Genomic DNA, 41,558 nt, shown 5'->3' on the forward strand with positions numbered 1-41,558 from the left:
CCCCGGTGTGCTCGCCGTGAACTCGACCATCCCCGCGGGCGCCGGCGGCACCGGCGGCATCGGCGGCGTTGGCGGCAACGGCGGGACGGTTGGCACCGGCGGCCTCGGCGGTGCCGGCGGCACCGGCGGCAAGGGTGGCATCGGCAACTACACGCCCGTAACCACTACCGAGAATGGGGGCGTGGGCGGCTCCGGCGGCTCGGGCGGCGCCGGCGGGCACGGCGTCACGGGTGGCGATGGCGGCACCGGCGGCGACGGCGGCGGCGGTGGCAATGGCGTTGGCGTGGGCGCCTTCGGCGGCACCGGCGGCCCCGGCGGCTCCGGCGGCTCCGGTGGCACCGGCCAGGGCGGGGCCGGCCAGGGGGGCAGCGCCGGCGTCACCGGCATGCGGACCTTGAACTCCAGCGGCGGCTTCGGCGGTGCCGGCGGCGCCGGCGGTGCCGGCGGGCCCAGCTAGGACGGATTGGTACCGCGCAGTTCACCCGTTCGGGGCCTTCCGGACACGCGGGAAGGCCTTTTTGGACCAATCCGGGCCGTTTTGGCGTAGTAAGTGCGCGAAAGCGCCGCTCAAATCCCCAATTCAGGGCCTTTTGCCCTTACCCTGACACGCGTGACCAGTCAATCGAATGACGCACATTGGCGCCGCCCTGGCGAATCCTCGGACCCGATCCCCGGGCGCCCGGCTTCGGCGCGCCTGGTCGACCCCGAAGATGACCTGACGCCGGTCGGGTACCCGGGCGACTTCGGAACCACCACCGTCATCCCGTACAGCGACCCCGCTGCCTCGGGTGGCCCCGCGGCCGCGGGATACAACCTGCTCGAGCACCAGGAGCCCCTGCCGTATGTGCAGCCGCAGTCGGTGCCGCAGGCGGCCCCGATCTCGGCCACCGAACCGGCCCGCATCGACTCGGACACCGACGACGACCCGCAACGCGCCGCCGGCCGCCGCGGAACCCAGCATTTGGGTTTGCTGATCTTGCGGGTCGGGCTGGGAGTGGTGCTCGGCGCCCACGGCCTGCAGAAGCTGTTCGGCTGGTGGGGCGGCGGCGGGCTGACCGGTCTGAAGAACTCACTGTCCGACATCGGCTATCACCACGCCGACATCCTGGCGTACGTCAGCGCCGGCGGCGAGATCGTGGCCGCTGTGCTGCTCATCCTGGGATTGTTCACGCCGGTAGCCGCGGCGGGCGCGCTGGCGTTCCTGATCAACGAGCTGCTGGCCACCGTCTCCGCGAAGCCGCACTCGCATTCCTTCTCGTACTTCCTGCCGCAGGGGCACGAATACCAGATCACCCTGATCGTGCTGGCCGCCGCGGTGATCCTGTGCGGACCGGGCCGCTACGGCCTCGACGCCGGCCGCGGATGGGCCCATCGCCCGTTCATCGGGTCTTTCGTGGCGCTGCTCTGTGGCATCGCCGGCGGCATCGGGGTGTGGGTGCTGCTCAACGGGGTCAACCCGATCGCCTAACCCTTATCGGTAGGGATTGGGCACCCGCCCTGCGCTGGCCTCGGTCAACTGCGGCAGCGTGGCGAACGTGACCGCGGGCAATCGCAGCTCCCCGCCACTGTTAAGGCGGGCCCGCGCCCAAGAACCTCGGTGGAAGCGCAGGCCGTCAATGTCGTCCCAGGCCACCGTGCGGCTGCCCAGCAGTGTGCGAACGGTCACCCCGTGGTCGTCGGCGACGGTGCGCAGCCGGACGATCAAGGCCGACAACAGCACCGGGATGGCCAGCAGCGGCGCCGACAGCGGCCACGCCAGCACCGGTATCAGCAAGCCCAGGGTCAAGAATCCGACGGCCAGGTGCGCGATGGGCGACACCTTGATGACGACGGGGGAATCGGTAACCACCCTCGCATCATCGCACCGCAGCGCGTCGCCCGGTGCGAGGCCGACGCACCCGGTCGACAGCGTCGGATTTGACTGTTGAGCTGTGCGAAGGCTACCGTCGGACGCTATGGAATCCGCCGGAAAGCCCGGAATGCTCGTAGTAATTAGTCGGCGCGTTGGTGCCTGACTGAGCCCTTCAGCATTTGAAGCGATCCAGCACCAACGCGCAACCCTCGTTCAGCCGATGAGCTGACGGGGGTTTTTTCTTGCGCGACAACGAGACTGCATAGTGAAGAGGACGAAACGACAGTGAGCGCTCCCACCAGGCCGCCCGCGCAGCAGCCGCAGCGTGCGACCGACATCGCCACCGACGCGGTGCAACCCGCCGCCAAACCCCAACCGAAACGCGTTGCGCCCGAACAACTTACCGGCGCCCAGGCGGTGATCCGGTCGTTGGAGGAACTCGACGTTGAGGTGATCTTCGGGATCCCCGGCGGCGCGGTGTTGCCGGTGTACGACCCGCTGTTCGACTCGAAAAAGCTTCGCCACGTGCTGGTTCGCCACGAACAGGGCGCCGGTCACGCCGCCAGCGGGTACGCGCACGCCACCGGCAAGGTCGGGGTCTGCATGGCAACTTCGGGTCCTGGCGCCACCAACTTGGTGACACCGCTGGCCGACGCGCAGATGGACTCGATTCCCGTCGTCGCCGTCACCGGGCAGGTCGGGCGCGGGCTGATCGGCACCGACGCCTTCCAGGAGGCCGACATCTCGGGCATCACGATGCCGATCACCAAGCACAACTTCCTGGTTCGCTCCGGCGACGACATTCCGCGGGTGCTGGCCGAGGCCTTCCACATCGCCTCGTCGGGACGTCCGGGCGCGGTACTCGTCGACATCCCCAAGGACGTGCTGCAGGGCCAGTGCACGTTCAGCTGGCCGCCCCGGATGGACCTGCCCGGCTACAAGCCCAACACCAAGCCGCACAACCGCCAGGTGCGTGAGGCCGCCAAGCTGATCGCGGCCGCGCGCAAGCCGGTGCTCTACGTCGGCGGCGGGGTCATCCGCGGCGAGGCGACCGAGCAGCTGCGGGAGCTGGCCGACCGGACCGGCATCCCGGTGGTCACCACGCTGATGGCGCGCGGCGCATTCCCGGACAGCCACCCGCAGAACCTGGGCATGCCCGGCATGCACGGCACGGTGGCCGCGGTGGCGGCGCTGCAGCGCAGCGACCTGCTGATCGCGCTGGGCACCCGCTTCGACGACCGGGTGACCGGGAAGCTGGAGTCCTTCGCACCCGAGGCCAAGGTCATCCACGCCGACATCGACCCGGCCGAGATCGGCAAGAACCGGCACGCCGACGTGCCGATCGTCGGCGACGTCAAGGCCGTCATCACCGACCTGATCGCGATGCTGCAACACCACGATGTTCCCGGCCAGATCGAGATGACCGACTGGTGGGCATACCTGCACAGCGTCCAGTCCACCTACCCGCTGAGCTACGATCCGCAGAGCGACGGCAGCCTGGGCCCGGAATACGTCATCGAGAAGCTGGGCGAGATCGCCGGCCCGGACGCCGTTTATGTCGCCGGGGTCGGCCAGCACCAGATGTGGGCGGCGCAGTTCATCTCCTACGAGAAGCCGCGGACCTGGCTCAACTCCGGCGGGCTGGGCACCATGGGGTTCGCCATTCCGGCGGCCATGGGCGCCAAGATCGCTCGCCCGGAGGCGGAGGTCTGGGCGATCGACGGGGACGGCTGCTTCCAGATGACCAACCAGGAGCTGGCCACCTGCGCGATCGAGGGCGCGCCGATCAAGGTGGCGCTGATCAACAACGGCAACCTGGGCATGGTGCGGCAGTGGCAGAGCCTGTTCTACGAGGAGCGCTACTCGCAGACCGACCTGGCGACACACTCACGCCGCATCCCGGACTTCGTGAAGCTGGCCGAAGCGCTGGGTTGCGTCGGATTGCGTTGCGAGCGTGAAGAAGACGTCGTCGACGTGATCAACCAGGCGCGCGCGATCAACGACCGCCCGGTGGTGATCGACTTCATCGTCGGCGCCGACGCGCAGGTGTGGCCGATGGTGGCCGCCGGAACCGGCAACGACGAGATCCAGGCCGCCCGCGGCATCCGCCCGTTGTTCGACGACGAAAGCGAAGGGCACGCCTGATGAATCCGACCACGCACACGCTATCGGTGTTGGTGGAGGACAAGCCCGGCGTGCTCGCCCGGGTGGCGGCGTTGTTCTCCCGGCGCGGTTTCAACATCGAGTCGCTGGCCGTCGGTGCCACCGAGCAGAAGGACATGTCGCGGATGACCATCGTCGTCTCCGCCGAGGACACCCCGCTCGAGCAGGTCACCAAGCAGCTCAACAAGCTGATCAACGTCATCAAGATCGTCGAGCTGGACGAGGACAACTCGATGTCCCGCGAGCTGGCGCTGATCAAGGTGCGCGCCGACGCCGGCAGCCGCAGCCAGGTGATCGAGGCGGTGAACCTGTTCCGCGCCAAAGTGATTGACGTATCGCCGGAAGCGCTGACCATCGAGGCGACCGGTAACCGCGGCAAGATCGAGGCGCTGCTGCGCGTGTTGGAGCCCTTCGGCATCCGCGAGATCGTTCAGTCTGGGCTGGTTTCGCTGTCCCGCGGTGGGCGCGGAATGAGCTCCGCCAAATAGTTTTTCAGCTAATCGATACAAAGGAGATAGGGAAGTGCCAGCCGAGGCATTGGAAATGTTCTACGACGACGACGCGGATCTGACCATCATTCAGGGCCGCAAGGTCGGCGTCATCGGATACGGCAGTCAGGGGCACGCGCACTCGCTGAGCCTGCGCGACTCCGGCGTGCAGGTGCGCGTGGGGCTGAAGGAGGGTTCGAAGTCGCGGCCCAAGGTGGAGGAGCAGGGACTGGACGTCGACACCCCCGCCGAGGTCGCCAAGTGGGCCGACGTCATCATGCTGCTGGCCCCCGACACCGCCCAGGCCGACATCTTCAAGAACGAGATCGAGCCCAACCTGAACGACGGGGACGCTTTGTTTTTCGGTCACGGGCTCAACATCCACTTCGACCTGATCAAGCCTCCGGCCGAGGTCACCGTCGCAATGGTGGCCCCGAAGGGGCCGGGCCACCTGGTGCGCCGCCAGTTCGTGGACGGCAAGGGCGTGCCGTGCTTGATCGCCGTCGACCAGGACCCGACCGGCAAGGGCGAAGCGCTGGCGCTGTCCTACGCCAAGGCCATCGGCGGTACCCGGGCGGGCGTCATCAAGACCACCTTCAAGGACGAGACCGAAACCGACCTGTTCGGTGAGCAGGCCGTGTTGTGCGGCGGCACAGAGGAACTGGTGAAGGCCGGTTTCGACGTGATGGTCGAGGCGGGCTACCCGCCGGAGATGGCCTACTTCGAGGTGCTGCACGAGCTCAAGCTGATCGTCGACCTGATGTACGAGGGCGGCATCGCGCGAATGAACTACTCGGTGTCCGACACCGCGGAGTTCGGCGGATACCTCTCGGGTCCGCGCATCATCGACGCGGACACCAAGGAGCGGATGCGCACCATCCTGCGCGAGATCCAGGACGGCACCTTCACCAGGAAGCTGGTCGCCAACGTCGAGGGCGGCAACAAGGAGCTGGAGCGGTTGCGCAAGGAGAACGCCGAACACCCGATCGAGGTCGTCGGCAAGAGGCTGCGCGACCTGATGAGCTGGGTGGACCGCCCGATCACCGAGACGGCCTAGCCCTTCCGCCGAGCGTGAAGCTGTTGCGAATTTTCCGCCCGATTCTCGCAACAGTTTCACTCTCGGCGCGGGGCGCCGCTTAAGTACCCAGGCGTTCGGCGGTCGCCACCACCCGGCGGGCCAGGTGCTCGAGGGCCTTCTCCGTCGCTCGGTCGGCTTCAGAGTCGAATTCGTGGATGTTGTCATGGGTGGACACCAGGCTCACCCCGTACGGGTTGCCGTCGACGAACTTGCACGGGTCGGTGTATCCGGGCGGGACGATGATGCCGCCGAAGTGCATCACCGTGATGTACAGAGACAGCAGTGTGGTCTCCTGGCCGCCGTGCAGCGTGTTGGACGACGTGAACGCCGCGTACACCTTGTCCGCAAGCTTGCCCTGGGCCCACAGCCCCCCGAGCGAGTCGAGGAAGGTGCGCAATTGCGCTGCCGGCGTGCCGAACCGGGTCGGCGACCCGAAGATCACGGCGTCGGCCCAGACGACGTCGTCGCCGGTAGCCGCCGGAAGGTCCTTGGTCGCTTCGTAGTTGGCGGTCCACGCCGGGTTGTGGGCGAACGTTTCCGGGTCGTGGGTCTCGGCAACGTGTCGCAGCCGGACCTCGGCGCCCGCGGACTTCGCCGCCGCGGCGACGCGCTGTGCCATCGTGGTGCCGTGACCGGTGGCCGAGTAGTAGATGATCGCGAGTTTGGTCACCTGGCTAGCTTAGGTCCCAGGGCGGGCATATCGGTGATGCCGAATTCGCGGCGCAGCAGCGTGCGCGCGGCGTAATAGCCGGCCATGCCGTGCACGCCGCCGCCGGGCGGGGTGGCCGCCGAGCACAGGTACACCTTGGGAAGCGGTGTGCGCCAGGGGTTCAGGCGCGACTTAGTTCCTGGAGGGCCCGCGATCGCGCGCCAGGCAGAATTGCCGCCCATCCCGATGTCGCCGCCGACGTAGTTGGCGTTGTGATCGGCCATCCGTGCGGCGGGCACGGCGCGCGCCGCCACCACGACGTCGCGGAAGCCCGGCGCGAACCGCTCGAGGACCCCGGTCACGACCTCGGTCGCGTTCAGCGTGGAACCCGACGGCACGTGCGCGTAGGTCCAGAATGGGCGGCGGCCGACGATGTCGATGCGACCCGGGTCCACGATGTGCGGCGAGGCGGCCAGCACCATCGGCGATTGGGCATGGCGCCCGGCGGCGATGTCGGCCTCGGCCCGCGCCATCTGTGCGCGGGTTCCGCCCAGGTGCAGCGTCGGCGCCCGCCGCAGGCGCGGGTCCGACCACGGGATCTCGTCGCTGAGCACGAAGTCGACCTTCGCCACTCCCGGGCCAAAGGTGTAGCGGCGCAACGCCTTTACGTAGCGCGACGGTAGCGCGTCGCCGTAGATCCGCAACAGCGCGGTCGGTGCCGTATCGAAGGCGACGACGCCCGGCGGCGGCTCGGTGACTTCGGTGCCGGCCGTGAGTTCACCGCCGTGCGCGCGCAGGTCGGCGATCAGCGCGTCGGTGATCACCCGGGTGCCGCCCACCGGGATCGGCCAGCCGGCCGAATGGGCCAGCGTGGCCAGCAGCAGGCCGGCGCCGGCCGCCGTCAACGACGGCATCCGCGAAATGACATGGGCCGCAACGCCGGTGAACAGCACCCGCGCGTCCTGGCCAACCAGCGAACCCCACGCCGGCGTTCCCTGGGCCAGCATCCGAAGCCCGAGCTGCAGCGCGGACGGCAGCGAGCCGGGCAACGAACGCTTGTCGCCGAGCAGCACTTCGACCACGTCGCGCGAATTCGTCACCAGCGGGCCCAGCAGCCGCCGCCACGACGCACCGTGTTCCAGTTCCGCGCAGGTGCGCTCGAGATCCCGGTAGGCGATCGCAGCCGGCCGGCCCGGCAGCGGGTTGGCATAGGAGACCTCCGGCACCGCCAGTTGCACGCCCCGCGCGGGCAGGTCGAACTCGGCGAAGAACGGTGACGCCAGCGCCAACGGGTGAACCGCCGAGCACACGTCGTGCGCGACTCCGAGAGAATCTGGGTCGGGCTCGGTGCGGGCGCCGCCGCCAAAGGTCGGTTGCGCCTCGACGACCTGGACTTTCAGGCCGGCGCGGGCGCAGACGACGGCCATGGCGAGCCCGTTGGGCCCGCTGCCGACTATCGTCACGTCCAAGGTGACGTCCACCGGTCAATTACAGCCGATAGGCTGGCCGGGTGAATCTGCCAGTTGTACTTATCGCCGACAAACTCGCCGAATCAACCGTGGCCGCCCTGGGGGATCAGGTCGAGGTGCGCTGGGTAGACGGGCCCGACCGGGAGAAGCTGCTGGCCGCCGTCCCCGAGGCCGACGCGCTGCTGGTGCGGTCGGCCACCACCGTCGACGCCGAGGTGCTCTCGGCCGCCCCCAAGCTCAAGATCGTCGCCCGCGCCGGGGTCGGGCTGGACAACGTGGACGTGGACGCCGCCACCGAGCGCGGGGTGCTGGTGGTCAACGCGCCGACGTCGAACATCCACAGCGCGGCCGAGCACGCGTTGGCGCTGCTGCTGTCCGCGGCCCGCCAGATCGCTGCCGCCGACGCCTCGCTGCGCGCGCACACCTGGAAGCGGTCGTCGTTCTCGGGGACCGAAATCTTCGGCAAGACGGTCGGTGTCGTCGGGCTGGGCCGCATCGGCCAGTTGTTCGCCCAGCGGATAGCGGCCTTCGGCACCAACGTCGTCGCGTACGACCCGTACGTCGCGCCGACCCGGGCCGCGCAGCTCGGCATCGAGCTGCTGCCGCTGGACGATCTGCTGGGCCGCGCCGACTTCATCTCGGTGCATCTGCCGAAGACCCCCGAGACGGCGGGCCTGATCGACAAGGAGGCGCTGGCCAAGACCAGGCCGGGCGTCATCATCGTCAACGCCGCGCGCGGCGGCCTGGTGGACGAGGCGGCGCTCGCCGATGCCGTCAGCAGCGGCCACGTCCGCGCCGCCGGCATCGACGTGTTCGCCACCGAACCGTGCACCGACAGCCCGCTTTTCGAGCTGCCGCAGGTGGTGGTCACGCCCCATTTGGGGGCGTCCACCGCCGAGGCGCAGGACCGGGCCGGCACCGACGTGGCCGAGAGCGTGCGGCTGGCGCTGGCCGGGGAATTCGTTCCGGACGCCGTCAACGTCGGCGGCGGAGTGGTCAGCGAAGAGGTGGCGCCGTGGCTGGACCTGGCGCGCAAGCTCGGAGTGCTGGCCGCCGCCCTGTCCGACGGTCTCCCGGCGTCGCTGCAGGTGCAGGTGCGCGGCGAGCTGGCCTCCGAAGACGTTGAGGTGCTGAAGCTTTCGGCGCTGCGAGGATTGTTCTCGGCGGTGATCGAGGATCAGGTCACCTTCGTCAACGCGCCGGCGCTGGCGTCCGAACGCGGCGTAACCGCCGAAATCAGCACAGCCTCCGAAAGCCCCAACCACCGCAGCGTCGTCGACGTGCGGGCGCTCGCCCACGACGGTTCGTGCGTCAACGTCGCGGGCGCGCTCTCGGGGCCGCAGTTGGTCGAGAAGATCGTGCAGATCAACGGTCGCAACTTCGACCTGCGCGCCCAGGGCACCAACCTGGTGATCAACTACGTCGATCAGCCCGGAGCGCTGGGCAAGATCGGCACCTTGCTCGGTGCGGCCGGGGTGAACATCCAAGCGGCGCAACTGTCCGAGGACGCCGAGGGCCCCAGCGCGACGATCCTGCTGCGGCTGGATCAGGACGTTCCCCCCGATGTCCGGTCGGCGATCGCGGCCGCGGTGGGGGCCAACAAGCTCGAAGTGGTTGACCTCTCGTGAAACGCGCCGGCGACGATGCAGAGCGGAGCGATGAGCAGGAGCGGCGCCGATGAAACTCGCGGTGATCGGCGGCGACGGGATCGGCCCCGAGGTGGTGGCCGAGGCGGTCAAAGTCCTGGACGCGGTGGTGCCGGGCGTGCAGAAGACCAGCTACGACCTGGGCGCCCGCCGGTTTCACGCCACCGGAGAGCTGCTGCCGGATTCGGTGCTGGCCGAATTGCGCGAGCACGACGCGATTCTGCTCGGGGCCGTCGGTGACCCGTCGGTCCCCAGCGGCGTGCTGGAGCGAGGTTTGTTGCTGCGCCTGCGCTTTGAGCTTGACCACCACGTCAACCTGCGGCCGGGCCGGCTCTACGAAGGCGTGAGCAGCCCGCTCGCCGGCGACCCGGACATCGATTTCGTGGTGGTGCGCGAGGGAACCGAGGGCCCCTACACCGGAAACGGCGGCGCGCTTCGCGCCGGGACGCCCAACGAGGTGGCCACCGAGGTCAGCGTCAACACCGCGTTCGGTGTGCGCCGAGTGGTGCAGTACGCGTTCGAGCGCGCCATGCTGCGCCGCAAACACCTGACGCTGGTGCACAAGAACAACGTGCTGACGTTCGCGGGGAAGCTGTGGACGCGAATCGTGGCCGAGGTCGGCGAGGAATACCCTGACGTCGAGGTGGCGTATCAACACGTCGATGCCGCAACCATCTTCATGGTCACCGATCCCGGTCGGTTCGACGTGATCGTCACCGACAACCTGTTCGGCGACATCATCACCGACCTTTCCGCGGCGGTGTGCGGCGGAATCGGGTTGGCGGCCAGCGGAAACATCGACGCCACCCGGACCAATCCCTCGATGTTCGAGCCGGTGCACGGCAGCGCACCCGACATCGCCGGCCAGGGCATCGCGGATCCGACCGCGGCGATCATGTCGGTGGCGCTGCTGCTTTCCCACCTCGGTGAGGACGATGCGGCTGCCCGGGTGGACCGGGCCGTCGAGGCCTATCTGGCAACTCGTGGGAACGAACGGCGCGCCACCAGCGAAGTCGGCGAACGGATTGCAGCCGCGCTCTAGTTTCCAAACCGGGCGGCAGCAACCGCGTCGGGACCAACGGTATTGCCACCAAAGGGAATAGCCCGCACAGCGCCCAGGCGGGCGGATACTTCGCGGCGGTGATCAAGACGCCGAACAGCGGGGATCCGGCCGCCGCCATCACCCGTTGGGTGGTGTTCTGGATGCCCAGGGCGCGTCCGCTCCAGAACGGCCCGGCGAATTCGGTGATCGCGGTCGCCTCCAAGCCGTTGTCGAGCACCGCGATCACCGAGATGGCGATCATGAGTGGCACCTCGTAGCGCGAATTCAGGTGATCGGCGATGGCCAGCAGGAAGAGGGCCGAAGCGGCGGCGACGGCGATGATGCGGACCGGTCGCATGCGCGAACCGACCCGGTCGGACCAGCGGCCGACCGCGATGCGGCCCAGCGCGCCGAGCAGCTGCGAGAGCGTGACCAAACCGCCGGCGGCCGCGATCGACCAACGGTGGTCGTTCATCAGCCAGACCAGCATGAAGGTCACCGTCACCGTCTGCGGCATCATCAGCAGGCCGCCCACCGCGTGGATGCGCCACAACACCGACGACCCGCGGTACGGGCTGGCCAGCTCCTGCGCGGTGGCGGTCCCGCGGGGTTTGCGCGGCGAGTCGACGATGCCGACCGCGCTTGTCAATGCCGCCGCGGCGCACACCAGCGCGGGAAACATCAGGCCCGCGTGCGGGCCGCGCTCGGCCAGCTCGGGCATGATCAGCGCGCCCAACGCGATTCCCAGCGGCTGCGCCGTCTGTCGGATGCCCATCGCCAGGCCGCGCTGCTGTGGCGGAAACCACGCGGACACCAGCCGGCCGCCGGCGGTGTTGCAACTCGCGGCGGCCATGCCCCCGAGGAAGAGGTAGACACCCACCCACACCATCGAGTGCACCGACGCCGAGGCATAGGCCGCGGCGGCGGTGAGCCCCGAGCCCAGCGTCAACACCAGCCGCTCGCCGACGCGGTCGAGCACGTAGCCCCAAAGAATCAGCGTGGCGACCATGCCCCAGCTGGGCATCGACGCCAACAAACTGGCTTCCGCCAACGGGGTTCCGCGGTTGGCTTCCAGCGACGGGATCAGGAAGGCAATGCCGTTGATGAACAGGAAAGAACTGGTCGTGACGAACAGCGAGATGATCATCATCGACCACCGCTTGCCGGTGCCTAGCGCGGCAGCGTGGCCCGTGGCCATCAGCCCATATTTGCACAGGGTTAGGCCGCCCGGCCGCCGGAGCCGCCGCCGGCGCGAACTAGGCTCAATCAAATGCGCCTTGGTCGAATCGCCAGCCCGGACGGTGTCGCGTTCGTCAGCATCGAGGGCGAACTCGACGATCCTGCGGCGATGATCGCCCGGGAGATCGCCGAACACCCTTTCGGCACGCCGACGTTCACCGGCCGATCGTGGCCGCTGGCCGACGTCCGGCTGCTGGCGCCGATGCTGGCGGGCAAGGTGGTCTGCATAGGCAAGAACTACGCCGACCACATCGCCGAAATGAGCACCTTCGCAACCGGACCGGCCGCGGCGGACCCGATCATCTTCCTCAAGCCCAACACCGCGATCATCGGCCCGAATGCACCGATTCGGTTGCCGGCCAACGCATCACCCGTGCACTACGAGGGTGAGTTGGCCGCGGTGATCGGCCGGCCCTGCAAGGACGTGACCGCCGCCCAGGCCGCCGACAACATCCTCGGCTACACCATCGGAAACGACGTGTCGGCACGTGACCAACAAAAGGCCGACGGTCAATGGACGCGCGCCAAGGGCCATGACACCTTCTGCCCGGTCGGTCCGTGGATCGTCACCGATGTCGACCCGGCGGATCTCGAACTGCGCACCGAAGTCAACGGCGAATTGAAGCAACGCAGCCGCACCTCGTTGATGATCCACGACGTCGGCGCCATCGTGGAGTGGATCTCGGCCGTGATGACCCTGCTGCCCGGCGACCTCATCCTCACCGGGACACCGGCGGGCGTGGGCCCGATCGAGGACGGCGACACCGTGTCCATCACCATCGAGGGCATCGGCACCCTCGCCAATCCCGTAGTCCGCAAGGCAAAGTCGTGACCGCCCCAGCCGCCGCCGCAGGCAAAGTACGCGTCCGATTCTGCCCGTCGCCCACCGGCACGCCCCACGTCGGGATGGTCCGCACCGCGCTGTTCAACTGGGCCTACGCCCGACACACCGGCGGCACCTTCGTCTTTCGCATCGAGGACACCGACGCCCAGCGCGACACCGAGGAAAGCTACCTGGCGCTGCTCGACGCGCTGCGCTGGCTCGGCCTGAACTGGGATGAGGGACCCGAGGTTGGCGGACCGTACGGCCCGTACCGGCAGTCGCAGCGCAGCGAGATCTACCGCGACGTGGTGGCCAAGCTGCTCGAGGCGGGGGAGGCCTACTACGCCTTCTCCACCGCCGAGGAGGTCGAGGCGCGCCACATCGCGGCGGGCCGCAACCCCAAGCTGGGTTACGACAACTTCGACCGGCAGCTGACCGATTCGCAGCGCGCGGCCTTTCTCGCCGAAGGCCGGCAGCCGGTGGTGCGGCTGCGGATGCCCGACGAAGACATCGGTTGGGACGACCTGGTGCGCGGAACCACCACGTTCGCGGCGGGCACCGTCCCCGATTTCGCGCTGACCCGCGCCAACGGAGATCCGTTGTACACCTTGGTCAACCCGGTCGACGACGCGCTGATGAAGATCACCCACGTGCTGCGCGGCGAGGACCTGCTGCCGTCGACCCCGCGCCAGCTCGCCCTGTATCAGGCGCTGATCCGGATCGGGGTCGCCGAACAGACTCCGCAATTCGCCCATCTGCCAACGGTATTGGGGGAGGGGACCAAGAAACTTTCCAAGCGCGATCCGCAGTCGAACCTGTTCGCCCATCGCGACCGGGGCTTCATCCCCGAGGGGCTGCTGAACTACCTTGCGCTGCTCGGCTGGGCGATCGCCGACGATCGCGACCTGTTTACCCTCGACGAGATGGTGGCCGCGTTCGACGTCGTCGACGTCAACGCCAACCCGGCCCGGTTCGACCAGAAGAAGGCCGACGCGCTGAACGCCGAGCACATCCGGATGCTGGACGCGGACGAATTCACCGCCCGGCTGCGCGACTACCTCGACGGGCACGGCCAGCACGTCGATCTCGATGACGCCGGATTCGCCGTCGCCGCCGAACTGGTGCAGACCCGCATCGTCGTCCTGGGCGACGCCTGGGACCTGCTGAAGTTCCTCAACGACGACGAATATGCGATCGACCCCAAGGCCGCCGCCAAGGAGCTGGGCCCGGACGGGCTCGCGGTGCTCGACGCGGCGCTGGCCGCGCTGGACGGCGTGACGGACTGGACCGCGCACAACATCGAGGCCGCCCTCAAGGCCGCGCTCATCGAGGGCCTGGCGCTCAAACCCCGCAAGGCGTTCGGTCCGATCAGGGTCGCCGCCACGGGAACAACCATCAGCCCGCCGCTGTTCGAATCACTCGAGCTGCTCGGCCGTGACCGCAGCCTGCTGCGGCTGAGGACCACGCGCGATGACGCAGCCTAAATCTTTGGTAGTCTGCACTGCGGTTTACAAAGGCCTAGAACGGTCGGCAGCGGCGGTCTCGGGGGTTGGCAATAGCCCGCAGAACTCGCTCTGACCAGCGGTTTTAGGCAGCCAATGGGGTATGGTGTAATTGGCAACACAGCTGATTCTGGTTCAGCCATTCTAGGTTCGAGTCCTGGTACCCCAGCAAAGCCGCACCAGCGCAAGCGATTAGGTGCGCCTACGGCTGTGAGCTATGCTGGCAGCTCGGATCGGTTCTGGCCCCGTCGTCTAGCGGCCTAGGACGCCGCCCTCTCACGGCGGTAGCGTGGGTTCGAATCCCATCGGGGCTACAAAATCCGTCCGCATGCGGCTACTGGCCGTTCCCCGCGACCGCCGGTGCGGTCGTCCCGCCCACCGGCATCGGCGGCAGGCCGAGCTTGCGGTGATCCCATGAGCGGGCGCGACGCGCCACGATGCGCACGCAGACCCGCTTGTTCATCATCTGCTCAACGAAGGGCTTCATCTCGTCGGTGTACGGGCCGGTGTAACGCTCGAACACGCTGACGCCCACCCGGTGCGAGACGTCGGGATCGTCGACGATCTCGGCGACGCCTTCGAAGGACACCCCACGCAGCGTGTCGTAGGTGTCGCCGCCCTCGATCAAAAAGCTCACCCGCGGGTCCCGTTTGACGTTGACCGCCTTCTGCGACTTCGCCTTGGTCTCGAGCCAGACTTCACCGTCGACCACCGCGTACCACATCGCGGTCAGGTGCGGCTGGCCGTCGGGGCCGACGGTGGCCAGCGTGCCGGTGCGGCTCTTGGTGACAAAATCGGCGATCTCGTCGTCGGACATGACGATGCTCGCGCGCTGATTGGTTCCCATGGCGTCAGTCTGTCAGGCCGTTTGCTTAGGCCGTGCATTGGTGGCGTGGAGTGTGTGCTGAGGGTGGCGGTTGTGCGCTGCTGGCGCCCTGAGAACACACGCGAAGGCCTGAACGCACACGCGATGCCGGGGGAGTATCCATTTCGTCGCCGGTGCCGTGATGGCGTCGAGTGTGCAGTGACGGCTTTGAGTGTGCGTCAAGGGCGGCGATTGTGCGGTCCTGGCGCCCTGAGAACACACGCGAAGGCCTGAACGCACACGCGATGCCGTGGCTACCCATGCGAAGCCCTAGGCGACCTAGACCCGACGGGTGAGGGCCTCCGCGGCAGCCAGAAGGTCTGCGGCCCAGCGGGCCCCCGGCCGCCGCCCGATCCGGTCGATGGGCCCCGACACCGAAATCGCCGCGATCACGTCACCGCGGCCGTCACGCACCGGCGCCGACACGCTCGCGACGCCCGGCTCGCGCTCGGCGACGCTCTGTGCCCAACCGCGCCGGCGCACCTCGACCAGCGCCCGGTCGGTGAATTTCGCGGTCGGCAGCACGGCTTTCTGTGTCGCGGCGTCGCTGTAGGCGAGCAAGACTTTGGCGCCCGAGCCCGCGGTCATCGGCAACCGCGCGCCGACCGGGACCGTATCGCGAAGACCCGCAGCCGGTTCCACGGCGGCCACGCAGACCCGGGAAGTGCCCTCGCGGCGATACAGCTGCACACTTTCGCCGGTCGTCTCGCGCAACGCGGGCAGCACCGCCGCGCTCGCCGCCAGCAGGGGATCGTCGACACGGGCCGCGAGTTCGGTGACCGCGGGACCCAGACCCCAACGCCCTTCGCCGTCGCGCGCCACCAGCCGATGGACCTCCAGGGCGGCCGCCAGCCGGTAGGCGGTGGCCCTGGGCAACGCGGTTCGCTCGCACAGTTCGGCCAACCCGCACGGGGATTCCGCGATCGTCTGCAGCACGCCCACCGCTTTGTCGAGGACGCCGATGCCGCTATGCTGTCTCACATAGAGATAGTAGCGTCTCGCATGCTGAGATGCAGCCCCGAAGCACCGAACAGAGGCGAAATGGCACACGACACCAAGGCGGACGGTCCAGGCACGCCGCGCACCATGGCCGAAAAGGTATGGGCCGACCACGTTGTGGTTCCCGGCTCGTCGGGTGACGGGACCGGTGCGCCCGACTTGATCTATATCGATCTGCATTTGGTGCACGAGGTCACCAGCCCGCAGGCATTCGACGGCCTGCGCCTGGCCGGCCGGCCCGTGCGGCGGCCCGACCTGACGCTTGCCACCGAGGACCACAACGTGCCCACCGTGGACATCGACAAGCCGATCGCCGACCCGGTGTCGCGCACCCAGGTAGAGACGTTGCGGCGAAACTGCGCTGAATTCGGCGTCCGGCTATACCCGATGGGCGACATCGACCAGGGCATCGTGCATGTCGTCGGGCCCCAATTGGGCCTGACCCAACCGGGAATGACGATCGTCTGTGGGGACAGTCACACTTCCACCCATGGCGCGTTCGGGGCGCTGGCGATGGGGATCGGCACCTCGGAGGTTGAACACGTGCTGGCCACCCAGACGTTGCCGCTGCGGCCCTTCAAGACGATGGCGGTCAATGTCGACGGTCAGCTGCCCGCCGGTGTCACCGCCAAGGACATCATCCTGGTGTTGATCGCCAAGATCAGCACCGGCGGCGGCCAGGGCCACGTCATCGAATACCGCGGCAGCGCCATCGAATCGCTGTCGATGGAGGGCCGGATGACGGTCTGCAACATGAGCATCGAAGCCGGCGCCCGGGCCGGCATGGTCGCGCCGGACGAGACCACTTACGAGTTCTTGCGCGGCCGCCCGCACGCGCCGACCGGGGCGCAGTGGGATGCCGCGCTTCGGTACTGGCGGCAGCTGCGCACCGACCCGGGCGCCGTCTTCGACACCGAGGTCTATCTCGACGCGGCCTCGTTGAGCCCGTTCGTCACGTGGGGAACGAACCCCGGCCAGGGGGTGCCCCTGTCCGCGGCCGTGCCGGATCCCGAACAGATGCCCGACGAAGGCGAACGGCAGGCCGCCGAGAAAGCCTTGGCGTACATGGACCTTCGGCCGGGCACGGCGATGCGTGATATCGGTGTCGACGCCGTGTTCGTCGGCTCTTGTACCAACGGTCGTATCGAAGACCTGCGCGCGGTGGCCGACGTGTTGCGTGGCCGCAAGGTGGCCGACGGGGTCCGGATGCTCGTCGTCCCGGGCTCCATGCGGGTGCGCGCGCAGGCCGAAGCCGAAGGGCTGGGTGAGGTTTTCACCGCCGCGGGCGCCGAGTGGCGGCAGGCGGGGTGCTCGATGTGCCTGGGAATGAACCCCGATCAGCTCGCGCCGGGGGAGCGGTGCGCCGCGACGTCCAACCGCAATTTCGAAGGGCGGCAGGGTAAAGGCGGACGCACGCATCTGGTGTCGCCGGCCGTCGCCGCCGCGACGGCGGTAACGGGCAGGCTGTCCGCGCCGGCCGACCTGAACTAAGAACACTGAATCGAGGACGAGGATGGAAGCCTTTCGCACCCACACCGGTATTGGCGTGCCGCTGCGGCGGTCCAATGTCGATACCGACCAGATCATTCCCGCGGTGTATTTGAAGCGCGTAACCCGAACCGGTTTCGAGGACGGCTTGTTCGCTTCGTGGCGGTCGGATCCGTCATTCGTGCTAAACCTCAGCCCCTTTGATCGCGGCTCGGTTCTGGTGGCCGGACCCGATTTCGGCACCGGCTCGTCGCGTGAGCACGCGGTGTGGGCGCTGATGGACTACGGGTTCCGGGTCGTCATCTCGTCTCGATTCGGTGACATTTTTCGGGGCAACGCCGGCAAGGCGGGACTGCTGGCGGCCGAAGTTTCCCAAGACGGCGTGGAACTTCTTTGGAAGCTGATCGAGCAGAGCCCTGGCTTGGAAATCACTGCCAATCTTCAAGATCGGAATATCACCGCCGGAACGGCGGTGCTGCCGTTCAAGATTGACGACCACACCGCTTTCAGACTGCTCGAAGGTCTTGACGATATAGCCGTTACGCTGCGGAAACTCGACGAAATCGAGGCATTCGAGGCGGCGCGCCCGGAGTGGAAACCGCGCACTCTACCCACCTCCTGAGGGGCCGACCGGGACGGTTTTTCTTCTCGGTCGGCTAAGTAAACCGGCCCGATTCCGCGGTCCGCCACCGGTCAAGGGAGGCAACCGGATTCCGAAAACATCGGTCGTTCGGTCCTGAAATTGCGCGTGGCTCTTGGAAATTTGCTGGGTGAGGGTTTACCGTGTCCACTAGTCGGTTCGCAAAACGAGGACCACTAGCTTCGGAGGGTTTTGGATGAACAAAGCAGAGCTCATTGACGTGCTCACGCAGAAATTGGGCTCGGACCGTCGGCAAGCGACCGCTGCCGTCGAGAATGTCGTCGACACCATTGTGCGTGCGGTGCACAAGGGTGACAGCGTCACAATTACCGGGTTCGGTGTGTTCGAGCAGCGCCGGCGCGCGGCGCGGGTCGCCCGCAATCCGCGTACCGGCGAGACGGTGAAGGTGAAGCCGACGTCGGTCCCGGCGTTCCGGCCCGGTGCTCAATTCAAAGCGGTTGTCTCTGGCGCACAGCGCCTCCCGGCGGAAGGACCGGCCGTGAAACGTGGTGTGGTAGCAAGCGGTGGCGCGGCCAAGAAGGCTGCCAAGAAGGCGCCGGCGAAGAAGGCGGCGAGCAAGACCACGGCCAAGAAGGCCGCGACCAAGGCCCCGGCCAAGAAGGCGGCGACCAAGGCCCCGGCCAAGAAGGCGGCGACCAAGGCCCCGGCCAAGAAGGCGGCCACCAAGGCCCCCGCCAAGAAGGCGGCGACCAAGGCGACTTCGGCGGCCAAGAAGGCTCCGGCCAAGAAGGCCGCCACCAAGGCTCCGGCCAAGAAGGCAGCCTCAAAGAGACCGGCCAGCAAGGCTCCTGCCAAGAAGACCACCTCGCGGCGCGGCCGCAAGTAGGAAGTTCCACACGCGAATACCCTTCGGGGTGGCAGCGACGCCACCCGGAGGGTATTCGCGTGTCAGGCCCGCACGTTGGCGGCCAGGGCGCCGCCGATGTGGTCGGCGGCGACCAGCCGGCCGCCTGACAGCGACAGCACCCACGTACTGCCCTTGTGGTTGCGGGACTTATCGGGCTTCACGCCGTCGCGATCGCACCACCACTCGATCAGGTCCGGAATCACCTTGCCCTGGGTACAGATCACCGGGGTGCCTTCCTCCGCCGCGATCTGCAGCATCCGGTGGCGCCCGCGTTTAGGGCTCTTGGAGTAGGACTCCTCGGTCAGCATGGGCTCGTTCTGCACGGTCACCCCGAGTTCTTCGGCGAGCGGTTCGACGGTCTGCTGGCAGCGGAGCCGGTCGGCCGCGTGCACGCCGGTGGCGCCGAAGGCCAGCAGCTGCGGAACCAGTGCCTCGGCCTGCGCGAGTCCGCGCTTGTCCAGCGGTCGCTTGGTGTCGTCGCCCTTGAAACGTGACTTCCGCCCGGCGGTGGCGTGCCGGACCACCAGGACGCTATGCGTGTCGGCGGGGTGTTTAGCGAAGCGGCGCAACATCTTTCGATCGTGGCTGTAGGTGAGTTTGTCTTTCGCGTCGGCGACCGGCAGCCACACCAACTCATCGACCTCGCTGCCCGGTGCGAACTCGCCGCCGGTGCTGCGCGCCGCCCAGTAGTAGACCTTTTTGACGCCTTGGTCGATCGGGTAGCTCACCATGTCGAGCCGCCTGCCGAGCACGGCGCCGTGACCCGTTTCCTCCAATATCTCCCGGACCGCGGCGACGGGCGCCGTCTCACCCGGGTCCACTTTGCCCTTGGGCAGCGACCAGTCGTCGTAGCGGGGGCGATGGATCACGGCGATCTCGAGGTCCGGTTCGGCGGAATCGGCGTGGCCCGGTCGCCACAACACCGCGCCTGCGGCGTACACGATCTTGCTCCCCGAGCGCCGAGCGGCGGACGAGTTCTGGGTCGGCAAGTCAACTCCTGCAGGTCAATTCGGCTAGGGTCGCTCCGGCCGTGGGCGTGAACCTGGAAAGCTACCACATAGGCTCAAGTGCCGCGGTGCAGCTCCATCAGTGACTCCTGATGATCGCGCACGCTATGACCATCTTGTGGCGATGCCGTCCACTGCCCGTCGGGCCCGAGCTCCCAGCACCGAGTGGACGGGTCCAGAGCGGACTCGAACAAGTCGTCCAGATATGCGGTGAGCCTTGGGTCCTTGACCTGAACCAGCACCTCGACTCGCCGGTCGAGGTTGCGGTGCATCATGTCCGCACTGCCGATCCAGAACTCGTTGATGCGATCGAAATGGACGATCCGCGAGTGCTCCAGGAATCGGCCGAGGATCGAGCGGACGGAAATGTTCTCCGAAAAGCCTTCCGCGCCGGGGCGCAGCGCGCAGATGCCGCGCACCACTATCTCGACGCGCACGCCGGCCTGGGACGCGCGATAAAGCGCGTCGATGACCTGCTCGTCGACAAGGGCGTTCATCTTGAGCCGGATGCGCCCCCCGCCGCTTTCGCGGTGAGCCTCGACCTCGCGCTCGACGCGCGCGATGATGCCGGCGCGAATGCTGTGCGGCGCCACCAAGAGGTTGCGGTAGGACACCTTGCGCGAGTAGCCGGTGAGCGAATTGAACAGGTCGGTCAGGTCTGCCCCGATGTCGGGGGCGGCCGTGAGGAGACCGACGTCCTCATACAGCCGCGCCGTCTTGCCGTTGTAGTTGCCGGTCCCCACATGGCAGTAGCGCCGGATCGTTGAACCTTCGCGGCGCACCACCAGGCAGGTCTTGCAGTGTGTCTTGAGCCCGACGAACCCGTAGACCACATGGACGCCCGCCTGCTCCAGCGTGCGGGCCCAGCGAATGTTGGCCTGTTCGTCGAAGCGCGCCTTGATCTCCACCATTGCCACCACTTGCTTTCCGGCCTCGGCGGCGGCGATGAGCGCCCGGACGATCGGCGAATCACCGGACGTGCGGTACAGGGTCTGTTTGATCGCCAGCACGTTGGGATCGGCCGCCGACTGCTCGATGAAACGCTGCACGCTGGTGGAGAATGAGTCGTACGGGTGGTGCACCAGCACATCGCCTTCGCGCAGCGTCGCGAAGATGCTCTTGGGTGTTTCGCGATCGACGAAGGCGGGGTGGGTGTCCGGAATGAACGGCCGGTCCTTGAGCGCCGGACGGTCCAGCCCGTAGATCTGCCACAACGACGAAAGGTCCAGAAGGCCGGGCACTTCGATGACGTCATCGGGATTCACTTCGAGTTCCCGCAGCAGCAATTCCAGCATGCCTTCGGTCATGTCGTCGGCGATCTCGAGCCGCACCGGTGGGCCGAACCGCCTGCGCGCCAACTCCCGCTCCAGCGCCTGGAGCAGGTCTTCGTCGCGGTCCTCTTCCACCTCGAAGTCGGCGTTGCGGGTAATGCGGAACGCGTGATGCTCGACGATTTCCATGCCCGAGAACAGCAGCGGAAGGAACGCCGCGATCAGTTCTTCCATTGGCAGGTACCGGATTATGGTCTGCCCCTCGGCCCCGTCGAGCCCCTCGCGGCCGTCGAGTTCGACGAAGCGATCGACGTTGTTGGGCACCTTGACCCGGGCGAAGTGCGTGCCGCCGTCCTCGGGGTGGCGGACCGTGACCGCCAGATTCAGGCTCAGCCCGCTGACGAACGGGAACGGGTGAGCGGGGTCGACGGCCAGTGGTGTCAGGACCGGGAAGACCTGCTCGTTGAAATACGTCGACAGTTGGTCGCGCTCAGCCTGATCCAGATCGGCCCACGTGACAATATGAATGCCTTCCTCGGCCAGCGCCGGTCGTACCGAATCCAGAAACACCCGGGCGTGCCGGGTAGCGATTCGCTGGGTCTGTTCGCCGATGCGCGCCAGCTGTTCGCGCGGGCTCAGGCCGTCGGCCGAGCGGACCGACAGCCCCATCTCGTCGCGGCGCTTGAGGCCCGCGACCCGAACCATGTAGAACTCGTCGAGATTGGAAGCGAAGATCGCCAAGAACTTGGCGCGCTCCAGCAGCGGCAGGGAGTTGTCGTCCGCGAGCGCCAGCACGCGCGCATTGAAGTCCAGCCAGCTCAGTTCGCGGTTGAGGTAGCGGTCCTCCGGCAGCGCGTCCTGGATGGCGGCGGGTGTCGCCGCAGGCGGCGCCGCCACGGCCGAGTCGTCGGTCCGCCATTCAGTTTCTTCCAGGCGCGTTTCGGCTTCGATTTCAGTCACCATGGAATCATTGCTCATCGCCCGCTGTGCTGCCAGCGTCCGAGGTCCATCGATTCGCCGTTGGTGTGCCGTTCATCGCCTGGACAGGTTTGCTGCTGTGCCGGCGGGCTAATGCTGCGAGAGGGCCCGGGCGGTCGCCGATCCCACCCCGAGGCGTCGCGCGGCGGCCAGGTCGGCGGGCGTGTCGACGTCGCACCGCAGGCCGGGCCACGCACCCGTCAGCTCGATCGCGCCCGAACGGCGGTGCCGCGCGCAGGAATCCGGCCCAAAGTGCGGATCGAGCGCAGCTCCGAACGCGCAGAGCGCGGCGGTTCCCGTTGCCAACCGGTCGGCAACGAAGCTGCGCCGGTGCTGGCGGGCGGCGGCGATCGCCTCGGCCAGTTCCTGAGTCTGCAAGGCGGGCAAATCTCCTTGCAGCACAACGATATTCGAGAATGTCAGGACTAGGGCCCGCTCCGCCGAGGCGATCGCGTTGTTCAGTGGATCGCTGTGGCCCTCGGGCGTCGGATCGGCCAGCACGTCCACTCCGAGTTCGATCGCCGTGGCCGCCGCGGCTTCGTCGGGCGTGACGACGGTGATCGAGCCCAGCGCCGCGACGCCCGCCGCGGCGGACAGGGTGTCGACCAACATGGCCAGCACCACAGCCTCCCGGGTGCGCGCCGAGAACACCGGGGCCAGCCTGGTCTTCGCGGCGGTCAACCGCTTGACGGCGATGATGAGCGCCACATCACCAACGTTGTCGCCCCCGCCGCCGGCGCGTGTGCCGCTCATGGCGCCATCCTGCCAGCGGCGCTGCCCGCATCGCTGTGAGGCTGGAGCGCGTGACGCCGGACCGCCGCTGGATCTAAGGTGTAGCGGCTGCAGATGCCGCGCGACGACAGAAGGGGGTGGTGAATGGCCAGCACAATGCCCAGGTCGGAAGGCGCCGTTGCGGTGATGGGCGCCGGCGCGTGGGGCACGGCGCTGGCCAAGGTGCTTGTCGACGCCGGCGGACCCGAGACGGAGGTCGTCCTGTGGGCCCGAAGATCCAACGTCGCAGACGAGATCAACGCCACTCGAGTCAACGCCGCCTACCTGCCCGGCACCTTGCTACCGCCGGGCGTCCGCGCCACCACCGACGCCGACGAAGCGCTGCGCGGTGCGTCGACGGTCCTGCTGGGAGTGCCGGCCCAGACGATGCGGGCCAACCTCGAGGCGTGGGCGCCATCGGTGGCTGCCGGCGCGACCCTGGTCAGCCTTGCCAAGGGGATCGAGCTCGGCACGCTGATGCGGATGAGCCAGGTGATCCTTTCTGTGACGGGCGTGGATCCCGCACAGGTCGCGGTCATTTCGGGGCCCAACCTGGCCAGTGAGATCGCCCAATGTCAGCCCGCCGCCACGGTCGTCGCGTGCAGCGACTCCGGCCGCGCGGTTGCCGTGCAGCGCATGCTGAACAGCGGATACTTCCGCCCTTATACCAACAGCGACGTGGTCGGCACCGAGATCGGCGGGGCCTGCAAAAACGTCATCGCCCTGGCGTGCGGGATGGCGGCCGGCGTCGGGCTCGGCGAAAACACCGCGGCGGCCATCATCACCCGGGGCCTGGCGGAGATCATGCGGCTGGGAATGGCGCTCGGTGCCAAGGGCGCGACGCTGGCCGGCTTGGCGGGCGTGGGCGACCTGGTGGCCACCTGTACGTCTCCGTATTCCCGCAACCGGTCCTTCGGCGAATGCCTGGGCCGCGGCGGGACCATGGAGTCGGCGATGCAGGCGAGGGACGGGCACGTCGCCGAGGGGGTGACGTCGTGCGAGGCGGTGCTGGCGCTGGCATCCAGTTACGACGTGGAGATGCCGCTGACGGACGCCGTGCACCAGGTGTGCCACAAGGGGCTGTCGGTGGACGAGGCGATGGCGTTGCTGCTGGGCCGCAGGACCAAGCCGGAGTGAACCCGGCGCGACGGAAACCCCAGCTGGCAGCCCGACGCCCGACCCGAGGGCCGCTCAACCGGTAGCCTCTTTAGGTTGTGAGTGCCAGCGACAGCCGTGTGCGCGTCGCCGTCGTGTTCGGCGGGCGCAGCAACGAGCACGCCATCTCGTGCGTGTCGGCGGGCAGCATCCTGCGCAATCTCGACCCGCAGCGGTTCGATGTGACCGCGGTCGGCATCACCCCGGAAGGTTCGTGGGTGCTGACCGACGGCGACCCCGAGGCGCTGGTGATCACCGACCGCCACCTGCCCGAGGTGACCGCGGACTCCGGGACCGAGCTCGCCCTGCCGGCGGACCCGCGGCGAAGCGGCCAGCTGGTGTCGCTTTCGCCCGGCGCCAGTGAGGTTCTGGCGTCCGTCGACGTGGTGTTCCCGGTGCTGCACGGCCCGTATGGCGAGGACGGCACGATCCAGGGGCTGCTCGAGCTCGCCGGGGTGCCCTACGTCGGTGCCGGCGTGCTCGCCAGCGCCGCAGGCATGGACAAGGAGTTCACCAAGAAACTGCTTGCCGCCGAGGGACTTCCGATCGGTCCGCATGCGGTGCTGCGCCCGTCCCGGTCGGCGCTGCGTCTCGACGAGTGCCAGCGGCTCGGATTGCCCGCGTTCGTCAAACCCGCCCGGGGCGGCTCTTCGATCGGCGTCAGCCGGATCTCTGGTTGGGACGAGCTGGCCGCGGCGGTCGCGCATGCGCGCCGGCACGATCCCAAGGTGATCGTCGAGGCGGCGGTCAACGGTCGCGAGCTGGAGTGCGGCGTGCTCGAAATGCCCGACGGCACAGTGCAAGCCAGCACCGTCGGCGAGATCCGGGTGGCCGGGGTGCGGGGCCGCGAGGACTCCTTCTACGACTTCGCGACGAAATACCTCGACGACGCAGCCGAATTGGACGTGCCGGCGAAGGTCGACGACGATGTCGCCGACGCGGTGCGCCAACTGGCGATCCGGGCATTCAAAGCCATCGACTGCCAGGGGCTGGCCCGGGTGGACTTCTTCCTCACCGAGGACGGGCCCCTGATCAACGAGATCAACACGATGCCGGGGTTCACCACGATCTCGATGTACCCGAGGATGTGGGCTGCCAGCGGCGTCGACTATCCCACCCTTCTCGCGACCATGGTCGAGACGGCGTTGGCCCGGGGCGTGGGTCTGCGCTAACGCGCCATCAACGAGCCGGAGCGGGATCGATGGGCACCGCCGCCATGGCGTGGTCGATCACCTCGGAGACCTCCTGGATCGGCGTCGGGCCCGACCCCGACGGCAGCGTCAGCGCCACATACACCGGCCGGTCCACCGTGTACCAGGTGGATCGGCCGGCGTCACCGCCGGATTGCGGTCCGGCGGAGACCTCAAACCACTGCACTCGATCGACGACCTGGATGGGGGACCCGACCACGAAGTCGGCGGGGCGGTCGAGCCCGCAGCGCAAGACCACCGGCTGGTCGTCGGGCCCGGCCCGCCACGCCGTCGCGCCCGGGGGAGCCGGCTGCGCCAATTGCGCTCGCTGGTAGTCCCCGAGCCGCTGCGGCAGTGCGTCGGCCAGCGCCCGGCACGCGGCGCTGGTCGCCTGCGGCGCCGGGAAGCCTGGTACCGCAACGGGTTGCGGCGGGGCCTGGCGTGTTGCCGCGATGGCCAGGACTACGCCGATCGCCACGACGGCCACCGCGACGGCGGCGATCATCACGGCGCGCGGTGGTCCCGTGTCGGCGGCGGAACGGGCATCGGGGTCGGTCTTCACCGCCCGCGGACCTCCTTCTCATACACTGGCGCCGTCCGCTCACGCGGGCAGGAACCCAACTTACCGCAGGTCGGACGACGTACGGCGGCCCGCATGGCCGGAGGAGGTGGCGTGCGCGACGAGCCATCGGGGGAGTCCCCCACGCTGCAACAGCTCGGCGAGTTCGCGGTCATCGATCGGGCGGTGCGGGGCCGCCGGCAGCCCGCCGCGGTGCTGCTGGGGCCCGGCGACGACGCGGCGGTGGTTTCGCTCCGCGACGGTCGTGCCGTGGTTTCCACCGATGTGCTGGTGCAGGATCGGCACTTTCGGCTGGACTGGTCGACACCGCACGACGTGGGCCGCAAGGCGATCGCCCAAAACGCCGCCGACATCGAGGCGATGGGCGCGCGGCCCACGGCCTTCGTGGTCGGCTTCGGGGCGCCCGGTGACACGCCTTCGGGGCAGGTCGACGCCCTGGTCGACGGGATGTGGGACGAGGCGGAGCGGGTCGGCGCCGGCCGCGCCGGCGGCGACCTGGTCAGCTGCCCGCAGTGGGTGCTGTCGGTGACGGTGCTGGGCGACCTCGACGGTCACGCGCCGGTGTTGCGGTCCGGAGCCAAGGCCGGTTCGGTGCTCGCGGTCGCGGGGGAGCTGGGCCGCTCTGCCGCTGGATACGCGTTGTGGCAGAACGATATTCACGATTTCCAGGAATTGCGGCGTCGCCACCTGGTGCCGGAGCCGCCGTACGGCCAGGGCGCGGCGGCCGCGGCCGCGGGGGCGCAGGCGATGATCGATGTCTCCGACGGGCTGATCGCCGACCTGCGGCACGTCGCGGAGGCGTCGGGGGTGGCGATCGATTTGTCCACCGCGGCCCTGCGCACGGACCACGACGCCCTGGCCGCGGCGGCCCTCGCCATGGGCGACGATCCGTGGCCGTGGGTGCTCGCCGGGGGCGAAGACCACGCCCTGGTGGCCTGTTTCGCCGGTCCGGTGCCGGCCGGGTGGCGCGAGATCGGGCGGGTGCTCGACGGGCCGGCCCGGGTGCTCGTCGACGGGCGGGAGTGGAGCGGTTATGCGGGCTGGTCCTCTTTCGGCCGGTGACGATGCGGGCCGCGTGCCGCCCGAGGAGGAGGCGGCCAATTGAGCGCGGTTAGGGTGGCTTGTGATGTCAACGTGACCGTCTATGCGATCGCCCAGCTGAAATTCACCGACGGGGCAGCCTACGACCGGTACCAGGCACGGTTCATGGGTGTCTTCCGCCGTCACGCGGGCACGCTGCTGGCCGCCGACGAGTCGCCCGAGGTCATCGAGGGCTCCTGGGACCGCGAGAAGCTGGTGCTGATGTCGTTTCCGGACGAGGCCGCGTTCCGAGGCTGGGCGCAATCGCCCGAATACCAAGAGATCTCGAAGGACCGTCGTGCGGGCGCCGACACGGTGGTGCTCCTGGTGAAGGGGCTGCGATGACGGCGCGCCCGTTGAACGAACTCGTCGAGCCGGGCTGGGCGACCGCGCTCAAGCCGGTCACCGACCAGGTCGCCCAGATGGGCCAGTTCCTGCGTGCCGAGATCGCGGCCGGCCGCAGGTACCTGCCCGCGGGCCCGAACGTGTTGCGCGCCTTCACCTATCCGTTCGACAACGTCAGGGTCTTGATCGTCGGGCAGGACCCCTACCCGACGCCCGGGCACGCGGTGGGCCTGAGCTTCTCGGTGGCACCCGAGGTGCGCCCGCTGCCGCGCAGCCTGGCCAACATCTTCGACGAGTACACCGCCGACCTGGGCCATCCGCATCCCGCCTGCGGCGATTTGACGCCCTGGGCGCAGCGCGGCGTGCTGCTGTTGAACAGGGTCCTTACGGTGCGCCCCAACAACCCCGCGTCGCATCGCGGCAAAGGCTGGGAGGCGGTGACGGAGTGCGCGATCCGCGCGCTGGCCGACCGGTCGCAGCCGCTGGTGGCCATCCTGTGGGGCCGCGACGCGTCAACTCTCAAACCCATTCTGGCCGAAGGCAATTACGTGGCGATCGAATCGCCGCACCCGTCGCCGCTGTCGGCCTCGCGCGGTTTTTTCGGCTCGCGCCCGTTCAGCCGCGCCAACGAGCTGCTGACGGGAATGGGCGCCGACCCGATCGATTGGAGCCTGCCGTGACCGAGATGACCGCGCTGCGAGCACACCGCCCCGGCGGCCCCGAGGTGCTCGTCGTCGAGCGCGCGCCGGTGCCGGTACCAGCGGCCGGCGAGGTCCTGGTGTCGGTGCGCGCCGCGGCCATCACATTCGACGAGCTGACGTGGCCCGAGACCTGGACCCGCGACGGCGTCGACCGCACCCCGATCATCCCGTCCCACGAGGTGTCCGGCGTCGTCGCCGAAACCAGCTCCGGGGTAACGGATTTCGCGCCCGGCGACGAGGTGTACGGGTTGATCGATTTCGACCGCGACGGCGCGGCGGCCGAATTCGTCGCCGTCCCTGCCACCGACGTCGCCGCCAAGCCGTCGGCCGTGTCGCACGCTGTCGCCGCCGCGTTGCCGCTGGCGGGGCTCACCGCCCTGCAGGCTCTCGTCGACCAAGCCGCGGTCCGGCCCGGAGAGGCGGTGCTGGTGCTCGGCGGGGCGGGCGGCGTCGGCGCCTTGACCGTTCAGCTGGCGGCCATCCTCGGCGCCCACGTCACCGCGACCGTGCGCAGCGACGCCCGCGAGCTCCTCGGCGGATTCGGCGCGCAACGGGTGATCGACGTGCGCACCGAGGCGTTCGACGAAAGCGGCCCCTACGACGTCGTCATCGACACCGTCGGCGGCGAGGCGTTAGACCAATCCTTCGCCGTGTTGCGCCGTGGCGGACGACTGGTCACCCTGTCGGCGCCCCCTCCGGAGGGCAAGGCCGATGAGTACGGCATTACCGCAACGTTTTTCATCGTCACCCCGAATAGGGGTCAGCTCGACGAGCTCGCCGCGCTCGTGGACGGCGGCCGGCTGCGCGTGGAAATCGCCGCGACGTTCCCGCTCGACGAGGGCAGGGAGGCGTTCGAGAGCGGCCGCCGCCCGGGCCGGCGCGCGGGCAAGACGGTGATCGTCGTCCGGGAGTGAACGCTGCGTTGTCCCGCCGGACGCTGCCGGCGGGACAAGCCGCGCTGTGTTATTGATCGGCGGGGAAGAGGATGGTCTTGCCGGGCAGCCGGCCGGAGTCAGACGCGTCGTGCACTGCGGCGGCCTCGGTCAGCGGGCGGCGGTCGGCGACGTCGATGCGCAGTTGGCCGGCGTCGACGCGGCTGACGAGGCCGGTCAACTGCGCGGCGTCGCTGCGGACGAAGACGCGCTGAGCACGGACTCCCCGCGCGGAATCCTCCGTCCCAGCCGTCATGGTGCCGACATGGAAACCGCCGTCGGCGACGACGCCAACCAGCGCCTGGGTCTCCTCCGGTGAGGTGCTCACCAAGTTGAGGACCACGTCGAACGGCTGTCCGGCAACGGCGATCGGTGGCGCCGCATAGTCGATGTAGCCGACGATCCGGTCGGCTCCGTAGCCGCGCAGACGGTCCACGCTGCGCGCCGATGCGGTTGCGGTGACGGTGGCGCCGGCTTCCTTGGCGAGCTGCACCGCGTAGCCGCCGACAGCTCCGCCCGCACCGTTGATCAGGATCGTGTGCCCGGCCTTCAATCCGGCGACTTCGAACAAAGCCTGCCACGCGGTCAAGCCGGCGGTCGGCAACGCAGCCGCATCGGCCAGTGCCACCGACCGCGGCGCGGCGGTCAACACCTCCGCCGGAGCCAGCACGTACTCGGCGGCAGCACCGTCGGCATCCATCGGGAGCAACGCCACGACCGCGTCGCCGACGTTCCAGCCCGTCACCCCCTCGCCGAGTTCGGCGATCGTCCCCGCCACGTCGATACCCGGTACGTGCGGAAAGGTGATCGCGTACACCTCGGACAGGTAGCCGCCGCGCATGCCCGCATCGACCGGGTTGAACGAAGTCCCGGCCACCTTCACCAGCACCTGTCCAGCTCGCGGGGCCGGCCGCTGGACCTCTGCGTACTCGAGCACGTCGCTGCTGCCGTAACGGTGGTAAAGCAGTGCCTTCATGGTTTCCTCCACTTCCTATTTGCTTCGACGCCGAAGCAGTTGCACACACGGAACAACTTGCTTCGAGGTTGAAGCAATTCCAGGGGAGGCTGTGATCGTCGTCTCATTGCTTCGATGTCGAAGCAGTACGATTGCGGCATGGTCGAAGCCCTCAAGCCGGAGCAACTGAGCACGTACTTCGCCCTCACCGAGGCATTCAGCCTGCTCCAACACGCCGTGCGACAGCAGCTCAAGGCCGAAGGCGATCTGAGTTACGTGCAGTTCGAGATCCTGGCCAAGCTCGCCGACGCCGACGGGCAACTCACCATGACCGACCTAGCCGACGGAGTGGTGTACAGCCGCAGTGGCCTGACCCATCAGGCCGGACTGCTGGAAAAAGCGGGGCTCATCACCCGGGGCGCCAGTCCCCATGACCAGCGAGCCACAATCGTCGACATCACCGAGGCGGGCCGAGCCCTTGTCGCCAAGGTTCTACCCGGTCACATCCAGGTGGTACGCGACCTCTTGTTCGACTCGCTCTCAGACCAAGACGTACACACCCTGGGCGAGGTAATGGCTCGCGCCCGCGACCACATGCGTGCCCTACCGCCCCGCTCAGCCGCGCCGCGTAAGCGCCATGCTTTGAAGGCCTTGACTTAGCCGCGGACGACCTTGCCGGCCTTGATGCAGGACGTGCACACGTTGAGCCGCTGCCTGTTGCCGCCCGGACGGGTGACAACGTGCACGGTCTGGACGTTGGGGTCCCACCGGCGGCTGGTGCGGCGGTGGGAGTGCGACACCGACTTGCCGAAGCCGGGGCCTTTCCCGCAGATATCGCACACAGCGGCCATTGTTCGAGCTCCTCAAATGTTGGGGGTCCGGCACGCGGGATACATCTGGACGGGCCGGGCCAGCCCAGAATACCGACTGTCGTGAGAAACCACCAAAACGATCAACAGCGACAGCGCCGCTCCGGACCGGCGCTGTCGCCGCCTCTGGCTAGGCTCGATGGGCCGGTCCACCGAGGCTAGCGGGTGCTTGCTCGCGGCACGCCGTCGCGCATGTCGTCGCGGGACTACGCTGGCGCCACCGGGAGGCTGGCGCGGGAGGAGGTGGGTCGCCCTGGGCACTCTGGATGCGTCGGAGGACCGTCTGCTGGACGCGGTGACTCTGCGGGATTGGGCGCACACCGCCGTCAGCGACCTGATCACCCACATCGATGAAATCAACCGGCTCAACGTGTTTCCCGTCGCCGATTCGGACACCGGCGCCAACATGCTGTTCACCATGCGCTCGGCCTTGGCGGAGGCGAACGGGGGGGCCGGCGCCGACGGCGGCCAGGGGTGCGTCGCCCGGGTGGCGGCGGCCCTGTCGACCGGGGCGCTGAACGGCGCGCGCGGCAATTCCGGCGTGATCCTCTCGCAGATCCTGCGCGGCATCGCCGACGTCACCGCGGCCGCGGCCGCCGAGTCCGGCGGCGAACTGGCCCACATCGACGCCGCCACCCTGGGGGCCGCGTTGCGCCGCGGCGTCGAGCTGGTGATCGCGTCGATGGGCGGCGACGAGGTCCCGGGGACCATCGTCTCGGTGTTGCGTGCCGCCGCAGAGGCGGTCGCGGAATGCGCCGACGAAGGCCTGGCCGCGGCGATCACCGCGGCCGGCGACGCGGCGGTGGTCGCCCTGGAAAAGACGCCCGAGCAGCTCGATGTGCTCGCCAACGCCGGTGCCGTCGACGCCGGCGGGCGCGGCCTGCTCGTCCTGCTCGACGCCTTGCGCTGCACCGTCGCCGGGCAGGCGCCCGCCCGGACCGTCTACGAGCTGTCGCCGCGCGCGCCGCAGCCCGAAGCCCCCGCCGCCCAACCCACGCCCCAGTTCGAGGTCATGTACCGGCTGGACGACTGCGATGCCGCGGCGGCGGACGCACTGCGGGACCGCCTCGAGGAGCTCGGCGAATCGGTGGCCATCGCCCAAGCAGCCACGCGGGATTCCGACGCGCTCGAGAGCTACTCCGTGCACGTGCACACCGACGACGCCGGGGCCGCGGTCGAAGCCGGGTTGGTGGCCGGGCGGCTCAGCCGGATCGTCATCTCGGCGCTGAGCTCCGGCGCCGCCGGGCTGCCCGCGGGCGGCTGGACGCGCGAGCGGGCCGTGCTGGCCGTCGTCGACGGAGACGGCGCCGCCGAGCTGTTCTCGGGGGAGGGCGCCTGCGTGCTGCAGCCCGATCCGGACGCGGTCATCAGCGCCCACCAGCTGATGCGGGCCGTCGTCGACACCGGTGCCGCGCAGGTGATGGTGCTGCCCAACGGTTATGTGGCCGCCGAGGAGCTGGTCGCCGGGTGCACCGCGGCCATCGGCTGGGGAATCGACGTGGTACCGATACCGACGGGGTCGATGGTGCAGGGACTGGCCGCGCTGGCCGTGCACGAAACCGGCCGGCAGGCGGTCGACGACGGCTACACCATGGCCCGTGCCGCCGGCGCGGCCCGGCACGGATCGGTGCGCATCGCGACCGAAAGCGCGCTGACCTGGGCCGGGCGCTGCCAGCCGGGTGACGGCCTGGGCATCGCGGGCGACGAGGTGCTGATCGTGGCCGCCGACGTGGCCGGCGCGGCGATCGGCCTCGTCGATCTGCTGCTGGCGTCCGGCGGCGACCTGGTGACGGTGCTGGTCGGGGCCGGCATCGCCGAAGCCGAGGCCACCGCGATGAGCGACACCCTGCAACGGCACGTGCATGACAATCACCCGGGGACCGAGCTGGTCAGCTACCGCACCGACCACCGCGGCGACGTTCTGCTGATCGGGGTCGAGTAGCCGTGGCGTCGCTGTCGGACCGACTGCAGTTTCTTGTCGGCGCCAAGGTAGCGGATCTGCTCGACGAAGTGTTCGGCATCCGGACGGTCGACGACCTGCTGCGCCACTACCCGCGCAGCTACACCGAGGGCGCGAGCCGGTGGGGCGCCGACGACGAACGACCGCCGGCCGGTGAGCACATCACCATCGTCGACACCATCGTCGACACCGAGTCGTTTCCCATGAAGAAGAACCGAAACAAGATATGTCACCGCATCACGGTTGGCTCCGGCCGCGGCAGGGTGACCGCCACGTTCTTCAATGCGAACTACATCAAGAAGGACCTCACCAAAGGCACCAAGGTGATGCTGTCGGGTGAGGTCGGCTTCTTCAGGAACGTCATGCAGCTGACGCACCCCGCCTTCCTCATCGTCGACGCGCCGGACGGGAGGAACCGCGGCACCAAGTCGCTCAAGAGCATCGCCGAAACGTCGCAAGCCACCACCGGCGAAGAGCTGGCCGACGCCTTCCAACATCACTTCTTCCCGATCTATCCGGCCAGCGCCAAACTCCAGAGCTGGAACATCTTCGCCAGCGTGCGGCAGGTGCTCGCCGTCCTGGACCCGGTGCCCGATCCGTTGCCCGAATCGCTACGCGCGGAGCACGGGCTCATGTCCGAAGACCAGGCGCTGCGCGCCATTCATCTTGCCGAGAACGAGCACGAGCGTCACCGCGCACGCGAACGATTGACCTTCGACGAGGCCGTGGGACTGCAGTGGGCGCTGGTCGCCCGCCGGCACGGTGAGCAGTCGGAATCCGGGCCGCCGGCGCCGCCGCGGGCCGATGGCCTGGCGGCGGAGTTGTTGCTGCGGTTGCCGTTTCAGCTCACCGCCGGACAGCGGGAAGTGCTCGATGCGCTGTCCGACGGGCTTGCGGCGACGCGCCCGATGAACCGCCTGCTGCAGGGCGAGGTGGGATCCGGCAAGACCATCGTCGCGGTGCTGGCGATGCTGCAGATGGTGGACGCGGGCTACCAGTGCGCGCTGCTGGCGCCCACGGAAGTGCTTGCCGCACAGCATCTTCTGTCGATCACCAACGTGCTCGGGCCGTTGGCGATGGGCAGCCAGCTCGGCGGCGCCGACGAGGCCACCCGGGTGGCGCTGTTGACCGGCTCGATGACCGCCGCGCAGAAGAAACAGATCCGCGCCGAGATCGCCAGCGGCCAGGTCGGCATCGTCATCGGGACGCACGCGCTGCTGCAGGACGCGGTGGAATTCCACAACCTGGGCATGGTGGTCGTCGACGAGCAACATCGCTTCGGGGTCGAGCAGCGAGATCAATTGCGCGCCAAGGCCCGTGCGGGCATCACACCGCACCTGCTGGTGATGACGGCGACGCCGATACCCCGCACCGTGGCCCTGACCGTGTACGGCGACCTGGAGACATTGACGCTGCGCGAACTCCCGCGCGGGCGCCAACCGATCACCACCAACGTCATCTTCGTGGCGGACAAGCCGACGTGGCTCGGGCGCGCCTGGCAGCGCATCGTCGAAGAGGTCGCCAACGGCCGCCAGGCCTACGTCGTGACGCCCCGGATCGACGAAACCGACGAACCCCAGAAGGAGCCCGGCAGGGAAGGCAGCCCGGCGCGGCCCTCGGCGACCGCTGAGGGGCTGTTCGCCCGGTTGTATTCCGGTGAGCTGGCGAACCTGCGGCTGGGCCTCATGCACGGCCGGTTGCCGGCCGAGGAGAAGGACGCCGCGATGGCCGCCTTCCGCGCGGGCGAAATCGATGTGCTGGTGTGTACCACCGTGATCGAGGTGGGCGTCGACGTCCCCAACGCGACGGTCATGCTCGTCATGGACGCCGACCGGTTCGGCATCAGCCAGCTGCACCAGCTGCGCGGCCGCATCGGCCGGGGCGAGCATCCCAGCCTGTGCCTGCTCGCCACCTGGGTCCCCGAGGGTTCACCGGCCGGGCGGCGGCTGCGGGCCGTCGCCGACACCGTGGACGGGTTCGCCCTTGCCGACCTCGACCTCAAGGAGCGCCGCGAGGGAGATGTGCTGGGCCGCAACCAATCCGGCAAGGCGGTGACCCTACGGCTGTTGTCGCTGGCCGAGCATGGCAAGTTCATCGAAGCCGCCCGCGACTTCTGCGTCCAGGCCTATGCCGAGGACCCCTCGAATCCGGAATTGGCTTTGCTGGCAGCGCGATTCACCACCACCGACCGGATTGAGTACCTGGACAAGTCATGAATCGCAGGCTCCTACTGTGGTTGACGGCCGCCGCGGTGCTCGCGGTGCTGGTGGCCTATCAGACGCTGGGATCATCGGCGGCCAGGCACGCCGAAGTCGCCGCACGCGCCGACGTGCCCACGGTGCAACCCGGTGCCGACGTGCTGGCGGGTGTCGCGCAGCTCCCGCAGCGGACCCACCGCTACGACTACCGTCGGGCCGCGTTCGGCGACCCCTGGGACGACGACAACGACGCGCCGCTGGGGCACAACGGTTGTGACACCCGCGACGACATCCTCGACCGCGACCTCGTCGACAAGACCTACGTGTCGATCAAGCGCTGCCCGAACGCGGTGGCCACCGGCACCCTGCACGACCCGTACACCAACACCACCGTGGTCTTCCAGCGCGGCGCGAAGGTCGGCGAAGCGGTGCAGATCGACCACATCGTCCCGCTCGCCTACGCCTGGGACATGGGGGCCTACAACTGGGGGCAGCCCGAGCGGCTGCGTTTCGCCAACGATCCGGCCAACCTGCTCGCGGTCGAGGGCCAGGCCAACCAGGACAAGGGCGATTCGCCGCCGGCCATGTGGATGCCGCCGAACACCGCGTTCGCGTGTCAGTACGCCATCCAGTTCATCGCCGTGCTGCGCGGCTACCAGCTACCGGTGGACCAGGCTTCGGCGGGCGTGCTGCGCCAGGCGGCGTCCACCTGCCCCACGGGCTAGGTGCCCCGAGCCGATTAGGGGCCGGCGTAAGTATTCGGATCCGGGCGCAGCCGGGTGCCGTCGTTGAGGCTGTTGATCACGTCCATGTGTTCGGCGGCCAGTTCGAAATCGAAGATGTCCAGGTTGCTGGCGATGCGCTCGGCCTTGCTCGACCGGAAGATCACCGAATTGCCCAGTTGCACGTTCCACCGCAGCAGCACCTGGGCGGGCGTCTTGCCGTATTCGGCGGCCACCGAGGTCACCGTCGGGTTGTCCACCAGCTTGCCCAGCGCCAGCGGTGTGTAGGACTGCGTCACGACGTTGTGCTGTGCGTTGGCCTTGCGCAGGTCGGCCTGGTTGAGCAGCGGGTGCAGCTCGATCTGGTTCACCGCCGGGGTCACGAACGTCAGGTCGATGACGGTTTCCAGATGGTCCTCGGTGAAGTTGGACACGCCGATCGAGCGGGCATGCTCCTCCCCGCGACACTGGATCAAGCCACCGAAAGCGTCCACGTAGTTACCGAGCGACGGCGCCGGCCAGTGGATGAGGTAGAGGTCGACATAGTCCAGGCCCAGCCTTTCCAAGCTGGCGGTGCAGGCCTCCAGCGCCTTGGAGAAACCCTGGTCGGAGGTGGCCAGCTTGGTGGTGACGAACAGCTCGGCGCGCGGAATCCCCGACGCCGCGATCGCACGGCCGACGGCGGCTTCGTTGCCGTAGGCCGCGGCGGTGTCGATCAGCCGGCAGCCGACCTCCAGCGCGGCCGATACCGCGCGTTCCGTTTCGTCCTCCGATAAATCAGCGACGCCGAGTCCGAGCACCGGAATGGTGTTTTCGTCATTGAGAGCTACCGAGGGTATGGCGGTGCCCGACTCGACAGTCAACGTCATTCACCTACCTGTGAAATTGAAGGTTCGTGGATCCGCACCCAGCCGGGTGCCGTCGTGCAGCGAGGATATCCGAGGATATCGACGCCATTCGAGCAAAGCCCAAGGCACTGAGTTCGAAATCGAACACGTCGAAATTGCTCGCAATCCGTATGGGGTTCACCGACTTGGAGATCACGATATTACCCAGCTGGATATGCCACCTAATCAACACCTGGGCCGGGGTGCGCCCGAGCGCCTCGGCGACGGCGGTGACGGCGGGGTGGGTCAGCAGCGCTCCACGGCCGAGCGGCGACCACGCGTTGTTGAGCGAGGGCATCGGCCAGTGGATGAGGTATAGGTCGAGGTAGTCGAGCCCGAGGCGGTCCATGCTGGCCTGAAACGTGGGGGAACGCCTTCAGCGTGCTGTCGTAACCCTGGTCGGCGTTGGCCAATTTGGTCACCACGTAAAGTTGGTCGCGCGGCACGTCGGAATTGGCAAGGGCGCGTCCGGTCTCTCGTTCGTTTGGTAGGCCGCAGCGGTGTCAATATGCCGGTTACCGGCGCGCGGCGCGGCATGGACCGCCTGCTCGGCGTCCGCCGGCGCGACCTTGAAGACACCGAGGCCGACGACGGGGATCGCGTTGCCATCGTTCAGCGTCAGTAGGGAGCAGTCATGACCAGAAGTCTGCCAGGCGCGCCGGCTCTCGACCTCGGAGCGAAAGGCACATCAATGCGATGGACCAGTCGCCTGCAGGGCGCCGCGACGACTGTGGGTGTCAAGGTAATCCCGTGGGTCCCGACCGCCGTGCGGCGGGCGCTGGTCCGCGGTCGTTCGGTGATCATCGACGGCAACACGCTCGACCCGACGCTGCAGCTGATGCTGTCGGGGCTGCGCGCCGTCGGCATCGACGGCCTGGTGGTCGACGACGACGTGGCGGCCTCCCGTGCCCAGATGCGGGAAACGACCATGAGTTTTCCCGGCCCGCAGATTCACGTCGAGGTGGACGCGATCACGCTGCCCGGACCCGCCGGCGAGATCCGGGCGCGGCACTACCGTCCGCCCACCGGCGCGCCGGCGCCGTTGCTCGTCTACTACCACGGCGGCGGCTGGACGCTCGGCGACCTGGACTACGCCGACGCGTTCTGCCGCTTGACCTGCCGGGACGCCGGCATCCATGTCTTGTCGATCGACTACCGGCTGGCTCCCGAACACCCTGCCCCGGCTGCCATCGAGGACGCCTATGTGGCTTTCAAGTGGGCGTACGAGCACGCCGGTGACCTCGGCGCGACCGTCGGGCAGGTCGCGGTCGGCGGCGACAGCGCGGGCGGCAACCTGTCCGCCGTCGTCTGCCAGCTGGCGCGCGACGAGGGCGGCCCCGCCCCCGTGGTGCAGTGGCTGATCTACCCACGGACCGACTTCACCGCACAGACCCGGTCGATGAGCCTGTTCTCCCGCGGCTTCCTGCTGACCAGGCGCGACATGGACTGGTTCGAGTCGCAATATTTGAGGCGCTCCAGCCTCGATCGGACGGACCCGCGGATATCGCCCTTGTTGGCCGAGTCGCTGTCCGGGTTGGCGCCCGCGCTGATCGCGGTCGGGGGCTTCGACCCGTTGCGCGACGAGGGCGAGAGCTACGCGGCGGCGCTGCGGGCCGCCGGCACCCCGGTGGACCTGCGTTACATGGGCTCGCTGACCCATGGCTTCGTGAACCTGTTTCAGCTGGGCGGCGACAGCGCCGTGGCGACGAGCGAGCTCATCTCCGCGCTGCGCGCCCACCTGAGCCGGATCTGATTTGCTGGGCGCTCGAGCTGAGTGCCCGACTCCTCCTCCGGTCGGTCTCGGCCGGCATCGTCGCCGCGCGTCGGCCGGTACTCTAGAGGCGCCCTGTCCGACCGCCGGACATGCCTGCACGAAGGATCAGCGAACCTGTGGCCGACAAACCCAAACGTCCCCCGCGATTCGATGTGAAGTCCGCCACCGGCAGATCGGGTCGGCTCATCCAGATCGGCGGCACCGCCTTCATCGTGATCTTCGCCGTCGCGCTCGTCTTCTACATCGTGACGTCGCACCACAAGAAGGGCGGCAGCACCGGAGAGGGCGACACGGTGCGGGTGACGTCGAGCAAGGTGGTCAACCAGCCCGGCACCAGCAACCCCAAGGCCGTGGTGACGTTCTACGAGGACTTCCTGTGCCCGGCGTGCGGTAGTTTCGAGCGCTCCTTCGGGCCGACGGTGTCCAAGCTCATCGACATCGGGGCCATTGCCGCCGACTACTCCATGGTGTCGATCCTGGATAACCAGAAGAACCAGAACTATTCGTCTCGGGCGGGTGCGGCGGCGCTGTGCGTCGCCGACGAATCCATCGATGCGTTCCGACGGTTCCACAGCGCGCTCTACAGCACCGACATCCAGCCCGACGAACGCGGCACCAGCTTCCCCGACAACGCGAGGCTGATCGAGCTGGCCCGCGAGGCCGGCGTCGTCGGCAAGGTCCCCGACTGCATCAACAGCGGCAAGTACCTTTCCAAGGTCACCGGCGAGGCCGCCGCCGCAAAGATCAGCGCGACCCCGACCATCAAGATCAACGGCGAGGACTACCAGCCGTCGACACCCGATGCGTTGGTCGCCAAGATCAAACAGATCGTCGGTGACGTGCCCGGCATCGACGGCGCCGTCGCACCCGCCGCCCCATGACGACCCCGGTGTCAGCCCAAACAGCCGACCTGACACCGGATTCGGGCCCCTGGGCGCGCGCACCCGCGGCCAGCGCGTGGTGGGTGCTGATCGCCGGTGTGATCGGTCTGGTTGCCTCGATGACTCTGACGGTGGAAAAGATCGACCTGCTGCTCAACCCCGCGTACGTGCCGTCGTGCAACATCAACCCGATCGTGTCGTGCGGTTCCGTGATGGTCACGCCGCAGGCGTCGTTGCTGGGCTTCCCCAACCCGCTGCTGGGCCTGGTGGGCTTTTCGGTGGTGGTGGTCACCGGTGTGCTGGCAGTGACGAAAGTCCCTCTGCCGCAATGGTATTGGGTTGGGCTCACGGTCGGGGTGCTGATCGGCGCGGCGTTTGTGCACTGGCTGATCTTCCAGAGCCTGTACCGCATCGGTGCGCTGTGCCCGTACTGCATGGTGGTGTGGGTGGTCACCATCTCGCTGCTGGTGGTGGTCGCGTCGATCGCGTTCCGTCCTGCTCTGCAAGGCCGGGAATCCGCTGCGGCACAGTTTCTTTACCAATGGCGGTGGTCGATCGCCGCGCTGTGGTTCACGGCGGTGTTCCTGCTGATCATGGTGCGATTCTGGGACTATTGGTCGACGCTGTTGTGATTGCCGGCCAGTGACCCGGATCATCGGCGGCGTGGCCGGGGGCCGGCGGATCGCCGTGCCGCCGCGGGGGACCAGGCCGACCACCGATCGGGTACGCGAATCGCTGTTCAACATCCTGACCGCGCGCCGTGACCTCACCGGCGTGGCGGTGCTCGACCTCTACGCCGGATCGGGCGCGCTGGGCCTCGAGGCGCTGTCGCGCGGCGCCGCCTCGGCGCTTTTCGTGGAGTCCGATCCGAGGACCGCGGCAATCATCGCGCGCAACTTCGAGGCACTGGGCTTCGGCGGTGCGACGCTGCGCCGGGGTGCGGTGGCGAGCGTCCTGGCCGGTGGGACCGCATCCGCGGTGGATCTCGTGCTGGCCGACCCGCCCTACGACATCGACGTGGCCGAGGTGAACGCCGCGCTGGCGGCGCTGAGCGCCCACGGCTGGGTGCGCGAGGGGACCGTCGCGGCGGTGGAGCGCGCTGCCGCGGGCGCGACGCTCAGTTGGCCGGCGGGCTGGGCCGTGTGGCCCGAACGTGTGTATGGCGACACCCGATTGGAGCTGGCCGAATTTGAGTGAGGAAGGCGTGTACCGTCATTCGTCATGGGCGCCGCTCCTCCCCATCGCTTCGTTGTGCATCGTCGCCGGCGCGAGTCATGAGCGGCGCGGTATGCCCCGGTTCGTTTGACCCAGTCACGTTGGGCCACATCGACGTCTTCGAACGCGCCTCGGCCCAGTTCGACCAGGTGGTGGTGGCGATCCTGACCAACCCCGCCAAGAAGGGCATGTTCGACCTCGACGAGCGGATCGCGATGATCGAGGAGTCCACGGCGCACCTGCGCAACCTGCGGGTGGAGTCCGGACAAGGGCTCGTGGTCGACTTCGTCAGGTCGCGCGGGATGACGGCGATCGTGAAGGGCCTGCGCACCGGAACCGACTTCGAATACGAGCTGCAGATGGCGCAGATGAACAAGCACATCGCCGGCGTCGACACCTTTTTCGTGGCGACCGCGCCGCGGTATTCCTTCGTGTCGTCATCGCTGGCCAAAGAGGTAGCAATGCTGGGCGGCGATGTGTCGGAGCTGCTGCCCGAACCGGTGAATCGCCGCCTGCGCGAGAAGCTTTCACGTCGCCCCTGATCTCGTGGCATGTTCTGTCTAACCGCCTTGACGCAGTATCCGTCATAGCCCGCAATCCTCAGCGGCGCCGTCGAACAAGGCTTGTCGCCGTGATCGATTGCCGTCGGCCGAGGGCCACGTCCCCGCGGAGCGGGGCCTGATCATGGCCCACGCACTACCTAACTCATTCACAGCTTCTGCTGAGATGGTTCTTACCCGCAACCGGGTAGCCAGAATCCATGAGAAATTTCATGCGCATTGCAACGTCATCGCTGGTATTGACCAGTGGTTTGGGACTTGCGGGTCTGGGGGCGGCGGCAGTCGCGGAGGCACAGCCCATCGCTCCGCCGCCTGCTTATCACTGGTGCCCTGGTCAATGGTGGGATCCCGGCTGGGGTGACAACTGGGAAGGGGGCCGTTGCCACGACGACTTTTACCGCGACGGTGAGCCGCACGACCAATGGCACTGGCGCGGCGGCGGCGACCGCGACCACTGGCAGGGCGGCCCCGGTGACCGCGACCACTGGCAGGGCGGCGGCGGCGACCGCGATCACTGGCAGGGCGGCGGCGGCGACCGTGACCACTGGCAGGGCGGCGGCGGCGACCGCGACCACTGGCAGGGCGGCGGCGACCGCGGCGGTCGTTGATCCTCATCGACGGGGGGGCCCCGGGGGCCCCCCGTCGATTCCAACGGTTCCAACGGGGGGGGGGGGGCGGGCCCCCCCCGGGCCCCACCAAAAAAAGGTAGAAGTGGG

General features: G+C 68.4%; 39 protein-coding genes, 2 tRNA genes and 3 pseudogenes. 30 read left to right on the forward strand and 14 right to left on the reverse strand.

What is annotated here, in order from left to right; genetic code table 11:
- Window positions 1-457 (forward strand): annotated as a pseudogene (locus A5764_RS19470) (hypothetical protein); the annotation flags it as partial.
- A gap of 153 nt (window positions 458-610) precedes the next feature.
- Window positions 611-1,468 (forward strand): DoxX family protein, encoded by an 858-nt coding sequence (locus A5764_RS19475; RefSeq protein WP_067115736.1) that lies wholly within the window; start codon window positions 611-613, stop codon window positions 1,466-1,468.
- 3 nt (window positions 1,469-1,471) lie between these two features.
- Here the strand turns inward: A5764_RS19475 and A5764_RS19480 are convergent, their stop codons facing one another.
- Window positions 1,472-1,849 (reverse strand): PH domain-containing protein, encoded by a 378-nt coding sequence (locus tag A5764_RS19480; RefSeq protein ID WP_067115739.1) that lies wholly within the window; start codon window positions 1,847-1,849, stop codon window positions 1,472-1,474.
- 288 nt (window positions 1,850-2,137) lie between these two features.
- Here A5764_RS19480 and A5764_RS19485 point away from each other — a divergent pair, with 288 nt between their 5' ends.
- From A5764_RS19485 to ilvC, 3 genes are read left to right on the forward strand one after another with little or no spacing between them, the layout of a single operon-like run.
- Window positions 2,138-3,997, forward strand: a complete 1,860-nt coding sequence (locus A5764_RS19485; RefSeq protein WP_067115742.1) for an acetolactate synthase large subunit — start codon at window positions 2,138-2,140, stop codon at window positions 3,995-3,997.
- Window positions 3,997-4,503, forward strand: coding sequence for an acetolactate synthase small subunit (gene ilvN, locus A5764_RS19490; protein WP_067115746.1), 507 nt, complete (start codon window positions 3,997-3,999; stop codon window positions 4,501-4,503). The genes A5764_RS19485 and ilvN overlap by 1 nt, the downstream gene beginning before the upstream one ends.
- A gap of 55 nt (window positions 4,504-4,558) precedes the next feature.
- Complete coding sequence (ilvC, locus tag A5764_RS19495; protein WP_067115843.1) at window positions 4,559-5,560, forward strand: ketol-acid reductoisomerase; 1,002 nt, start codon at window positions 4,559-4,561, stop codon at window positions 5,558-5,560.
- Between the two features lie 79 nt (window positions 5,561-5,639).
- On the opposite strand, the gene wrbA is transcribed toward ilvC, so the two are convergent.
- Entirely contained in the window at window positions 5,640-6,251 is a 612-nt protein-coding gene (wrbA, locus tag A5764_RS19500) for an NAD(P)H:quinone oxidoreductase (protein WP_067115749.1), read from the reverse strand.
- Window positions 6,248-7,699, reverse strand: coding sequence for an NAD(P)/FAD-dependent oxidoreductase (locus A5764_RS19505; protein ID WP_067115846.1), 1,452 nt, complete (start codon window positions 7,697-7,699; stop codon window positions 6,248-6,250). Before A5764_RS19505 ends, wrbA begins: the two co-directional genes overlap by 4 nt.
- A 41-nt stretch (window positions 7,700-7,740) precedes the next feature.
- Here A5764_RS19505 and serA point away from each other — a divergent pair, with 41 nt between their 5' ends.
- Window positions 7,741-9,327 (forward strand): phosphoglycerate dehydrogenase, encoded by a 1,587-nt coding sequence (gene serA / locus A5764_RS19510; protein WP_067115751.1) that lies wholly within the window; start codon window positions 7,741-7,743, stop codon window positions 9,325-9,327.
- 49 nt (window positions 9,328-9,376) lie between these two features.
- Window positions 9,377-10,387 (forward strand): 3-isopropylmalate dehydrogenase, encoded by a 1,011-nt coding sequence (locus tag A5764_RS19515; RefSeq protein ID WP_067115753.1) that lies wholly within the window; start codon window positions 9,377-9,379, stop codon window positions 10,385-10,387.
- 136 nt (window positions 10,388-10,523) lie between these two features.
- On the opposite strand, the pseudogene A5764_RS27715 reads toward A5764_RS19515, so the two are convergent.
- A pseudogene (locus A5764_RS27715) lies at window positions 10,524-11,585 on the reverse strand (MFS transporter); the annotation flags it as partial.
- Window positions 11,586-11,657: 72 nt separating this feature from the next.
- On the opposite strand from A5764_RS27715, the gene A5764_RS19530 reads away from it, so the two are divergent.
- The 4 genes from A5764_RS19530 (at window position 11,658) to A5764_RS19545 (ending at window position 14,265) form a co-directional block, all read left to right on the forward strand.
- Window positions 11,658-12,458 (forward strand): fumarylacetoacetate hydrolase family protein, encoded by an 801-nt coding sequence (locus tag A5764_RS19530; protein WP_067115764.1) that lies wholly within the window; start codon window positions 11,658-11,660, stop codon window positions 12,456-12,458.
- Window positions 12,455-13,933, forward strand: a complete 1,479-nt coding sequence (gene gltX, locus A5764_RS19535; protein WP_082951807.1) for a glutamate--tRNA ligase — start codon at window positions 12,455-12,457, stop codon at window positions 13,931-13,933. Before A5764_RS19530 ends, gltX begins: the two co-directional genes overlap by 4 nt.
- A gap of 115 nt (window positions 13,934-14,048) precedes the next feature.
- Window positions 14,049-14,120: transfer RNA gene (locus A5764_RS19540), tRNA-Gln, on the forward strand.
- A 72-nt stretch (window positions 14,121-14,192) separates the two neighbouring features.
- Window positions 14,193-14,265 (forward strand) — tRNA-Glu (locus A5764_RS19545).
- Window positions 14,266-14,285: 20 nt separating this feature from the next.
- Here A5764_RS19545 and A5764_RS19550 read toward each other — a convergent pair.
- Together A5764_RS19550 and A5764_RS19555 are read right to left on the reverse strand one after the other, a co-directional pair.
- Entirely contained in the window at window positions 14,286-14,798 is a 513-nt protein-coding gene (locus tag A5764_RS19550; protein WP_067115771.1) for a pyridoxamine 5'-phosphate oxidase family protein, read from the reverse strand.
- Between the two features lie 297 nt (window positions 14,799-15,095).
- The gene (locus A5764_RS19555) at window positions 15,096-15,797 is read right to left on the reverse strand and encodes an IclR family transcriptional regulator (protein ID WP_067115774.1); all 702 of its coding nucleotides are present in this window, start codon (window positions 15,795-15,797) and stop codon (window positions 15,096-15,098) included.
- A gap of 60 nt (window positions 15,798-15,857) precedes the next feature.
- Between A5764_RS19555 and leuC the strand changes: the two genes are divergently transcribed.
- The 3 genes from leuC to A5764_RS19570 all read left to right on the forward strand — a co-directional run bounded on the left by leuC (window position 15,858) and on the right by A5764_RS19570 (window position 18,790).
- Window positions 15,858-17,306, forward strand: coding sequence for a 3-isopropylmalate dehydratase large subunit (gene leuC / locus A5764_RS19560; protein ID WP_067115777.1), 1,449 nt, complete (start codon window positions 15,858-15,860; stop codon window positions 17,304-17,306).
- Window positions 17,307-17,328: 22 nt separating this feature from the next.
- Window positions 17,329-17,925 (forward strand): 3-isopropylmalate dehydratase small subunit, encoded by a 597-nt coding sequence (gene leuD / locus A5764_RS19565; protein WP_067115780.1) that lies wholly within the window; start codon window positions 17,329-17,331, stop codon window positions 17,923-17,925.
- A gap of 214 nt (window positions 17,926-18,139) precedes the next feature.
- Window positions 18,140-18,790: an HU family DNA-binding protein gene (locus A5764_RS19570; RefSeq protein WP_067115783.1), complete on the forward strand. Its 651-nt coding sequence runs from the start codon at window positions 18,140-18,142 to the stop codon at window positions 18,788-18,790.
- 62 nt (window positions 18,791-18,852) lie between these two features.
- On the opposite strand, the gene A5764_RS19575 is transcribed toward A5764_RS19570, so the two are convergent.
- From A5764_RS19575 to cofC, 3 genes are all read right to left on the reverse strand, one after another.
- Complete coding sequence (locus A5764_RS19575; protein WP_067115788.1) at window positions 18,853-19,800, reverse strand: bifunctional NUDIX hydrolase/histidine phosphatase family protein; 948 nt, start codon at window positions 19,798-19,800, stop codon at window positions 18,853-18,855.
- Window positions 19,801-19,874: 74 nt separating this feature from the next.
- On the reverse strand, window positions 19,875-22,067 hold the full coding sequence (locus A5764_RS19580; protein ID WP_067115791.1) for an RNA degradosome polyphosphate kinase: 2,193 nt from the start codon (window positions 22,065-22,067) through the stop codon (window positions 19,875-19,877).
- A 90-nt stretch (window positions 22,068-22,157) separates the two neighbouring features.
- On the reverse strand, window positions 22,158-22,820 hold the full coding sequence (gene cofC / locus A5764_RS19585) for a 2-phospho-L-lactate guanylyltransferase (protein WP_067115794.1): 663 nt from the start codon (window positions 22,818-22,820) through the stop codon (window positions 22,158-22,160).
- A gap of 135 nt (window positions 22,821-22,955) precedes the next feature.
- Between cofC and A5764_RS19590 the strand changes: the two genes are divergently transcribed.
- Together A5764_RS19590 and A5764_RS19595 are read left to right on the forward strand one after the other, a co-directional pair.
- Window positions 22,956-23,975, forward strand: coding sequence for an NAD(P)H-dependent glycerol-3-phosphate dehydrogenase (locus A5764_RS19590; RefSeq protein WP_197501638.1), 1,020 nt, complete (start codon window positions 22,956-22,958; stop codon window positions 23,973-23,975).
- A gap of 77 nt (window positions 23,976-24,052) precedes the next feature.
- On the forward strand, window positions 24,053-25,165 hold the full coding sequence (locus A5764_RS19595) for a D-alanine--D-alanine ligase family protein (protein WP_067115799.1): 1,113 nt from the start codon (window positions 24,053-24,055) through the stop codon (window positions 25,163-25,165).
- A gap of 7 nt (window positions 25,166-25,172) precedes the next feature.
- Here A5764_RS19595 and A5764_RS19600 read toward each other — a convergent pair whose 3' ends face one another.
- Window positions 25,173-25,688: a DUF3515 domain-containing protein gene (locus A5764_RS19600; RefSeq protein WP_082951809.1), complete on the reverse strand. Its 516-nt coding sequence runs from the start codon at window positions 25,686-25,688 to the stop codon at window positions 25,173-25,175.
- Window positions 25,689-25,838: 150 nt separating this feature from the next.
- Here A5764_RS19600 and A5764_RS19605 point away from each other — a divergent pair, with 150 nt between their 5' ends.
- The 4 genes from A5764_RS19605 to A5764_RS19620 all read left to right on the forward strand — a co-directional run bounded on the left by A5764_RS19605 (window position 25,839) and on the right by A5764_RS19620 (window position 28,803).
- Window positions 25,839-26,825, forward strand: coding sequence for a thiamine-phosphate kinase (locus A5764_RS19605; protein ID WP_067115805.1), 987 nt, complete (start codon window positions 25,839-25,841; stop codon window positions 26,823-26,825).
- A gap of 72 nt (window positions 26,826-26,897) precedes the next feature.
- Entirely contained in the window at window positions 26,898-27,188 is a 291-nt protein-coding gene (locus A5764_RS19610; RefSeq protein WP_067115808.1) for a DUF1330 domain-containing protein, read from the forward strand.
- On the forward strand, window positions 27,185-27,868 hold the full coding sequence (locus A5764_RS19615; protein ID WP_067115811.1) for a uracil-DNA glycosylase: 684 nt from the start codon (window positions 27,185-27,187) through the stop codon (window positions 27,866-27,868). The genes A5764_RS19610 and A5764_RS19615 overlap by 4 nt, the downstream gene beginning before the upstream one ends.
- Window positions 27,869-27,873: 5 nt before the next feature.
- On the forward strand, window positions 27,874-28,803 hold the full coding sequence (locus A5764_RS19620) for an NADP-dependent oxidoreductase (RefSeq protein WP_067115849.1): 930 nt from the start codon (window positions 27,874-27,876) through the stop codon (window positions 28,801-28,803).
- Between the two features lie 49 nt (window positions 28,804-28,852).
- Here the strand turns inward: A5764_RS19620 and A5764_RS19625 are convergent, their stop codons facing one another.
- The gene (locus A5764_RS19625; RefSeq protein WP_067115852.1) at window positions 28,853-29,797 is read right to left on the reverse strand and encodes an NADP-dependent oxidoreductase; all 945 of its coding nucleotides are present in this window, start codon (window positions 29,795-29,797) and stop codon (window positions 28,853-28,855) included.
- 138 nt (window positions 29,798-29,935) lie between these two features.
- On the opposite strand from A5764_RS19625, the gene A5764_RS19630 reads away from it, so the two are divergent.
- Window positions 29,936-30,436 (forward strand): MarR family winged helix-turn-helix transcriptional regulator, encoded by a 501-nt coding sequence (locus A5764_RS19630; protein ID WP_067115855.1) that lies wholly within the window; start codon window positions 29,936-29,938, stop codon window positions 30,434-30,436.
- Here the strand turns inward: A5764_RS19630 and rpmB are convergent.
- A complete protein-coding gene (gene rpmB, locus A5764_RS19635; RefSeq protein ID WP_007171345.1) occupies window positions 30,433-30,627 on the reverse strand; it encodes a 50S ribosomal protein L28 in 195 nt (64 codons plus the stop codon). The genes A5764_RS19630 and rpmB overlap by 4 nt on opposite strands.
- A gap of 304 nt (window positions 30,628-30,931) precedes the next feature.
- On the opposite strand from rpmB, the gene A5764_RS19640 reads away from it, so the two are divergent.
- Genes A5764_RS19640 through A5764_RS19650 form a run of 3 tightly spaced genes read left to right on the forward strand, consistent with a single transcriptional unit; the run spans window position 30,932 to window position 35,528 of the window.
- Complete coding sequence (locus A5764_RS19640) at window positions 30,932-32,587, forward strand: DAK2 domain-containing protein (protein WP_231989761.1); 1,656 nt, start codon at window positions 30,932-30,934, stop codon at window positions 32,585-32,587.
- A 2-nt stretch (window positions 32,588-32,589) separates the two neighbouring features.
- Window positions 32,590-34,821: an ATP-dependent DNA helicase RecG gene (gene recG / locus A5764_RS19645; RefSeq protein ID WP_067115817.1), complete on the forward strand. Its 2,232-nt coding sequence runs from the start codon at window positions 32,590-32,592 to the stop codon at window positions 34,819-34,821.
- Complete coding sequence (locus A5764_RS19650) at window positions 34,818-35,528, forward strand: HNH endonuclease family protein (RefSeq protein ID WP_067115819.1); 711 nt, start codon at window positions 34,818-34,820, stop codon at window positions 35,526-35,528. Before recG ends, A5764_RS19650 begins: the two co-directional genes overlap by 4 nt.
- Window positions 35,529-35,542: 14 nt before the next feature.
- Here the strand turns inward: A5764_RS19650 and A5764_RS19655 are convergent, their stop codons facing one another.
- Together A5764_RS19655 and A5764_RS28945 are read right to left on the reverse strand one after the other, a co-directional pair.
- Entirely contained in the window at window positions 35,543-36,388 is an 846-nt protein-coding gene (locus A5764_RS19655) for an aldo/keto reductase (RefSeq protein ID WP_197501640.1), read from the reverse strand.
- 6 nt (window positions 36,389-36,394) lie between these two features.
- Window positions 36,395-37,034: pseudogene (locus tag A5764_RS28945) on the reverse strand (aldo/keto reductase).
- A gap of 12 nt (window positions 37,035-37,046) precedes the next feature.
- On the opposite strand from A5764_RS28945, the gene A5764_RS19665 reads away from it, so the two are divergent.
- The 6 genes from A5764_RS19665 (at window position 37,047) to A5764_RS19690 (ending at window position 41,450) form a co-directional block, all read left to right on the forward strand.
- Window positions 37,047-38,165, forward strand: coding sequence for an alpha/beta hydrolase (locus A5764_RS19665; protein ID WP_067115825.1), 1,119 nt, complete (start codon window positions 37,047-37,049; stop codon window positions 38,163-38,165).
- Between the two features lie 137 nt (window positions 38,166-38,302).
- On the forward strand, window positions 38,303-39,067 hold the full coding sequence (locus A5764_RS19670) for a DsbA family protein (protein ID WP_067115828.1): 765 nt from the start codon (window positions 38,303-38,305) through the stop codon (window positions 39,065-39,067).
- Entirely contained in the window at window positions 39,064-39,699 is a 636-nt protein-coding gene (locus A5764_RS19675; protein ID WP_067115831.1) for a vitamin K epoxide reductase family protein, read from the forward strand. The genes A5764_RS19670 and A5764_RS19675 overlap by 4 nt, the downstream gene beginning before the upstream one ends.
- A gap of 10 nt (window positions 39,700-39,709) precedes the next feature.
- Complete coding sequence (rsmD, locus tag A5764_RS19680) at window positions 39,710-40,264, forward strand: 16S rRNA (guanine(966)-N(2))-methyltransferase RsmD (protein ID WP_067115834.1); 555 nt, start codon at window positions 39,710-39,712, stop codon at window positions 40,262-40,264.
- 77 nt (window positions 40,265-40,341) lie between these two features.
- The gene (coaD, locus tag A5764_RS19685) at window positions 40,342-40,824 is read left to right on the forward strand and encodes a pantetheine-phosphate adenylyltransferase (protein WP_067115837.1); all 483 of its coding nucleotides are present in this window, start codon (window positions 40,342-40,344) and stop codon (window positions 40,822-40,824) included.
- A gap of 230 nt (window positions 40,825-41,054) precedes the next feature.
- Window positions 41,055-41,450 carry a hypothetical protein gene (locus tag A5764_RS19690; protein ID WP_231989760.1) on the forward strand — a complete coding sequence of 132 codons (396 nt, stop codon included), beginning with the start codon at window positions 41,055-41,057 and terminating at the stop codon, window positions 41,448-41,450.
- Window positions 41,451-41,558 lie beyond the last annotated feature (108 nt).

The organism is Mycobacterium sp. 852002-51057_SCH5723018, from assembly GCF_001667035.1.
Taxonomy (GTDB): domain Bacteria; phylum Actinomycetota; class Actinomycetes; order Mycobacteriales; family Mycobacteriaceae; genus Mycobacterium.

Excerpts from the sequence above, each read along its gene's own strand:
- ilvN (WP_067115746.1), top strand. The coding sequence starts at position 3,997 with ATGAATCCGACCACGCACACGCTATCGGTGTTGGTGGAGGACAAGCCC.
- A5764_RS19650 (WP_067115819.1), top strand. The coding sequence starts at position 34,818 with ATGAATCGCAGGCTCCTACTGTGGTTGACGGCCGCCGCGGTGCTCGCG.
- A5764_RS19625 (WP_067115852.1), bottom strand. The coding sequence starts at position 29,797 with ATGAAGGCACTGCTTTACCACCGTTACGGCAGCAGCGACGTGCTCGAG.
- A5764_RS19590 (WP_197501638.1), top strand. The coding sequence starts at position 22,956 with ATGCCCAGGTCGGAAGGCGCCGTTGCGGTGATGGGCGCCGGCGCGTGG.
- A5764_RS19665 (WP_067115825.1), top strand. The coding sequence starts at position 37,047 with ATGACCAGAAGTCTGCCAGGCGCGCCGGCTCTCGACCTCGGAGCGAAA.
- rpmB (WP_007171345.1), bottom strand. The coding sequence starts at position 30,627 with ATGGCCGCTGTGTGCGATATCTGCGGGAAAGGCCCCGGCTTCGGCAAG.
- A5764_RS19630 (WP_067115855.1), top strand. The coding sequence starts at position 29,936 with ATGGTCGAAGCCCTCAAGCCGGAGCAACTGAGCACGTACTTCGCCCTC.
- A5764_RS19620 (WP_067115849.1), top strand. The coding sequence starts at position 27,874 with ATGACCGCGCTGCGAGCACACCGCCCCGGCGGCCCCGAGGTGCTCGTC.
- A5764_RS19515 (WP_067115753.1), top strand. The coding sequence starts at position 9,377 with ATGAAACTCGCGGTGATCGGCGGCGACGGGATCGGCCCCGAGGTGGTG.
- cofC (WP_067115794.1), bottom strand. The coding sequence starts at position 22,820 with ATGAGCGGCACACGCGCCGGCGGCGGGGGCGACAACGTTGGTGATGTG.
- leuC (WP_067115777.1), top strand. The coding sequence starts at position 15,858 with ATGGCACACGACACCAAGGCGGACGGTCCAGGCACGCCGCGCACCATG.
- ilvC (WP_067115843.1), top strand. The coding sequence starts at position 4,559 with ATGTTCTACGACGACGACGCGGATCTGACCATCATTCAGGGCCGCAAG.
- A5764_RS19675 (WP_067115831.1), top strand. The coding sequence starts at position 39,064 with ATGACGACCCCGGTGTCAGCCCAAACAGCCGACCTGACACCGGATTCG.
- A5764_RS19615 (WP_067115811.1), top strand. The coding sequence starts at position 27,185 with ATGACGGCGCGCCCGTTGAACGAACTCGTCGAGCCGGGCTGGGCGACC.
- A5764_RS19690 (WP_231989760.1), top strand. The coding sequence starts at position 41,055 with ATGCGCATTGCAACGTCATCGCTGGTATTGACCAGTGGTTTGGGACTT.
- A5764_RS19600 (WP_082951809.1), bottom strand. The coding sequence starts at position 25,688 with ATGATCGCCGCCGTCGCGGTGGCCGTCGTGGCGATCGGCGTAGTCCTG.
- A5764_RS19605 (WP_067115805.1), top strand. The coding sequence starts at position 25,839 with ATGGCCGGAGGAGGTGGCGTGCGCGACGAGCCATCGGGGGAGTCCCCC.
- coaD (WP_067115837.1), top strand. The coding sequence starts at position 40,342 with ATGAGCGGCGCGGTATGCCCCGGTTCGTTTGACCCAGTCACGTTGGGC.
- A5764_RS19530 (WP_067115764.1), top strand. The coding sequence starts at position 11,658 with ATGCGCCTTGGTCGAATCGCCAGCCCGGACGGTGTCGCGTTCGTCAGC.
- leuD (WP_067115780.1), top strand. The coding sequence starts at position 17,329 with ATGGAAGCCTTTCGCACCCACACCGGTATTGGCGTGCCGCTGCGGCGG.
- A5764_RS19580 (WP_067115791.1), bottom strand. The coding sequence starts at position 22,067 with ATGAGCAATGATTCCATGGTGACTGAAATCGAAGCCGAAACGCGCCTG.
- A5764_RS19570 (WP_067115783.1), top strand. The coding sequence starts at position 18,140 with ATGAACAAAGCAGAGCTCATTGACGTGCTCACGCAGAAATTGGGCTCG.
- A5764_RS19550 (WP_067115771.1), bottom strand. The coding sequence starts at position 14,798 with ATGGGAACCAATCAGCGCGCGAGCATCGTCATGTCCGACGACGAGATC.